We start from the raw sequence: 57,671 nt of genomic DNA on the forward strand, positions 1-57,671 counted from the left end.
GCGCTTCGTTCACACCGAAGAGGTCACTGGTTCGAACCCAGTATCGCCCACCCGGCAACGGCGGCCCGCCTGCGATCGTGCAGGCGGGCCGCCGTCGTGGGCCCCGGCCGGGCCGGACGGCCGGCCGGGGTCCGCGGGCGCCTTCCGGCCGTGCGTCGTACCCGGACCGCGGGTCGCCTCCCGTTCGGCATCCCGGCCGCACGCCCCCCACCTGCGGCATCGACCGGTCGACCGCCGCACGTCCGCCGCCCTCGCCGCGACCCGGCCGAGCGGGCAAGAAATTCCTGTCCGAACCATTGACGCACCTCCGGGCCCTCCGTACCTTGTGCCAGCAAGCGCTTGCTTGAAACGATTCATGGCGATGGACGACGCTGCGGGGAGGGCCCGACGGCGGGCACCAGCAGGAATATCGAGAGGTGAACGATCCTGAAGGCGGCCGGTGCTTCCGTGGCCGCCCTCGGCCTGGGTGCGACGGCAGGGTGCGGCGGTGAAAGCGGTTCCGGGGATGGGGCGGTGACGATCCGTTACTCGTGGTGGGGTGCCGAAGAACGCGCCAAGAGGATCAATCGGTCCATCGCGCTCTCGAGAAGAAGTACCCGAAGATCAAGGTGAAGACGGACTTCCAGGACTACGTCTCTTTCTGGGAGAAGTTCCAGACTCAGGAGCCGGGCGGAAATCCCCGGACGTATTCCAAAACGCCGTCACTTTTCTTCGGAAGTACGACAGGAGGGGTGTCCTGCTCGACCTCAAGTCGCAGATCGACGCGGGCAATCTGAAGCTGGACAACTTCCGCCCGGGTGTCACCGAGGTCGGCCAGGTCGACGGCAAGCAGCTCGGCATTCCCGTCGGCTCCAACACCATGGCTCTGGTCGTCTCCTCTTGTGAACCAACGCCTCCACACCCATGCCCGAGCAACTCGCCGCACAGGTCAAGGCCGTCCGGGTGCTGCCGCAGCTCGCCGCCCCGCCCCAGCAGCTCATCAAGGCCAAGGTCTTCGGCCCCGGCCTGTACTCCGAGCCCGACCGCTCGACCCCGGCCAAGGCGAAGATCGAGGACCACCTCGACTTCCTCTTCACCTACTACAAGGATCAGGTGGAGATGCGCCGCTGGTACGGCTTCTGGGACTACGGCGACATCATGCACACCTACGACCCGGTCCGGCACGTGTGGCGGTACGACGTCAGCGGCTACGCCTGGGACAACTCCGAACTGTCCCCGGACCTCTGGCTCTGGTACGCGTACCTGCGCAGCGGCCGCGCGTACATCGTCCGCTTCGCCGAGGCGATGACCCGGCACACCGGCGAGGTCGACGTCTACCACCTGGGCGACTGGGCCGGCCTCGGCACCCGGCACGGCGTGCAGCACTTCGCCGACAGCGCCAAGCAGCAGCGCATCGCCAACACTACCTACCGGCGCTGCGGTTCGCCGTCGCGGACACGCCCGTCGTCTCCGTCTCCCACCTGTCGGCCGTCTTCGGCCTCAACGAGCTGTGCGCCGAGCTGATCCACCTCGTCGACATGCCCGAGTTCAAGGAGGCCTACCTCGACTGCTGCCGCTACTTCAACGCCACCAAGGCCGAGCAGAAGGCTCGCTACGGCTCCGACTTCGGCACCCTGCTGGTCTTCCAGGGCCACTCGCGCCTCGACGCGTACGCCGCCGTCCAGACCGGCGACGCGACCCTCGCCAAGCGCGCATGGACGAAGTTCCACGGCTCGGACGGCTACACCGAGTCCGCGCCGTGGAAGACACAGGACCTGACCGGCCCGGTCACCCTGGTCCCGGGCAGCGAGGCCGCCTGGGTGTCCACCGACGACACCGAGCTCTACGGCCTCGCCGCCATCGAGAACCTGGCGCTGCTGGGCGACAGGATGCCCTAGCCGCCGGCTAGTACATCTTCCCCAGAACCTCCCGCACCCGCCGGACGTCCTTCAGCCGCTGCTCGTACGTCGCCCCGACGGCGAGGAGCAGCAGTCCGGCGAGCGCGGGAGGCACCCAGCGGGGGAGGGCGTCGGTCACCTGGACGAGGTAGGGGGCGAGCTCGTGCAGGGCGTCCAGGGCGAGCACCGCGCCGCCGAGCAGGAGCGGTGCCCGCAGCCGGTGGCGGGCGCCCAGCAGGGTGAGCAGCAGCGCCGCCGCGCCCAGCAGCAGCGGACGTGGCCAGTGCGGGTCGCTCCAGGCGGCGGCGAGGCTCGGCACGAGCGTCGCGGTGAGCCCGGCGCCGTACGCCGTCCAGGACGAAGCCAGGGGATCGCGGCGCCTGCGCAGCGCGCCCACGATCAGCGCCGGGACGGTCACCGGCAGCGTATACGCCTCCGTGGCCCCCACGCCCCAGGACGCCAGCCGCACCCAGCCGGCCAGCACGAACAGGGCCGCGGCCGCGTAGCCGGTGGCGCGTCGGTCGGCGCGGATCGCCGTGCCCGCGGCGATGGCGCCGCACAGGGCCAGGACGAGGGCAAGCATCGGCGCGTCGGTCACCGCGAGCCCGACGGCGACCAGCCCTGCCGCGGCTCCCGTCACCTCGACCGCCGTCCGGGTCGCACCGGTGACCCGGGTCGCGAGCAGCGCCGCGGCCGCGGGGACCGCGAGAACGAGAAGCGCCGTGTGCTCCCGCTGCCGGCCCAGCAGGGCGCCCGTCGCGCAGGCGAGCGCCGTGGCGTACGCGAGGGAGGCGGCGGCGGGGGCGGGACGCCGGGCGGCGCCGGCGAACAGGGCGGTGAGGAGCGCCAGCACCGTGAGGGTGGCGGGTTCGGAGGCCAGGGAGAGGAGGGCGAGGCTCGCAGAGGTGAGGAGGGCCAGGACGGTGGGGGTGTGATGCGTCAGGGGCGCGGGGCCAGTGGCCGAGTCGGTGGGGGCGCGGCGCAGGAGCCGCGCGAGGGTGGTGGGGGAGTGGACCGTGAGGAGCAGGAGCCCCGCCGTCGTGAGGCCCTCCGCCAACAGACCCACGGAGTACGGCAGTTCCAGCGTCGCCGGGAGGACGAGCGCTGCCGACCAGGCCAGGGTCAGGGCGCCGCCGAGGGCTCGGGCCCCCCAGGTGGTGTCGCTGATGGTGCGGACGGCCACCGCCACGACCGTGGCGACGGCGACGAGGACGAGGGGAGCCGTGGCCGCGAGCGGTGGCCAGGGCACGTCGGCCGTCACCGCGTCCCGGGCGTCGGCCGGCGCCCCGGACCACGCCCGGCCCGCCCAGCCGGCCGGCCCGAGCAGCGCGACCGCGACGACGGGCAGCGTCCACAGCACCGCCAGGGCCTGTACGGCTCCGGAGGCCGCGGCGAGGCCCCGCCGCACCGCCTCCGGAAGCCGACCGGCCTTCACCGCTCCCAACAGGGCGATGCCGCACGCCAGATGGGCCGGTACCGTCCAGACGTCGGGCAGCAGCGAGCGCAGGACGCCGCCGGACCCGGCGACGACGAGGAGACCGGCGGCCAGCGCGTGACCGCCGGCGCTCACCGGGTGCGGCAGCCGCCGCGCCGCGCCGAGCGCGATCGCTGCCGCGAGGAGGAGGAGCGCCGCCGCACGGGCGGCGGCGCTCGGACCGGCCGCTGTCCACGACAGCCAGCCGGCCGCCGGCACGCCCCAGGCACCGGCGACGTACGCGCCGACGGTGGCGGCGACACGTTTGGGCCCGGCGGTCACCCGGAGCGCCACACCTGTGTCGAACCCGGCCGTCACCAGCAGGGCGGCCGTGACACCGTACGGGCCCGCGGAGGCCGCGATCGCCCAGAGGACCAGCGGGACTTGGGCCGCGATCAAGGCGGCGGGAAGCGGCAGACGTAGCCCTGCCGCGTCCGGGACGGGCTTCGTCGCGCCCGGCTCGACGGCATCCGGACGCGTGCCGGGCCGCGTCGGCCGTGCCGCGCCGGGCTGCGCCGTCCGCGTCCGGCCGCTGCCCGGCAGCGCCCCGAGCCCGGCCCCGTACGCCGCCCACAGCCCCGCCAGTGCGGCCGCCGCGACCGCCGCGTACGCCGTGCCGTCGACCCGCGTGCACACCGTCTCGTGCAGGGCGTAGGCGTCGAGGACCGTCAGGGCGAGCCCGAGGCCCGCCACCGATTCGGCCGTCGAGCGCAGGCCCCGGCGCAGCAGCGGGACCGGCGCGGTGAGTACGGCCAGGGTGAGGGCGCCGAGGACCAGGCCGCGGCCGGCGATGCCGAGGTGACCCCAGCTGACCAGCGTGAACGCCATCGCCGCGATGATCAGCAGGACCCCGCCGAGCAGCAGGAGCACGTTCTGCACGCGCGGCGCGGTGGCCTCGGGGCGGGGCGCCATGGCCTCGGGGCGGGGCGCGGCCGGTGCCTGCGCCGGTGCCGGGGACCGGAGGGTGGCGACCAGCCAGGCGCGGCGCGCCAGCAACTGGGCGCGACGGGCGTCCAGTTGCCGCAGCTCGGCATCGAGGAGCCGCAACTCCTCGGCCGGGGGCGGAAGGTACGTCATGCCTCGGAGTGTGGTCGCCGTCACATCGTACGACATGAGTGCGCGTACTCAGAACGTACTCATATGCGGCTCCGGGCTCCCGCGTGCGGGCAGACTCTGCCCATGGACTGGACCCATTACCGCTTCCGCAGCCTGTGGTCCCTGCCCGCGCCGCCCGCCACCGTGTACGAGGTGCTGGAGCGGGTCGAGGACTATCCGCGGTGGTGGCGTCAAGTACGGGAGGTGGTCCGCGTCGACGAGTCGACCGCCGTCGTCCGGATCCGCTCGCTCCTCCCCTATGACATGACCTTCACCGCCCGTGAAGTGCGGCGCGATCCGGCAGCCGGGGTCCTGGAGGTCGCCATGTCCGGTGACGTCGACGGCTGGGCGCGCTGGACGGTCACCGCGCAAGAGACCGGCACCCTCGCCCGCTACGACCAGGTGGTCGACGTGCGTAAACCGCTGCTCAGGCGGTTCGCCGTGCCGGGGCGGCCCGTCTTCCGCCTGAACCACTGGCTGATGATGCGCGCCGGACGGCGGGGACTGGCCGGCTGTCTGGAAGCGGTTTGAAGGAAGCCCGCGGAGACCTGTATTGTTCAGTGCGTTCCCGGGCGATTAGCTCAGTGGGAGAGCGCTTCGTTCACACCGAAGAGGTCACTGGTTCGAACCCAGTATCGCCCACCCGGAGAAAGCCGGTCTGCTGATGGCGGACCGGCTTTTCGCATGTCAGGCCGCAGCCGGGAGCTCCGGACGCAGGGGCCACGCCGGATCCACCAGCTCCTCCGCGCCGCTGCGCGCGAACCACGCCTGCAGGCCGCGGGCCTGGGCCGCGTGCCACCCGGTCTGCAGGGTGTGCAGCTCGGCGGGGGTCAGGCGTTCCAGGCGGGCCGCGAAGCGGCGGCCGAGCGCGCGGACGACCTCCATCGCGGCCAGCGCGTCCGCCGCCGCGTCGTGCGCGTCCTCCAGCGCGACGCCGTAGTGCGCGCACAGGTCGGTGAGGGTGCGTCGGCCCTTGCGGTAGCGGTCCAGGTGCTTGTCGAGGACCCGCGGATCGAGCACCCGCAGCGGCGACGCCTCGAACCAGCGGTCGAGCGCGCAGGCGCGATGACGGCGCAACTCGCGGTCGAGGAGCGTCAGATCGAACGGCGCGTTCATCACCACGAGCGGACGGCCCAGGCCAGCCTGTTCCGCCAGCTCCTCGGCTATCTCGTACATCACCGGCGCAGGCCAGCGCCCGTTGCGCTGCAGATGCTCCTCCGTCAGCCCGTGTACCGCCGTCGCCTGCTCCGGCACCGGCACGCCCGGGTTCACCAGCCAGCGGGCCATCCGTGGCCGGCTGCCCGGGGCGTCCTGGACGACGACGGCGGCCGACACGATGCGGTCGGTCTCGACGTCGACACCCGTGGTCTCCGTGTCGAACGCGGCCAGCGGCCCCTCGTACCAGCTCGTCATACGTCCACAACTCCTCGTTCACCCACGGCGGCTGACGCGCCGTCCACTGCCCCGTTTGGTGATACCCGGGCTGTTTGCGCACTACGCCGGAAGGACACAACATGAGTACGGGTCTTTGCAGTTCAGAGGCCCGCAGCGGGGATTCCCCTGGCGTGGAAGGCTGTTGGAATGGCGATAGCGCAGCCCGAGCGGGGCGGGCTGCTGCCCGAGCGTGCGGGCCCCCTTCGCGGCACACTCGCCACCACCGCCTGCATGGAGACACTGCAGGTGGGCTATCTGCACGCGGTCGCCGCGGCCGCAGGCTGCTCGCTGTCGCAGCCCTTTCCGGACAACGGCATCGACTGGCACGTCAGCCACAGCGCTCCCGGACACACCGTCGACGACGAGGTGACCATCAAGGTGCAGCTGAAGTGCACCTACCAGGTCCCGCCGAACCCCCCGGGCCGCTTCTTCTCCTTCACGCTCGACAACGACCACCTGGCGAAGCTCGCCCGCACCCCGGTCTCGGTGCACAAGATCCTGGTCGTGATGCTGGTGCCGCGGTCCCAGGACGACTGGCTGCGCGCAAGCCACGACCGGCTCGACCTCAGGCACTGCTGCTACTGGGTCAACCTCGCCGGCCACCCGATCACCGGCCGGCGCCGGACCACCGTGCGGATACCGACCTCACGCATCTTCGACGACCGGGCGCTCTGCGAGATCATGACGCGGGTCGGGACGGGAGGCAGACCGTGACGCACCGCCCCCTCGACGAGCCCCTGCGGCCGGTACGGCCGCACCCCGTCGACGCCCTCTGGAACCGTCGCCCCGAGCCCGCCGACGTCGACCCCGCCGTCCTCGGTGCCCTGTTGCACCGGCACGGCTGGCAGCGGCGGGGCGGAGCCGCCGGACGCTACGGCCGCTGGACCCCGCCCGGGCCGGGCGGCGGCGGGACGAGCCTGCTGGTGCCGGAGAGCCGCGCCTTCCCCGACAGCGAGGACCTGCTCAGCGAGGCGCTCGACGCCCTGGCCCGCAGCGGCACGCCCTCCGCGCACGAGGTGCTGGTCTCCCTCGCCGTGCCCAGCGACGAGATCCGCTGGTGGCGGGACGTGCCCAGCGGGCCGGCCGATGCCGCGTCCTGGACCGTCGAGGAGCAGCTGCGCGGTGCCGCCCGGCAGATGCTCCTCGCGGCCGCGCTCGCCACGCGCGCGCGTGCGGGCTACTACGGCACCCGGCACCGGCGGTCGGCCGCCGCGTCCCTGGAACACGTCCTCGTCGGCTCCGGGGGCGACGGCCGCCGCCTGACCGCCTTCGTGCCGGCAGGCGCCGGGCGGCCGCTCGCCGTGCGGCTCCACCAGGCGCTGTACGCCGTCCGCGAGGCCATCGACTACCAGCGGGCCACCGGCGACTACCAGCGGGCCACCGGCGGCATGGACGCCTTCGACGGCGCCGTCGAGGCGGGCGTCAGCCGCGAGCTCACCGAGGCCCTCATCGCCCTGGTCCGCGGCACCGAGGGCGCCCGGATCGCCGTCGAGTGGGCGCCCGCCGCCGGCGTCCCCGAGGACTGCGCGGCCACCGCCGAGCCCGTCGAGTTCTCGCCGGGCGACCTGCCCGTGCTGCGCGAGGCCGGCGCCCGCTACCTGCGCGAGGAGCCGTCCGTGCCGGTGCGGATCACCGGCGCGGTGGTGCGGATGCGCAGGTCGCAGCCGCGCGGCGCGGGCACCGTACGGCTTCGGGTCCTTGCGGGCGCCGAGGTGCCGCACGTCCGTGTGACCCTGGACGAGGAGGACTACCGGATCGCCGGGCACGCGCACCTCGTCGGGCTGCCGGTGCGGGTGCACGGGCGGCTGGAGAGCCGGGGCGGGTTCCGCAGGCTCACGGGCGCCTCCGGGGTCGTACCCGTGCAGGTGGAGGACGAGGAGCGGGACCGGCTGATGAAGGCGCTGCAGGAGGACCTGGACTTCTTCGAGGAGGCGTGCGCGGGCGAGAACTGAGGGTGACCGTTTCGCGGTCGGTGCCCCGGGGTCGGTACGATCCCGTAATGCGCGCGCTCCTGGTATGGCGCCGCAATCCACCTTCAGTCAGGAGAGACCGGTGTCAGACGTCCGTGTGATCATCCAACGCGATTCCGAGCGGGAAGAGCGCGTGGTGACGACGGGCACTACGGCCGCCGACCTCTTCGCCGGCGAGCGCTCGATCATCGCCGCGCGCGTGGGCGGCGAGCTCAAGGACCTCACCTACGAGGTGCAGGACGGCGAGACCGTCGAAGGCGTCGAGATCTCCTCCGAGGACGGTCTCAACATTTTGCGCCACTCCACCGCGCACGTGATGGCGCAGGCTGTGCAGGAGATCTTCCCCGAGGCCAAGCTGGGCATCGGCCCGCCGGTCAAGGACGGGTTCTACTACGACTTCGACGTCGCGCGGCCGTTCACGCCCGAGGATCTCAAGGCCATCGAGAAGAAGATGCAGGAGATCCAGAAGCGTGGCCAGCGCTTCTCGCGCCGCGTCGTCAGCGACGAGGCCGCCCGCGAGGAGCTGGCCGACGAGCCGTACAAGCTGGAGCTGATCGGTCTCAAGGGCTCGGCCTCCTCCGAGGACGGCGCGGACGTCGAGGTCGGCGCCGGCGAGCTGACGATCTACGACAACCTGGACGCCAAGACCGGCGAGCTGTGCTGGAAGGACCTCTGCCGCGGTCCCCACCTGCCCTCCACTCGGCACATCCCGGCGTTCAAGCTGATGCGCAACGCGGCCGCCTACTGGCGCGGCAGCGAGAAGAACCCGATGCTCCAGCGCATCTACGGCACCGCCTGGCCGTCCAAGGACGAGCTGAAGCAGTACCTGGACTTCCTCGCCGAGGCCGAGAAGCGCGACCACCGCAAGCTGGGCACCGAGCTCGACCTGTTCTCCATCCCGGAGCAGATCGGCTCCGGCCTCGCCGTCTTCCATCCCAAGGGCGGCATCGTCCGCCGTGTGATGGAGGACTACTCGCGGCGCCGCCACGAGGAGGAGGGCTACGAGTTCGTCTACACCCCGCACGCGACCAAGGGGAAGCTCTTCGAGACGTCGGGCCACCTGGACTGGTACGCCGAGGGCATGTACCCGCCCATGCAGCTCGACGAGGGCGTGGACTACTACCTCAAGCCCATGAACTGCCCGATGCACAACCTGATCTTCGACGCGCGCGGTCGCTCGTACCGTGAACTGCCGCTGCGCCTGTTCGAGTTTGGGACCGTGTACCGGTACGAGAAGTCGGGCGTCGTGCACGGCCTGACCCGCGCCCGCGGCTTCACCCAGGACGACGCGCACATCTACTGCACGCGCGAGCAGATGGCCGACGAGCTCGACAGGACGCTCACCTTCGTGCTGAACCTGCTGCGCGACTACGGCCTGACCGACTTCTACCTGGAGCTGTCCACCAAGGACCCGGAGAAGTTCGTCGGCTCCGACGAGGTCTGGGAGGAGGCCACCGAGGCCCTCCGCCAGGTCGCCGAGAAGCAGGGCCTGCCGCTGGTGCCCGACCCGGGCGGCGCCGCCTTCTACGGCCCGAAGATCTCCGTCCAGGCCAAGGACGCGATCGGCCGCACCTGGCAGATGTCGACGGTCCAACTGGACTTCAACCTGCCGGAGCGCTTCGACCTGGAGTACACGGCCGCGGACGGCACCAAGCAGCGTCCGGTCATGATCCACCGCGCGCTGTTCGGCTCGATCGAGCGCTTCTTCGCGGTGCTGCTCGAGCACTACGCGGGCGCCTTCCCGGCGTGGCTGGCCCCGGTCCAGGCGATCGGCATCCCGATCGGCGACGCGCACGTGGAGTACCTGCAGAAGTTCGCCGCGGCCGCCAGGAAGAAGGGCCTGCGGGTGGAGGTCGACTCCTCCTCCGACCGCATGCAGAAGAAGATCCGCAACGCCCAGAAGCAGAAGGTGCCGTTCATGGTCATCGCGGGCGACGAGGACATGGCGAACAACGCCGTCTCCTTCCGCTACCGCGACGGCTCGCAGGAGAACGGCATCCCGTTCGACGAGGCCATCGCGAAGATCGTGAAGGTCGTGGAGGAGCGGGCACAGGTCTGACCCGTCCGGGACCCAGGGCCCAGGGCCCCCGGGGAGCTCAGCTCCGCGGGGGCCCTGGGCCGTCGTCCCCGCGTGCGAACCGCTGCATCAGCCAGGAGGAGAACGAGCCCGTCACCGCGCCCAGCAGGGCGACGCCGCAGCCCATCAGGGCCACCGCGACCAGCCGTCCCACGAACGTCACCGGGACGACGTCGCCGTAGCCCACGGTCGCCAGGGTGGAGGCCGCCCACCACAGGGAGTCGCCGAACGTGCGGATCGACGCGTGCGGTGCCGCGTGCTCGTACTGGTACATGACGAGCGCCGCGGCGAAGCCGAGCAGCCCGGCCGACATGCCCGCGTACAGCATCACCCGCGCCTGCAGCGGCATGTGGGGCTGCCCCCGGCGGCGCTCCTGCATGGCGTCGTAGACCCGCACGATGCGCACCGGCCGCAGGAGGGGCAGCAGCACCACCACCGAGTCCAGCCAGTGCCGGTGGACGAAGTGCACCCCCTCGCCGCTCAGGTGCCAGCGCACCGCGTAGTCGACGACGAACAGCGCCCAGCTCGCGTACAAGACGGCCAGACATAGATCGCGCACCGGGCCGGGCAGCTCGGGCCCCAGGACCCGTACGGCGTACGAGGCGAGATAGAGCAGTGAGGCCACCCCGAGCGGCACCCCCGCCCGGTGCTCCCAGCGGGCCGTGCGGCTGTCGTCGTCCATCGGCCCAGCTTTACCCCGGGCGGTCTTGCCCGAGGCCCGCCGACACGCCGCGAACGGGCGAAGCCATATGCTGCCTTGCATGACGAGTGAGCCGGAACAGCAGATCGGAGTGGGGACGCAGGACGCGTTCCAGCGCCTGTGGACGCCCCATCGGATGGCCTACATCCAGGGCGAGAACAAGCCGACCGGTCCGGGGGCCGACGACGGCTGCCCGTTCTGCTCCATCCCGGCCAAGTCCGACGAGGACGGCCTGATCGTCAAGCGCGGGGAGCAGGTGTACGCGGTGCTCAACCTGTACCCGTACAACGGCGGCCACCTGATGACCGTGCCGTACCGCCACGTCGCCGACTACACCGACCTGACCGAGGCGGAGACCGCGGAGCTCGCCGAGCTGACCAAGCAGGCCATGAAGGCCCTGCGCACCGCCTCCGGCGCGCACGGCTTCAACATCGGCATGAACCAGGGCACGGTGGCCGGCGCCGGCATCGCCGCGCACCTCCACCAGCACATCGTGCCCCGCTGGGGCGGTGACACGAACTTCATGCCGGTCGTCGGCCACACGAAGGTACTGCCGCAGTTGCTGGCCGACACGCGAAAGATGCTGGCGGAGGCGTGGCCGGCGTAGCCGCTGCCGGCCTGTGCCGATGAGCTGACGGTGGCTGCCGCGGGCGGGTGGGCACCGGGAGGGGCGGATTGCCCGCGGCTTGACGGGCGAGCCCCCTACGCGTCGTACACGTCGGCCTTGCGCGGCATCGGGTCCTGCACCTGCGTGCTGAGGAACGACGACCGCGTGCCGAACTTCTCCGTGTCCACGCCGTTCTCCTTCAGCACCCGCATCGCCGCGGCATGCACCACCCGCAGCACCGGCGTGGCCGCGCGCAGCGCATCGTCGGCCATGAACCGGTGCCGCCACGGCTGATCCGCCCACGCGTGCCGCAGCCCGAACGGCTCCGGCAGCACGATCGTGCCACCCAGCCAGTTCAGCAGCGGCGGATACCAGGTCAGCGGGGCGCGGACCGCGAGGCGCACCACTTCGTCGCTGTTGACCAGCGGAAGCTTCACCTTGCGGCTCTCCCACGGCTTGAACGACTTGGACACCTCCTTGGTCGGTGCCTCCGGCTTGGTGGTGAACAGCGAGTTCACCGGGCCCAGCGCATGACCGGTGACCTCGATCCGCAGGGTCTCGTGCAGCACGGTCACCGTGATCAGCATCGTGATGATCAGCTGGCCGTCCCACAGGACCCACTGCACGCCCAGGTAGTGCCGATCGCCGCTGCCGAACTGCTGCTTGTTGCAGATCTCCTGTATGGCGTGCGTCTTGACCTGGTACGCCTCCACATCGGTGCCCTCGGGACGGGACACCGCCTTCGCGTTCTCCCCGATCGGCGTGACGATCCAGTGCCGTATCGACGGTGTCGGGAAACCGCCGGTGTTCAGCGGGCCGCGCTCCAGCATGCGCAGCTGGTCGTGGATGGACCGGATGACGTCCCAGCTGCGGAAGGGGTGGATCTCCCGGTCGGGGTCGGCCGGCACCAGGTCCTCGGCGAGCTGCCAGGCGCCCCAGCGCGTGCCCATGCCGAGTATGCCCTTGGGGCCGGCGTAGAAGACGGAGTTGGACTGCTGCTCGGCGCTGAGCTTGGCGAGGGACTGGCGCAGCTGCTCCGCCGCCGTCTCACCCGGGCTGCTGGGCACCGCCTCGGGGACGCGGGCGCCGACGCTGCTGCCTGCGAGAAGGCTGTCCCAGCGGCCCCTGAGGTCCTGTGCCGTGCGCTCGCAGATCTGCTTGGCCCAGAACCAGCCGACGACCGGGAGGACGACCGCCGCACGTGCGTACCAGGCCCAGAAGCCCGTGAACGGCATGCGGATCAGGAAGATCACGGCCAGGGCGCCCACCGCGACGAGCAGGGTGGTGGCGAGCGCGCCGGCCTGCTTGTTCTCCGTCTTGGCGACGGTGGTGCGGATCTGGAAGACCAGCAGCCACACCAGCAGCCCGGGCAGGAACAGCAGGCCGCACAGCACCATGACGGCGGTCAGCCGGTTGTCGCGCTCCCGGCGGATGCGGTTGGCCGCCAGGCAGTGCTCGACGACCACCTGCGGCTCGGTGCCGAAGGACTGGATGAGCGGATCGCGGCCGCTGCCGAGCATGCGGTCGACCACCGCGCGGGAGAAGGCCTCGCCGAGGTTCGGCCGGAACAGCTTGAGCTTTCCGGTCTTGACGGCCGACTGGTGCCATTCGTTGTTGGTTTTGAGGATGTCCTCGACCGGGTTGTCCCGGTAGGCCGCCGAGGCCAGCGCGAAGGTGGCCGTCTGGCTCTCGTCCCCCGTGCGGGGCACCTGTGGCCCGAAGATGTCCTCGTACCCGATCCCAACGGTCATGTCCCGCCCCCGATCGCCGCAACCTCGCTTCTGCGGCCTTCCCGACTTCCCTGCTGCGCACACCTGTTGATCAGGTCATCAGCGTATCCGCAGGCACCGACATCCGTCGGCGGACGGCCGAAACCCTTGTCTCCGTGCTCCGTTCGCCTCCGGGGCGCTCCAGCCGGTGCCGGGAGACGCCCGTTGCTCAGCCCGTCGGGCCTCCGCGCGGTCGGCCTCCCGACACCGGCGCCCCCTTCGGCTCACTCGCGCCGCCGATTCGGAGGGGAGCGTTCTACAGCAGCCGGTTGTGCGCCGGGCGCTCCAACTAGGAGGCGTCCTGCTCCTGTTCACGCACCCTTTCGGCGACCTGGAGCGGCATCGGCTCGTGCCGCGCGTAGCGGCGGTTGAAGCGGGCGGTGCCGTGCGACAGGGACCGCAGGTCGAAGGAGTACCGGCCGATCTCGATCTCGGGCACCTCGGCCCGTACGAGCGTGCGGCCGCCGCCCACCTGCTCGGTGCCCAGCACCCGGCCGCGCCGTCCGGACAGGTCGCTCATCACGGCGCCCACGTAGTCGTCGCCGACCAGGACGGTCACCTCGGCCACCGGCTCCAGCAGGTGGATCTTCGCGTCGGCCGCGGCCTCCCGCAGCGCCAGCGCGCCCGCCGTCTGGAACGCGGCGTCGGAGGAGTCCACCGAGTGCGCCTTGCCGTCCAGCAGCGTCACCCGCACGTCGATGAGCGGATGACCCGCGGCGACCCCCTTGGCGGCCTGCGCCCGCACGCCCCTCTCGACCGACGGGATGAACTGCCGCGGCACGGCCCCGCCGACGACCTTGTCGACGAACTCGATGCCCGAGCCGCCCGGCAGGGGCTCCACCTCGATCTCGCACACGGCGTACTGCCCGTGCCCGCCGGACTGCTTGACATGCCGGCCGCGCCCCGCTGCCTTGGTCGCGAACGTCTCCCGCAGGGAGACCCTGTGCGGGATGACGTCGACCTGAACGCCGTACCGGCGGCGCAGCCGCTCCAGGGCGACGTCGGCGTGGGCCTCGCCCAGGCACCACAGCACCACCTGGTGGGTGTCCTGGTTCTGTTCCAGCCGCATGGTCGGGTCCTCGGCGACCAGCCGGGAAAGGCCCTGGCTGAGCTTGTCCTCGTCCGGCTTGCTGTGCGCCTGGATGGCGAGCGGCAGCAGCGGGTCGGGCATCTCCCACGGCTCCATGAGCAGGGGGGCGTCCCTGGCCGAGAGCGTGTCGCCGGTCTCGGCGCGGTTCAGTTTCGCCACGCACGCCAGGTCGCCGGCGATGGCATGGGTGACGGGGCGCTGCTGCTTGCCGAACGGCGTGGACAGGGCGCCGATGCGCTCGTCGACGTCGTGGTCCTCGTGCCCGCGGTCGGCCAGGCCGTGCCCGGAGACGTGCACCGTCTCGTCGGGGCGCAGGGTGCCGGAGAAGATGCGGACGAGGGAGACCCGGCCGACGTACGGGTCGGAGGAGGTCTTCACGACCTCCGCGACCAGCGGACCGTCCGGATCGCACGCCTTCAGCTCGCGCGGCTTGCCGTCGGGCGTGGTGACCCGGGGCGCCTCGCGCTCCAGCGGGGTCGGGAAGCCGCCGGTGATCAGCTCCAGCAGCTCCACCGTGCCGAGCCCCTGCCTGGCGCCCTCGGCCGCGGGGGCGGCGGCCAGGACGGGGAAGAAGATCCCGCGTGAGACGGCCCGCTCCAGGTCCTCGATCAGCGTCTTGAGGTCGATCTGCTCACCGCCGAGGTAGAGGTCCATGAGCGTCTCGTCCTCGCTCTCGGAGATGATCCCCTCGATGAGCCGGTTGCGGGCCTCCTCCATCTGCGGCAGCTGGTCCTCGCCCGGCTCGGACTCCTTGCGCTCCCCGGAGGAGTAGTCGAACAGCTTCTGCGACAGCAGCCCGACCAGGCCGGTCACGGGCGCGTGCCCGTCGTGGCCCTGCGGGCCGTGCAGCGGCTGGTACAGCGGCAGCACGGCGTCCGGGTCGTCCGCGCCGAAGGCCTCCGCGCAGGTCCGCATCATCTCCTCGAAGTCCGCCCGCGCGGCCTCCAGGTGCGTGACGACGATCGCCCGCGGCATGCCGACGGCCGCGCACTCCTCCCACACCATGCGGGTCGAGCCGTCCACGCCGTCGGACGCCGAGACGACGAAAAGGGCCGCGTCCGCCGCACGCAGACCGGCCCTGAGTTCCCCGACGAAGTCGGCGTATCCGGGGGTGTCCAGAAGATTGATCTTGATGCCGTCCCATTCGACGGGCACCAGGGAGAGCTGTACCGAGCGTTGCTGCCGGTGCTCGATGTCGTCGTAGTCGGAGACGGTGCCGCCGTCCTCCACGCGGCCCGCCCGGTTCACCGCTCCCGCCGTCAGTGCGAGAGCCTCCATCAGAGTCGTCTTGCCCGAACCGCTGTGGCCGACCAGCGCCACATTCCGTACGGACGCGGGGTGGTCGGCCGCCACTGCCCTGCCGGCGGCTCCGGGGTGTGCGTTCGCCTTGTCGCCCATGGCCTTGCCTCCCGTGCACGGTGAGGTCACTGTGGGCGCGGACATACGGATCCCCCAGACTTCGTCCGGGAGGTGCCCCAGCGGTGGCGGCTCCGGTGACGCCCGCGGTTCTTCGAGCTTTCCACTCCCGTCACGCTGCGTCCATACGGAGGACCCGATCGCGCCGCCCACCGGCGGTTGCGGGCGATCCGCCGGATCTGCCTCCGAGGGGTACGGGTGCCCGGCCGTCGCGCACACGCGCGCGTGGCTACGATGGGCCAGCCGGTGGCCAGCAGGGGCCGCCCGGCGACACCGACCCTCGGGAAGGCCATGCTGAACAAGTACGCGCGTGCATTCTTCACGCGTGTCCTCACGCCGTTCGCCGCGTTTCTGATCCGCCGGGGCGTCAGCCCCGACACGGTCACGCTCATCGGCACCGCCGGTGTGGTCGCGGGCGCGCTGGTCTTCTACCCGCGGGGCGAGTTCTTCTGGGGCACGGTCGTGATCACGCTGTTCGTGTTCTCCGACCTCGTCGACGGCAACATGGCCCGCCAGCTCGGCCGCACCAGCCGCTGGGGCGCCTTCCTGGACTCCACCCTCGACCGGGTCGCCGACGGCGCGATCTTCGGCGGATTCGCCCTGTGGTACGCGGGAGGCGGCCACGACAACGTCCTGTGCGCCGTCTCGATCTTCTGCCTGGCCAGCGGCCAGGTGGTGTCGTACACCAAGGCCCGGGGCGAGTCCATCGGCCTGCCCGTCGCCGTCAACGGGCTCGTCGAGCGCGCCGAGCGGCTGGTGATCTCGCTGGTCGCGGCCGGGTTGGCGGGCCTGCACAAGTTCGGCGTGCCCGGCGTCCAGTACCTGCTGCCGATCGCCCTGTGGATCGTCGCCGTCGGCAGCCTCATCACGCTGATCCAGCGCGTCGTCACGGTCCGCCGGGAGTCCGCGGAGGCGGAGGCCGCGGCCACGCAGGCGAACGCCTCCCAGGGCAGCGAGGCGGCGAAGTGAGCGCCCAGGAGCGGCTGACCGACGCGCTGTACGGCCTCGGCTGGAGCACCGTCAAGAAGCTCCCCGAGCCGGTCGCCGTACGGCTCGGCCGCACCATCGCCGACCTCGCCTGGAAACAGCAGGGCAGGGGCGTGCAGCGCCTGGAGAGCAACTACGCGCGCGTGGTGCCCGACGCGACCCCCGAGGGCCTCGCGGAGCTGACCCGCGCGGGCATGCGCTCGTACCTGCGCTACTGGATGGAGTCCTTCCGGCTGCCCGCCTGGAGCGCCGAGCGGATCAAGACCGGCTTCGAGCCCAAGGACCTGCACTTCCTGACCGACGGCCTCGCCGCGGGCAACGGTGTCATCCTCGCGCTGCCCCATTTGGCCAACTGGGACCTGGCCGGAGCCTGGGTCACCACCATGCTGGAGACCCCCTTCACGACGGTCGCCGAGCGCCTGAAGCCGGAAACGCTGTACGACCGGTTCGTCGCCTACCGCGAGGGCCTCGGCATGGAGGTCCTCCCGCACAACGGCGGCTCCGCCTTCGGCACCCTGGCCCGCAGGCTGCGCGACGGCGGCCTGGTCTGCCTGGTCGCCGACCGGGACCTGTCCGCCTCCGGTGTCGAGGTGAAGTTCTTCGGCGAGACGGCGCGCATGCCCGCCGGACCCGCCCTGCTCGCCCAGCAGACCGGAGCCCTGCTGCTCCCCGTCACGCTCTGGTACGACGACTCGCCCGTCATGCGGGGCCGCATCCATCCCCCGATCGAGGTGCCCGAAACTGGTACCAGGGCCGAAAAGACGTCTGTCATGACGCAGGCGCTGGCCGACACCTTCGCCACGGGGATCGCCGATCATCCGGAGGACTGGCACATGCTGCAGCGCCTGTGGCTCGCGGACCTCGATCCCGCGAAGGATCCCTCGCTTCCCCGGAAGGGAACCTCGTGAGAATCGGCATCGTATGCCCGTACTCCTGGGACGTGCCGGGCGGCGTCCAGTTCCACATCCGCGACCTGGCCGAGTACTTCATCGGCCTCGGCCACCAGGTGTCCGTCCTCGCCCCCGCCGACGACGACACACCGCTGCCGCCGTACGTCGTCTCGGCCGGCCGCGCGGTCCCGGTCCCGTACAACGGCTCGGTGGCCCGGCTGAACTTCGGCTTCCTGTCGGCGGCCCGGGTGCGGCGCTGGCTGCACGACGGCGAGTTCGACGTGATCCACATCCACGAGCCGACCTCGCCCTCGCTCGGCCTGCTGGCCTGCTGGGCGGCCCAGGGACCGATCGTCGCGACCTTCCACACCTCCAACCCGCGCTCCCGCGCGATGATCGCCGCGTACTCGATCCTCCAGGCCGCCCTGGAGAAGATCAGCGCGCGGATCGCCGTGAGCGAGTACGCCCGCCGCACCCTCGTCGAGCACCTCGGCGGGGACGCGGTGGTCATCCCCAACGGCGTCGACGTCGACTTCTTCGCCAAGGCCGAGCCCAGGCCCGAGTGGCAGGGCGACACGATCGGCTTCATCGGGCGCATCGACGAGCCCCGCAAGGGGCTGCCCGTGCTGATGAAGGCCCTGCCGAAGATCCTCGCCGCCCGCCCGCAGACCCGGCTGCTGGTCGCCGGGCGCGGGGACGAGGAGGAGGCGGTGGAGACACTGCCCGAGGAGCTGCGCTCGCGCGTGGAGTTTCTCGGCATGGTCAGCGACGAGGACAAGGCGCGCTTCCTGCGCAGCATCGACCTGTACGTGGCCCCGAACACCGGCGGCGAGAGCTTCGGGATCATCCTGGTCGAGGCCTTGTCGGCCGGGGCGCCGGTGCTCGCCTCGGACCTGGACGCCTTCGCCCAGGTGCTCGACCAGGGGGCGGCGGGGGAACTGTTCGCGAACGAGGACGCGGATGCGCTGGCCGACGCGGCCGTACGGCTGCTGGCGGACCCGGCACGCCGGGCCGAACTGCGCGCGCGCGGGAGCGCCCACGTACGGCGGTTCGACTGGTCGACCGTCGGCGCGGACATCCTGTCCGTGTACGAGACGGTGACGGCCGGGGCGGCGGCGGTCGCGGCCGACGAGCGTGCCACGGGGCTGTGGGCGCGGTTCGGGCTGGCGCGGGACTGACGACGGTGTCTGCGGTGTCTGCGGTGTCCGACTGAGGGCATCCCCCCGACGGCACCCCGGTAGCCTTGCCGCCCGTGACCGCAACCCTCATCTGGATCCTCGTCGCGCTCGTCGCCGTCGGCCTGTACCTGAGCTGGACGGCGGGGCGCCTGGACCGGCTGCACGCCCGCATCGACGCCGCCCGCGCCGCGCTCGACGCCCAGCTGCTGCGCCGTGCCTCCGTGGCCCAGGAACTGGCCACCTCCGGGGTGCTCGACCCGGCGGCCTCGATCGTGCTGTACGAGGCCGCCCACGCCGCCCGGCAGGCCGAGGAGGAGCAGCGGGAGGTCGCCGAGAGCGAGCTGAGCCAGGCGCTGCGGGCCGTGTTCGCCGAGGCCCCACAGGTGGAGGCCGTCCGCGAGGCGCCCGGGGGAGAGCAGGCGGCGCGGGAGCTGACCGAGGCGGTGCGCAGGGTGCCGATGGCGCGCCGCTTCCACAACGACGCGGTGGGGGCTGCGCGCAGGCTGCGGGAGCACCGCAAGGTGCGGTGGTTCCGGCTGGCGGGGCACGCACCGTTCCCGATGGCGTTCGAGATGGACGACGAGCCGCCGGCGGCACTCGTGGACCGGGCGGCCTGAGCGCCGTTGCGGCACCACGGACCGAGCCGTTGTGGCACCACGGGCGGAAAAGGATCCACCGGCTTTCCATTGGCCCTTGCTGTGGCCTGGTCCACTCACGTTTCCTCGATGCTGCACAAATCCTCTTTCACTTCAGCGAGGTCACCCGTGTCCAGCACGATTCCCAACTCCGCCCAGGCCCCCGAGACCGGCACCGCCCGTGTGAAGCGCGGCATGGCCGAGCAGCTCAAGGGTGGCGTGATCATGGACGTCGTCACGCCGGAGCAGGCGAAGATCGCCGAGGATGCGGGCGCCGTCGCCGTCATGGCCCTGGAGCGGGTCCCGGCCGACATCCGCAAGGACGGCGGCGTGGCCCGCATGTCCGACCCGGACATGATCGAGGGCATCATGAACGCCGTCTCCATCCCGGTCATGGCCAAGTCCCGCATCGGCCACTTCGTCGAGGCCCAGGTCCTGCAGTCCCTCGGCGTGGACTACATCGACGAGTCCGAGGTCCTCACCCCGGCCGACGAGGTCAACCACTCCGACAAGTGGGCGTTCACCACCCCCTTCGTCTGTGGCGCCACCAACCTGGGTGAGGCCCTTCGCCGCATCGCCGAGGGCGCCGCGATGATCCGCTCCAAGGGCGAGGCCGGCACCGGCAACGTCGTCGAGGCCGTCCGTCACCTGCGGCAGATCAAGGGCGACATCGCCCGCCTGCGCGGCCTGGACAACCACGAGCTGTACGCCGCCGCCAAGGAGCTGCGCGCCCCGTACGAGCTCGTCAGGGAGGTCGCCGAGCTCGGCAAGCTCCCGGTGGTGCTGTTCTCCGCCGGTGGCGTGGCCACCCCGGCCGACGCCGCGCTGATGCGCCAGCTCGGCGCCGAGGGCGTCTTCGTCGGCTCCGGCATCTTCAAGTCCGGCGACCCGGCCAAGCGCGCCGCCGCCATCGTGAAGGCGACCACCTTCTACGACGACCCGAAGATCATCGCGGACGCGTCCCGCAATCTCGGCGAGGCCATGGTCGGCATCAACTGCGACACCCTCCCCGAGTCGGAGCGCTACGCCACCCGCGGCTGGTAAGCCACCGCAGGAACAGCACGAGGACTGCACATACATGACTGACGCACCCGTCATAGGCGTCCTGGCCCTCCAGGGCGACGTACGGGAACACCTCATCGCCCTGGCCGCGGCCGACGCCGTGGCCAGGCCGGTGCGGCGCCCCGAAGAGCTCGCCGAGGTCGACGGCCTCGTCCTCCCCGGCGGCGAGTCCACCACCATCTCCAAGCTGGCCATCCTCTTCGGAGTGATGGAACCCCTCCGCGCGCGCGTGCAGGACGGCATGCCCGTCTACGGCACCTGCGCGGGCATGATCATGCTCGCCGACAAGATCGTGGACCCGCGCTCGGGCCAGGAGACGGTCGGCGGCATCGACATGATCGTGCGCCGCAACGCCTTCGGACGGCAGAACGAGTCCTTCGAGGCGGCCGTCGACGTCAAGGGCATCGAGGGCGATCCTGTAGAGGGCGTCTTCATCCGCGCCCCCTGGGTCGAGTCCGTCGGCGCCGGGGCCGAGGTGCTCGCCGAGCACGAGGGCCACATCGTCGCGGTCCGTCAGGGCAACGCCCTGGCCACGTCGTTCCACCCGGAACTGACCGGCGACCACCGCGTGCACGCCCTGTTCGTCGACATGGTGCGCGCCAACCGGACACCGGAGTCCTTGTAGGATCTCTGGCGTTCGTACAGAGATGGGTTACGCGAAGGAGACAGGCAGATGTCCGGCCACTCTAAATGGGCCACGACGAAGCACAAGAAGGCCGTCATCGATGCCAAGCGTGGCAAGCTCTTCGCGAAGCTGATCAAGAACATCGAGGTCGCGGCCCGCATGGGCGGCGCCGACCCGGACGGAAACCCGACGCTGTACGACGCCATTCAGAAGGCGAAGAAGCAGTCGGTCCCGAACAAGAACATCGACTCCGCGGTCAAGCGCGGCGCGGGCCTGGAGGCCGGCGGCGCCGACTACGAGACGATCATGTACGAGGGTTACGGGCCGAACGGTGTCGCGGTGCTCATCGAGTGCCTCACCGACAACCGCAACCGCGCCGCCTCCGAGGTCCGCGTCGCCATGACCCGCAACGGCGGCTCCATGGCCGACCCGGGCTCGGTGTCGTACCTCTTCAACCGCAAGGGCGTCGTCATCGTCCCCAAGGGCGACCTGACCGAGGACGACGTCCTCGGGGCCGTCCTGGACGCCGGCGCCGAGGAGGTCAACGACCTCGGGGAGTCCTTCGAGGTCATCAGCGAAGCCACCGACCTGGTCGCGGTCCGCACCGCGCTGCAGGAGGCCGGCATCGACTACGACTCCGCCGAGGCCAACTTCGTCCCGACCATGCAGGTCGAGCTGGACGAGGAGGGCGCCAAGAAGATCTTCAAGCTGATCGACGCGCTCGAGGACAGCGACGACGTGCAGAACGTCTTCGCCAACTTCGACGTCAGCGACGAGATCATGGAGAAGGTCGGCGCGTAGCGCTGCCGGGCTCCAGGGCTCAACGGGCCGACGGGACACACCCGTCGGCCCGTACCTTTGCCCGTCGTTGTCGGTGGCACCCGATAGCCTGCACAAACAGGCGATCGAAGGGAGGGGCGGTGCGCGTACTCGGGGTGGACCCCGGACTGACGCGGTGCGGTGTCGGCGTCGTCGAGGGGGTCGCGGGCCGGCCGCTCACCATGCTCGGCGTCGGCGTCGTCCGCACCTCCGCGGACGCCGACCTCGGCCGCCGCCTGGTCGCTGTCGAGCAGGGCATCGAGCAGTGGCTGGACGAGCACCGGCCTGAATTCGTCGTAGTGGAGCGGGTGTTCAGCCAGCACAACGTACGGACCGTGATGGGCACCGCCCAGGCCAGCGCCGTCGCCCTGCTGTGCGCCTCCCGCCGTGGCATCCCCGTCGCCCTGCACACCCCCAGCGAGGTCAAGGCCGCCGTCACCGGCAGTGGCCGCGCCGACAAGGCCCAGGTCGGCGCCATGGTCACCCGCCTGCTGCGGCTCGCCGCGCCGCCGAAGCCGGCCGACGCCGCCGACGCCCTCGCGCTCGCCATCTGCCACATCTGGCGCGCCCCCGCCCAGAACCGACTCCAGCAGGCCGTCGCCCTGCACGTAACGAAAGCATCGAACCCATCGAAAGGGCGCATCGCATGATCGCCTTCGTGAGCGGCACGGTCGCCGCCCTCGCTCCCGACGCCGCGGTGGTCGAAGTCGGCGGCGTCGGCATGGCCGTTCAGTGCACGCCGAACACGCTGTCCACGCTCCGGGTCGGCCAGCCGGCCAAGCTGGCCACCTCTCTCGTCGTACGGGAGGACTCGCTGACTCTGTACGGCTTCGCGGACGACGACGAGCGCCAGGTCTTCGAGCTGCTGCAGACCGCGAGCGGCGTCGGCCCGCGCCTGGCCCAGTCGATGCTCGCCGTGCACACCCCGGACGCCCTGCGCCGCGCCGTGGCGACCGGTGACGAGAAGGCGCTGACCGCCGTCCCCGGCATCGGCAAGAAGGGCGCCCAGAAGCTGCTGCTGGAGCTGAAGGACCGCCTGGGCGAGCCGGTCGGTGCCCCGGTGATCGGTGCGCCGGTTAGCAACGGCTGGCGTGACCAGCTGCACGCGGCCCTGATCGGCCTCGGGTACGCGACCCGGGAGGCCGACGAGGCCGTGGCCGCCGTGGCCCCGCAGGCCGAGGCTGCCGGGGGCACGCCGCAGGTGGGTCAGCTGCTCAGGGCGGCCCTGCAGACCCTGAACCGAGCCCGCTGAACCACGGCAACCGAGCCCGCTGAACCACGGCAGCCCGAGCCTGCCGAACCACGGCAACCGAGCCCGCTGAACCACGGCGCCACCACGAGACCGCGAGGCACACGCAATGAACTGGGACGACACGACCGACACCTCCGCCTCCGAGCGGCTCGTCGGCGCGTCCGCCGACCGTGAGGACCAGGCCGTCGAGGCTGCCCTGCGCCCCAAGGACCTGGGCGAGTTCATCGGCCAGGAGAAGGTCCGCGAGCAGCTCGACCTCGTGCTGCGCGCCGCCCGCGCGCGGGGCGCCACCGCTGATCACGTGCTGCTCTCCGGCGCCCCCGGCCTCGGCAAGACCACCCTGTCGATGATCATCGCGGCCGAGATGGGCGCACCCATCCGCATCACCAGCGGCCCGGCCATCCAGCACGCCGGCGACCTCGCGGCCATCCTGTCCTCCCTCCAGGAGGGCGAGGTCCTCTTCCTCGACGAGATCCACCGCATGTCGCGGCCCGCCGAGGAGATGCTCTACATGGCGATGGAGGACTTCCGCGTCGACGTCATCGTCGGCAAGGGCCCCGGCGCCACCGCCATCCCCCTCGAACTGCCCCCGTTCACCCTGGTCGGCGCCACCACCCGCGCGGGCCTGCTGCCGCCCCCGCTGCGCGACCGCTTCGGCTTCACCGCGCACATGGAGTTCTACGAGCCCGCCGAGCTGGAGCGCGTCATCCACCGCTCGGCGAACCTGCTCGACGTCGAGATCGAGCCCGACGGCGCCGCCGAGATCGCCGGCCGCTCCCGCGGCACGCCCCGCATCGCCAACCGCCTGCTGCGCCGGGTGCGCGACTACGCCCAGGTCAAGGCCGACGGCGTGATCACCAAGGAGATCGCCGCGGCCGCCCTGGCGGTGTACGAGGTCGACGCCCGCGGCCTCGACCGGCTCGACCGGGCCGTTCTGGAGGCGCTGCTGAAGCTGTTCGGCGGCGGCCCCGTCGGGCTGTCGACGCTCGCTGTCGCGGTGGGGGAGGAGCGCGAGACCGTCGAGGAGGTCGCCGAGCCCTTCCTCGTCCGGGAGGGACTGCTTGCCCGCACCCCGCGCGGACGCGTCGCCACGCCCGCCGCCTGGGCGCATCTCGGCCTCACCCCGCCCCGCTCGTCAGCTGCGGGAAACGGACAACAGGACCTGTTCGGGGCGTGACGGCGCGGGCATTGGCCGCGGCAGGAACCCTGGTGCCATGCTGAGCGTTGTTCCTTGCGCGCGGACTCGCTTAGACTCCGCCGATGCCGCCTTTGTCGGCGGCACGTATACCCCCAACCATCAGGCCGCTCACCATCGCGGTCGTGTGAAGGAAGTTCCGACCCGTGAGTCTCGTGACCCTCCTCCCGTTCATCGTGCTCATCGGGGCCATGTTCCTGATGACCCGGTCGGCCAAGCGCAAGCAGCAGCAGGCCGCCGAAATGCGGAACCAGATGCAGCCCGGCAGCGGTGTCCGCACCATCGGGGGCATGTACGCGACGGTCAAGGAGGTCAACGACGAGACCGTCCTGCTTGACGCGGGCCCGGGTGTCGAGCTGCTCTTCGCGAAGAACGCGATCGGCGCCGTCCTGTCGGACGACGAGTACAACCGCATCGTGCACGGCATCGAGCACGACCTGAAGTCCGACGCCGACATCGTCCCCGACGACGCCTCCTCCCTCACTGAGACCGACGAGCCCGCCGCCGACGCTTCCGCCGCCTCCGACGACAAGCCCATCGACCTCGGCAAGAAGGATGCGGTCGAGGAGCCGGCCGACGACGTCGCCGAGGCGAAGACGGACGAAGAGCCGAAGAAGACCGACGGCGACTCCGGCGCGAAGTAGTCACCTCGCAGGGCGCGCGGGCAAGCTCCGCGCGCCCTGGGACGTGCGCATCTCGCACGGGGTCCCGACACCATGTCATGGCCGCCGCCGAGCCCACCCGGCGCGGGGCGGCCCGAGAGGGAGTACGAGAAGGTGGCAGCACCTAAGAAGGGCCGGAGCGCGAGCGCCCAGAGCAAGCCAGGGCGCTCGCTGGCCCTCATCCTGATCGCCATCGTGGCGCTCACCGGGGGGATGTTCGTCTCCGGGAACACCACTCCGCGTCTCGGCATCGACCTGGCCGGCGGTACGAGCATCACGCTCAGGGCGGTCCCCGAGCGCGGTCAGGAATCCGCGATCAACAAGACCAACATGGACACCGCGGTCGACATCATGAACCGCCGTGTCAACGGTCTGGGTGTATCGGAGGCCGAGGTCCAGACCCAGGGGAACGACAACATCATCGTCAACATCCCCAGGGGCACCAACTCCAAGGAGGCCCGTCAGCAGGTCGGCACCACCGCCAAGCTGTACTTCCGTCCGGTCCTCGCCACCGAGGTCTCCGAAGGCAGCGCCACGGCCAGCCCGTCGCCGAGCGCGTCCTCCAGCGCCTCGAGCAAGGCCACCGGCAAGGCTAGCCCCTCGGCCTCCTCGACCCCGTCGGCGACCTCCACCCAGCAGGGCCGCGCGGTCACCGACGGCCTGAAGGCGGACGCCACCCCGTCCGTGGGCGGCTCGGCGTCCTCCAGCCCGAAGGCCTCCGCCAGCCCGTCGGCCTCCTCCAGCGCCTCCCCGTCCGCGAGCAGCAGCTCCTCCAGCGACGCGACCGCCAAGCTCCAGGCAGAGTACGCCGCGCTGGACTGCAGCAAGAAGGACGTCCGCGCCACCGCCGGCAAGGGCGTCAAGCCGAGCGAGCCGACGGTCGCCTGCGGTAAGAACTCGCAGGGCCAGTGGCAGAAGTACATCCTCGGCCCTGCCGCGGTGGACGGCACGGACGTCAAGAAGGCCCAGGCCGTTTTCAACACCCAGACCGCGGCCGGCTGGACCGTCACCATGGAGTTCACCTCCAAGGGTGCCAAGAAGTTCGCGGACATCACCGGCAAGCTCGCCCAGAACCAGTCGCCGCAGAACCAGTTCGCCATCGTCCTGGACGGCGAGGTCGTCTCCGACCCGTACGTCAGCCAGCCCCTGACCGGCGGCAACGCGGAGATCTCCGGCCGCTTCACGCAGGAGGAGGCGCAGGGCCTCGCCAACATGCTGTCCTATGGCGCCCTGCCGCTGACCTTCAAGGAGGACAGCGTCACCACGGTGACCGCCGCGCTCGGCGGCGAGCAGCTGCACGCCGGTCTCATCGCGGGCGCCATCGGCCTCGGCCTGGTCGTGATCTACCTGGTGGCCTACTACCGGGGTCTGTCTCTGATCGCCGTCGCCTCGCTGCTGGTCTCCGCGGCGCTGACGTACGTGATCATGTCGCTGCTCGGCCCGGCCATCGGCTTCGCGCTGAACCTGCCCGCCGTCTGCGGTGCCATCGTGGCGATCGGCATCACCGCGGACTCGTTCATCGTGTTCTTCGAACGCATCCGGGACGAGATCCGCGAGGGCCGCTCCCTGCGCCCGGCCGTCGAGCGCGGCTGGCCGCGCGCCCGGCGCACCATCCTGGTCTCCGACTTCGTGTCGTTCCTGGCCGCCGCGGTGCTGTTCATCGTGACCGTCGGCAAGGTCCAGGGCTTCGCGTTCACCCTCGGTCTGACCACCCTGCTCGACGTGGTCGTCGTCTTCCTCTTCACCAAGCCGCTGATGACGCTCCTCGCCCGCAGGAAGTTCTTTGCGAGCGGCCACCGCTGGTCGGGTCTTGACCCCAAGAGCCTGGGCGCGAAGCCTCCGCTGCGCCGCACGCGCCGTCCCTCCGCCCCCGTCGAGACGAAGGAGGCGTGAGATGTCGAAGCTCGGCAACCTCGGCGCCCGACTGCACCGTGGCGAGGTCGGCTACGACTTCGTCGGCAACCGCAAGATCTGGTACGGCATCTCCATCCTGATCACCATCACGGCCATTCTGGGCCTGGCGGTGCGCGGCCTGAACATGGGCATCGAGTTCCAGGGCGGAGCGGTCTTCACCACCCCGAAGCACATGACCGCCTCGGTGACCCAGGCCGAGTCGTACGCGCAGGACGCCTCCGGCCACGACGCGATCGTGCAGAAGCTCGGCGACGGCAGCCTGCGCATCCAGATCGCCGGCATCGACACCGGCAAGTCCGACCGGATCAAGGACGCGCTGGCCAAGGACCTGAACGTCGACCAGGAGAAGATCAACGCCGACCTGGTCGGCCCCAGCTGGGGCCAGCAGATCGCCAACAAGGCCTGGGAGGGTCTGGCGATCTTCATGGTCCTGGTCGTGATCTACCTGGCGATCGCCTTCGAGTGGCGCATGGCCCTGGCCGCGCTCGTCGCCCTGATCCACGACATCACCATCACCACCGGCATCTACGCCCTCGTCGGCTTCGAGGTCACGCCGGGCACGGTGATCGGTCTGCTGACGATCCTCGGTTACTCGCTCTACGACACGGTCGTCGTCTTCGACAGCCTCAAGGAGCAGACGAAGGACATCACCCGGCAGACCCGCTGGACCTACAGCGACATCGCCAACCGCTCCATCAACAGCACCCTGGTCCGTTCCATCAACACCACCGTCGTCGCGCTGCTGCCGGTGGCGGGCCTGCTGTTCATCGGCGGCGGCGTTTTCGGCGCCGGCATGCTCAACGACATCTCGCTGTCGCTGTTCGTCGGCCTCGCGGCCGGTGCGTACTCCTCGATCTTCATCGCCACGCCGCTCGTCGCCGACCTCAAGGAGCGCGAGCCGCAGATGAAGGCCCTCAGGAAGCGCGTCCTCGCCAAGCGGGCGCAGGCGGCGGCCCAGGGCGAACCCCTCGAGGCCGAGGTCGCCGACGCCCCGGTCGGCGACGGGCCCGAGGACGCCGCGCCCGCCGTCGTGGGTCCGCGCAACCAGCCCGCGTCCCGCGGCCGGGGCCGCGGCCGACCCTCCGGGAAGCGCCGATGACCGACATCCAGGAGCTGCTGCTCAGCCGTATCCGCGACGTGGCCGACTACCCGGAGCCGGGCGTGATGTTCAAGGACATCACCCCGCTCCTGGCGGACCCGGCCGCGTTCACCGCGCTGACCGACGCCCTGGCGGAGGTCGCCGAGCGCACCGGCGCGACGAAGGTCGTCGGCCTGGAGGCCCGCGGCTTCATCCTCGGCGCTCCGGTCGCCGTCCGCGCGGGCCTCGGCTTCATCCCCGTGCGCAAGGCTGGCAAGCTCCCCGGAGCCACCCTCCGCCAGGCGTACGACCTGGAGTACGGCTCCGCGGAGATCGAGGTGCACGCCGAGGACCTGACCGCCAGTGACCGCGTCCTGGTCGTCGACGACGTCCTCGCCACCGGCGGCACCGCCGAGGCCTCGATCCAGCTCATCCGCAGGGCGGGCGCCGAGGTCGCGGGTGTGGCGGTCCTGATGGAACTGGGCTTCCTGGGCGGCCGCACCCGCCTGGAACCCGCCCTGGACGGGGCACCGTTGGAGGCGCTGCTGCAGCTCTGAGCACGGCGGGACGGCGCCATGGCGAGGCTGCGCGCCATCGCACCCGAGACCGTACGAGGCGTCTCCCGGCCGTCGCGCACGGGCGGAGCACGGGCCGCTCGCACGGCGTGCGCAGGACGTGGGCAAGCCCGTAGGCAAGCCCGTGGGCAAGGCGCGGGAAGGCAGCGCGAAAGCCGCCGTGTACCCGCAGGACACCGCAGAGGCGGGCCCGGAGGAATCCGGCGCCCGCCTCCTGCGTTTCTCGGGTGTACGTTCCTCACATCGGGCTGGAGGCGATCCTGGAGCCCGGGATCGCTACCATGGGTTCTCCGGAGCCTGACCGGGGGACCCGGATCGCGCACGAGGAGCCCTCTTGCCAGACGAGGCCCAGCCACTGACCGCCGCCAAGCCCGAGTCCGCCTCGGCACCCGCGGCCAAGCCCGCGCCGCACGCGAAGAACGACACCCGCGGGACGGCCGAGCACGCCCAGTCCGCGCCCGTCGGCAAGTCGACCGAGCCCTCGCGCCCCAAGCCCGCTCAGCCCGAGCGCCCGGCGAACCCGCCGGCGATCCGCTCGCCCGCCGGCCAGCCCGCCCGCTCCGGCTCCTCCAACCGCGTCCGCGCTCGCCTGGCCCGGCTCGGCGTGCAGCGTGCCAACCCCTACAACCCGGTCCTCGAGCCGCTGCTGCGGATAGTACGCAGCAACGACCCGAAGATCGACGCCGCCACGCTCCGCCAGATCGAGCGCGCGTACCAGGTCGCCGAGCGCTGGCACCGCGGCCAGAAGCGCAAGAGCGGCGACCCGTACATCACGCACCCACTCGCCGTCACCACCATCCTCGCCGAGCTCGGCATGGACCCGGCCACCCTCATGGCGGGCCTGCTGCACGACACGGTCGAGGACACCGAGTACGGCCTGGACCAGCTGCGCCGCGACTTCGGCGACACCGTCGCCCTCCTCGTCGACGGCGTCACCAAGCTGGACAAGGTCAAGTTCGGCGAGGCCGCGCAGGCCGAGACCGTGCGCAAGATGGTCGTCGCCATGGCCAAGGACCCGCGCGTCCTGGTCATCAAGCTCGCCGACCGCCTGCACAACATGCGCACCATGCGCTACCTGAAGCGTGAGAAGCAGGAGAAGAAGGCGCGCGAGACCCTGGAGATCTACGCGCCGCTCGCCCACCGCCTGGGCATGAACACCATCAAGTGGGAGCTGGAGGACCTCGCCTTCGCGATCCTCTACCCCAAGATGTACGACGAGATCGTCCGCCTGGTCGCCGAGCGCGCCCCCAAGCGCGACGAGTACCTGGCGATCGTGACCGACGAGGTCCAGGCCGACCTGCGCGCCGCGCGCATCAAGGCGACCGTCACCGGCCGCCCGAAGCACTACTACAGCGTCTACCAGAAGATGATCGTCCGCGGCCGCGACTTCGCGGAGATCTACGACCTGGTGGGCATTCGCGTCCTCGTGGACACCGTCCGCGACTGCTACGCGGCCCTGGGCACCGTGCACGCGCGATGGAACCCGGTCCCCGGCCGGTTCAAGGACTACATCGCGATGCCCAAGTTCAACATGTACCAGTCGCTGCACACGACGGTCATCGGCCCCAACGGCAAGCCGGTCGAACTCCAGATCCGCACGTTCGACATGCACCGCCGCGCCGAGTACGGCATCGCCGCGCACTGGAAGTACAAGCAGGAGGCCGTGGCGGGCGCCTCCAAGGTCCGCACCGACGCGCCCAGGTCGTCCGCCAAGGACAAGGACGCCATCAACGACATGGCGTGGCTCAGGCAGTTGCTGGACTGGCAGAAGGAGACCGAGGACCCCAGCGAGTTCCTGGAGTCGCTGCGCTTCGACCTCTCCCGCAACGAGGTCTTCGTCTTCACGCCCAAGGGTGACGTCATCGCGCTCCCGGCCGGCGCCACCCCGGTCGACTTCGCGTACGCGGTGCACACCGAGGTCGGCCACCGCACCATAGGGGCGCGGGTCAACGGCCGACTCGTACCGCTCGAATCCACCCTGGACAACGGCGACCTGGTGGAGGTCTTCACCTCCAAGGCGGTCGGCGCGGGCCCCTCCCGCGACTGGCTCGGCTTCGTGAAGTCGCCGCGCGCCCGCAACAAGATCCGGGCGTGGTTCTCCAAGGAGCGGCGCGACGAGGCGATCGAACAGGGCAAGGACGCCATCGTCCGCGCGATGCGCAAGCAGAACCTGCCGATCCAGCGCATCCTGACCGGCGACTCGCTGGTCACCCTCGCGCACGAGATGCGCTACCCGGACATCTCCGCGCTGTACGCGGCAATCGGCGAGGGCCACGTCTCCGCGCAGAACGTCGTGCAGAAGCTCGTCCAGGCGCTCGGCGGCGAGGAGGCGGCCACCGAGGAGATCGACGAGAGCGTGCCGCCCACCCGCGGGCGCAGCCGCAAACGCCGCTCCAGCGCCGACCCGGGCGTCGTCGTCAAGGGCGTCGAGGACGTGTGGGTCAAGCTGGCCCGCTGCTGTACGCCCGTTCCCGGCGACCCGATCATCGGCTTCGTCACGCGCGGTAGCGGAGTATCGGTTCACCGCAGCGACTGCGTCAACGTGGAGTCACTGTCCCGCGAGCCCGAGCGCATCCTCGAGGTCGAGTGGGCGCCCACCCAGTCCTCGGTCTTCCTGGTCGCCATCCAGGTCGAGGCCCTGGACCGGTCCCGGCTGCTGTCGGACGTCACGCGCGTCCTGTCCGACCAGCACGTCAACATCCTCTCCGCGGCCGTCCAGACCTCCCGAGACCGCGTCGCCACCTCCCGCTTCACCTTCGAGATGGGCGACCCGAAGCACTTGGGCCACGTCCTGAAGGCGGTCCGCGGCGTGGAGGGCGTCTACGACGTGTACCGGGTGACGTCGGCGCGACAGCAGCGCTGAACAAGCGAGCGGACGCGGCTGACCTGAGGCGTACAGAGCGGGCTGGGCCAGATACTGCCCAGCCCGGAGGTCGCGCGGGTGAGAAAAAGCTGTGGGAGGTCCCGGGCGAGCCCGGAACCTCCCACAGCAATTGCGTCAAACTCTATTGCGTCAAAGGGGCGGCGTGTCAGCCGCCGAACTCCTGCAGACCCTTCAGCGCCTGGTCCAGGAGCGCCTGGCGGCCCTCCAGCTCCTTCTCGAGCTTCTCGGCCTTGGCGCTGTTGCCCTGCGCCTGCGCCTGCTCGATCTGGCCCTTCAGCTTGTCCACGGCGGCCTGGAGCTGCCCGGTCAGACCCTCGGCACGCGCGCGTGCCTCCGGGTTCGTCCGGCGCCACTCGGCCTCCTCGGCCTCCTGGATGGCCCGGTCGACCGCGTGCATCCGGCCCTCGACCCGCGGACGCGCATCCCGCGGCACGTGGCCGATGCTCTCCCAGCGCTCGTTGATCGAGCGGAAGGCGGCGCGGGCGGCCTTCAGGTCCGTGATCGGCAGCAGCCTCTCCGCCTCCGCGGCCAGCTCCTCCTTCAGCTTCAGGTTCTCCGCCTGCTCCGCGTCCCGCTCGGCGAAGACCGAGCTGCGGGCGGCGAAGAAGACGTCCTGGGCGCCGCGGAAGCGGTTCCACAGGTCGTCCTCGTGCTCGCGCTGGGCCCGGCCCGCGGCCTTCCACTCCGCCATCAGCTCGCGGTAGCGGGCCGCCGTCGGACCCCAGTCCGTCGAGTCCGACAGCGCCTCGGCCTCGGCGACCAACCGCTCCTTGATCTTCCGCGCCTCCTCGCGCTGCGCGTCCAGCTGCGCGAAGTGCGCCTTGCGCCGCTTGGAGAACGCCGAGCGTGCGTGCGAGAAGCGGTGCCACAGCTCGTCGTCCGACTTGCGGTCCAGCCGCGGCAGCCCCTTCCAGGTGTCCACCAGCGCGCGCAGCCGCTCGCCGGCCGCCCGCCACTGGTCGGACTGCGCCAGCTCCTCCGCCTCGGCGACCAGCGCCTCCTTGGCGTGCCGGGCCTCGTCGGCCTGCCGGGCGCGCTGCGCCTTGCGCTCCTCGCGACGCGCCTCGACGGTCTCGACCAGCTTGTCCAGGCGGGCCCGCAGGGCGTCCAGGTCGCCGACCGCATGGTGCGCGTCGACCTGCTCCCGGAGATGGTCGATGGCGGCCTGGGCGTCCTTCGCCGACAGGTCGGTGGTCTGCACTCGCTTCTCGAGGAGGCCGATCTCGACAACCAGGCCCTCGTACTTGCGCTCGAAGTAGGCCAGCGCCTCATCGGGGGAGCCGGCCTGCCAGGAACCGACGACCTTCTCGCCGTCGGCCGTTCGCACGTACACGGTCCCCGTCTCGTCGACGCGGCCCCACGGGTCGCTGCTCACAGCGCCTCCTCCACATGATGCCTGCGAGGAGCGGTGAAGCTCCCCCGGGCATCGTCCACAGTTTCGTCACCGCCAACATAGGCGACCAGCGGGTTGCCTGTCCGCATCCAGCGCGACCGAATTCCGCAGTTGGCCGTCCTGGCCGTCAGGATTTCGTGACCGTCGCCTGGTTGATCACCACGGTCGCGTTCGGGGCGGTGTTGCCCGTCGTGGGGTCGGCGGGCTGCGCGCCGGCGGCCGCGATCTTCTTGAGGACCTTCATGCCCGCTTCGGAGACAGTTCCGAAGGGTGTGTAGTTGGGCGGCAACTGACTGTTCTGGTAGACGAGGAAGAACTGGCTGCCGCCGGTGTGCTTCTGCCCGGTGTTGGCCATGGCGACCGTGCCCGCCGGATAGACATTGCCCTTCAGGCTTTTGTCCTTCAGGTTCTCGTCCGGGATCGTGTAGCCGGGACCGCCGCTGCCGGTGCCGGTCGGATCGCCGCACTGCAGCACGTAGATGCCCTCGGTGGTGAGCCGGTGGCACTTGGTGTGGTCGAAGAAACCCTTGCCCGCGAGGAAGTTGAAGGAGTTCACGGTGTGCGGGGCAGCCGACGTCTTCAGTGCGACGTCTATCTCACCGCACGTCGTCGCCAGCTTCATCGTGTACGCCGCCGACGTGTCGATCGTCATCGCCGGCTCCTTCTTCCAGCTCAGCTTCTTCACCGAGCCCGCGGCCGCCTTCGCGCACGGGTCCGGCGCCTTGCTGGTGGCCGAGGCGCTGGGGGAGACGTCCGCGCTCGCGTTGGCCTTGTTGTCGTCCTTGAGGACCCCGGTCGTGTACAGCGCGACGCTGCCGATGATGACCACGCAGAGTACCGACGCGATCACGGAGTTGCGCATACGGGCTTTGCGCCGCGCGGCGGTGCGCCGCTGCTGCTGCCGCAAGAACTTCTCCCGGGCGAGCTGACGCCGCCGCTGTTCCTGGCTGACCACCGGGTTCTCTCCTCATGCGTCTCGTGTGTTGACCGGTACACGTGCGTCCTGTGAGCCGACCGCCTGCGTGTGCCCCGTACCGTATATGGGTTCGCTGAGGAATCGGCAGCGCCGGTAGGCTCTGACAACAGCCGTAGCCGCCCGTATCGACACAACGAAGGACGATCGTGCTCATTGCCGGGTTCCCCGCCGGGGCCTGGGGGACGAACTGCTACCTCGTCGCCCCCGCCGCCGGTGAGGAGTGCGTGATCATCGACCCCGGCCACCAGGCCGCCCGAGGCGTCGAGGAAGCGATCAGAAAGCATCGGCTCAAGCCCGTCGCCGTCGTCCTCACCCACGGCCACATCGACCATGTGGCCTCGGTCGTCCCGGTGTGCGGCGCGCACGACGTACCGGCCTGGATCCACCCCGCCGACCGGTACATGATGAGCGACCCCGAGAAGGCGCTGGGCCGTTCCATCGGGATGCCGCTGATGGGCGAGCTGACCGTCGGGGAGCCGGACGACGTCAAGGAGCTGGCCGACGGCGCGAAGCTGGAGCTGGCCGGTCTGGAGCTGTCCGTCGCGCACGCGCCCGGCCATACCAAGGGGTCGGTGACCTTCCAGATGCCCGAGACCGCGGACATCCCGTCGGTCTTCTTCTCCGGGGATCTGCTCTTCGCCGGCTCCATCGGACGCACCGACCTGCCCGGCGGTGACATGGCCGAGATGCTCGACTCGCTGGCCCGCGTGTGCCTGCCGCTCGACGACTCGACCGTGGTGCTGTCCGGCCACGGCCCCCAGACGACCATCGGCCAGGAGCGCGCCACCAACCCGTATCTGCGGCAGGTGGCCGCCGGCCTGGGAGCGGACACCGAGGCCGCTCCGCGACGAGGAATGTGACGAAACCTTCCGTGAGCACCTTCAAGGCCCCCAAGGGCACGTACGATCTGATCCCGCCGGACTCCGCGAAGTACCTGGCGGTCCGCGAGGCGATCGCGGCCCCGCTGCGCAACTCCGGCTACGGCTACATCGAGACGCCCGGTTTCGAGAACGTCGAGCTGTTCGCGCGCGGTGTCGGTGAGTCGACCGACATCGTGACCAAGGAGATGTACGTCTTCGAGACCAAGGGCGGCGACCAGCTCGCCCTGCGCCCGGAGGGCACGGCCTCCGTCCTGCGCGCTGCGCTCGAGGCCAACCTGCACAAGGCGGGCAACCTGCCGGTCAAGCTCTGGTACTCCGGCTCGTACTACCGCTACGAGCGCCCCCAGAAGGGTCGCTACCGCCACTTCTCCCAGGTCGGCGCGGAAGCGATCGGCGCCGAGGACCCGGCGCTGGACGCCGAGCTGATCATCCTCGCGGACCAGGCGTACCGCTCGCTGGGCCTGCGCAACTTCCGCATCCTTCTGAACAGCCTGGGCGACAAGGAGTGCCGCCCGGTCTACCGCGCCGCCCTGCAGGACTTCCTGCGCGGCCTGGACCTGGACGAGGACACCCGCCGCCGCATCGACATCAACCCGCTGCGGGTGCTGGACGACAAACGGGAGTCGGTCCAGAAGCAGTTGACGGGCGCCCCGCTGCTGCGCGACTACCTGTGCGACGCGTGCAAGGCGTACCACGAGGAGGTCCGCGAGCTGATCACGGCGGCTGGCGTGTCCTTCGAGGACGACCCCAAGCTGGTACGCGGCCTGGACTACTACACCCGCACGACCTTCGAGTTCGTCCACGACGGCCTGGGCTCGCAGTCCGCGGTGGGCGGCGGCGGCCGCTACGACGGCCTGTCCGAGATGATCGGTGGTCCCGCCCTGCCGTCGGTGGGCTGGGCGCTGGGCGTCGACCGCACGGTGCTGGCGCTGGAGGCGGAGGGCATCGAGCTCCAACTCCCGGCGTCCACCAGCGTGTTCGCGGTACCGCTGGGCGAGGAGGCCCGCCGGATCCTCTTCGCCAAGGTCACCGAGCTGCGCAAGCAGGGCATCGCCGCCGACTTCTCCTACGGCCACAAGGGCCTCAAGGGCGCCATGAAGAACGCCAACCGCAGCGGCGCCCGCTACACCCTCGTCGCCGGCGAACGCGACCTCGCCGAGGGCGTCGTCCAGCTCAAGGACATGGAGTCCGGCGAACAGACGGCGATCGGCGTGAACGAGATCGTGTCGGAACTGGAGTCGCGGCTCGGCTAGTGGTGACGGCGGCTCGGCCAGTGCGTGACACAAGGCGCCGGGTGCCTCGCACGGCACCCGGCGCCCCGTGTCGTCGATCTTCGTCGTCGATCTTCGTCATCGACCTTCGCCGTCGATCTTCGTCATCGATCTTCGTCACTGGTCGAGCAACCCGTACCGCATCGCGCTCGTTACCGCCGCCGTGCGGTCGTCCACGCCCAACTTGCCGAAGATCCGCAGCAGATGGGTCTTCACCGTGGACTCACCGATGAACAACCGCCGGCCGATCTCCGCGTTCGTGCAGCCCTCGGCCACCAGGCGCAGGACCGCCGTCTCGCGCTCGGACAGGCGAGGGCGTTCCGGCTTGGTGCGCAGTTGGTCCACCAGGCGGGCCGCCACCGACGGGGCCAGCACCGTCTCGCCGCGCGCGGCTACCCGGACCGCCTCCGCCAGTTCGCTCCGCGGCAGGTCCCTGAGCAGGTAGCCCGCCGCGCCCGCCTCCACGGCACGCAGGATGTCGCGGTCCGTCTCGTACGTCGTCAGGACGATCACCCGGCACGGCAGCCCGGCCCGCGCCATCCGCTCGATCGCGTCCACGCCCCCGCCGCCCGGCATCCGCAGGTCCATCAGCACGATGTCGGGTTCGCCTTCGCCTCCAGACCCACCAGACCGATGACGTCCTCCGGGTCGCGCGGCCTCGGGTAATAGCGGGCGAAGTGCCGCACGGTCTCGCGGACCGTCAACTCCGCGGGCGCCGATTCGTCCTGCCAGACGATTCCGACGCGCGAGCGCCACGCGCGCGTGCCGGTCGCCGGGTCCGCGCAGACCTCGCCCGCGTCCCGGGTGCGGTTGCCCTGCAGGATCTCCACCGTGGTGCTCTTGCCCGCGCCATTGGGTCCCAGCAGGCCGAACACCTCTCCCTTCCTGATGCCGAGGTCGATGCCGTCGACGGCGGTGACGTCCCCGTACCGCTTGCGCAGCCCCCGTACGTCCACCGCGATTTCGTTCGCTGTCATGCCCCGAGCGTCGTCCGGAACCGAACGCTCGGGGACGACCGTGCGTACTTCCTTGTGTCCACCGAACGGTGGACGCGCGCGCGTGCGGCACAATGGCCGTTGCCCGAAGAAGGCCCAGCTCTCAAGTGACGGAATCGGCGTGATGAACAAGACGACAGTCAAAAACGTCTCCACCGAGCCCGAGCCGGAACACGCGGTCCCCGGGCCGCGGTCGGTGGGCGGCAGCCGCGCCTTCGCCCTGCTGCTGGTGATCACCGGCGCGGCCGGACTGCTCGCCGCGTGGGTCATCACGATCGACAAGTTCAAGATCCTCGAGGGCAAGGTGAGCGGCAAGACGTTCACCCCGAGCTGCAGCATCAACCCGATCGTGTCCTGCGGCAGCGTCATGGAGAGCAAGCAGGCCGCCGCCTTCGGGTTCCCCAACCCGATGCTCGGCCTGGTCTGCTACGGCATCGTCATCTGCGTCGGCATGAGCCTGCTCGCCCGCGCCCGCTTCCCGCGCTGGTACTGGCTGACCTTCAACTTCGGCACGCTCTTCGGTGTCGCCTTCGTGACCTGGCTGCAGTTCCAGTCGCTGTACCGGATCAACGCGCTGTGCCTGTGGTGCTCGCTGGCCTGGGTCGCCACGATCACCATGTTCTGGTACGTGACCTCGTTCAACGTCCGCAACGACTTCCTGCCCGCCCCGCGTCCGGTGAAGAACTTCCTCGCCGAGTTCACGTGGGTCCTGCCCCTCACGCACTGCGGCGTCATCGCCATGCTGATCCTGACCCGCTGGGGCAGCAGCCTCTGGGCCTGAGCCGAAGAGCCCGGCAAAACCGGCCCCGACGGCGTTGTCACCGGCCCCGACGGCGTTGTCAGCGGGGTGACATAGGGTTTTGAGCGTGGAGCCCGACCTGTTCACCGCCGCAGCAGAAGAACGCCAGGAGAAGGACCCGGCCGCCAGCCCCCTGGCGGTCCGGATGCGCCCGCGCACCCTTGACGAGGTGGTGGGCCAGCAGCATCTGCTGAAGCCGGGCTCGCCCCTGCGCCGGCTGGTCGGCGAGGGCACGGGCGGCCCGGCGGGACCGTCCTCGGTAATCCTCTGGGGCCCGCCGGGCACCGGCAAGACGACCCTGGCGTACGTCGTCTCCAAGGCCACCAACAAGCGCTTCGTGGAGCTGTCGGCGATCACCGCGGGCGTGAAGGAGGTCCGCGCGGTCATCGACGGGGCCCGCCGTGCCTCCGGCGGCTTCGGCAAGGAGACCGTCCTCTTCCTCGACGAGATCCACCGTTTCAGCAAGGCCCAGCAGGACTCCCTGCTCCCGGCGGTCGAGAACCGCTGGGTGACGCTGATCGCGGCCACCACCGAGAACCCGTACTTCTCGGTGATCTCCCCGCTGCTGTCCCGCTCCCTCCTGCTCACCCTCGAACCCCTCACGGACGACGACGTCCGCGGCCTCGTCCGCCGCGCCCTGACCGACGAGCGCGGCCTGAAGGGCGCCGTCACCCTCCCCGAGGACACCGAGAACCACCTGCTGCGGATCGCCGGCGGCGACGCCCGCCGCGCCCTGACCGCCCTGGAGGCCGCCGCCGGGGCCGCCCTCGACAAGGGCGAGACGGAGATCGGCCTGACGACGCTGGAGGAGACGGTCGACCGGGCCGCCGTGAAGTACGACCGCGACGGCGACCAGCACTACGACGTGGCCAGCGCCCTGATCAAGTCCATCCGCGGCTCCGACGTCGACGCCGCGCTGCACTACCTGGCCCGGATGATCGAGGCCGGCGAGGACCCGCGCTTCATCGCCCGCCGCCTGATGATCTCCGCCAGCGAGGACATCGGCCTGGCCGACCCGAACGCGCTGCCGATCGCGGTCGCCGCCGCCCAGGCCGTCGCCATGATCGGCTTCCCGGAGGCCGCCCTCACCCTCAGCCACGCCACCATCGCCCTCGCCCTGGCTCCGAAGTCCAACTCCGCGACCACGGCGATCGGCGCCGCCCTGGACGACGTGCGCAAGGGCCTGGCCGGACCCGTGCCACCGCATCTGCGGGACGGGCACTACAAGGGCGCGGCCAAGCTCGGGCACGCGCAGGGGTACGTGTACCCGCACGACCTGCCCGAGGGCATCGCCACCCAGCAGTACGCCCCCGACGCCCTCAAGGACCGCGAGTACTACACCCCGACCCGGCACGGCGCCGAGGCCCGGTACGCGGACGCGGTGGAGTGGACCCGCAAGCACCTCGGTCGCAAGCGGTCCTGAGCACCCTGTAAACTTCATCGAAGCGCTGCGTCCCGTGTCCGGCACCTCAACAAGGGGGAGGCCGGCACCACCAGAGCGGGACATCCAGCCGGAACCCCACCGCCGCAAGGCAGGCGGGGATCCAGGAGCGTCGCGCACCGTCGAACGGTGTCGCGGGCAGCCCACCACCACCCGGAGCTTCGGGAGCGGTCGGTGGGCCGCTCGCGTGCTGCACGTATGTGCCCAGACCAGGGGAGCGGCTGCCCGGCAGGTCCCACGTGGCCACGCAGGGTTTCCCCGGCTGCGGATGCGACCTCCCCTAACCCTGGTGGAGCCGGAAACTCAGGAAAGAGACAGAGACAGTGGCGAACCAGTCCCGCCCCAAGGTCAAGAAGTCGCGTGCCCTCGGCATCGCGCTGACCCCGAAGGCCGTCAAGTACTTCGAGGCCCGTCCCTACCCGCCGGGTGAGCACGGCCGCGGCCGCAAGCAGAACTCGGACTACAAGGTCCGTCTGCTGGAGAAGCAGCGTCTGCGTGCTCAGTACGACGTCTCCGAGCGCCAGCTGGTGCGCGCCTACGAGCGTGCCGCCAAGGTCCAGGGCAAGACCGGTGAGGCCCTGATCGTCGAGCTCGAGAAGCGTCTGGACGCCCTCGTCCTGCGTTCGGGCATCGCCCGCACGATCTACCAGGCCCGCCAGATGGTCACCCACGGCCACATCCAGGTCAACGGCAAGAAGGTCGACAAGCCGTCCTTCCAGGTCCGTCCCGACGACGTGGTCCAGGTCCGCGAGCGCAGCCGCGAGAAGACGCTGTTCCAGATCGCCCGTGAGGGCGGCTTCGCCCCCGAGGGCGAGACCCCGCGCTACCTGCAGGTGAACCTCAAGGCCCTGGCGTTCCGCCTGGACCGCGAGCCGAACCGCAAGGAGGTCCCGGTGGTCTGCGACGAGCAGCTCGTCGTCGAGTACTACGCCCGCTGATCCGCGGCAGGCCGTAGCACCGTCAGCCCGCCGTCTCACCGCCCTTCCGGGTGGGCGAGGCGGCGGGCTTGCGCATGTCCGGGGCACTCTTCCCGGGCCGCACCGCCCCGCGCGGCCGGCAGCGCGTCCAGTGACCACGCTGCGGACCGCAGCAGCGCCCGGGACACGGCCGTCTCCCGGCCGAGCCGGGCACCCTGCCGTACGCACTCCTCGTACCGTCGTCGCCCAGTCGCTCGCGGGCCGTCGCCTCGCACAGCTCGTGCGGCGCGTTGTCATACGCCGAGCCGAACAGCCGCAGCCCACCGAGGGCCACATATGGCTCGCGGCGCCCTGCAGCACGGCCGCTTCCGCAGCGTCGCCCCGGCCCACCGTCACCAGCGCCGGCAGCTCCACGGCCAGTACCGAGCCCAGCAGGTCGTGGAAGGCGTGGGCGCTGCCCAGGCAGTCGGCCGGCAGGTCCCGGGCGTGCGTCAGGCTCCCCTCGCGCCGGGCCGCGCCGGGCCGCGTACGCCAGGACAGGCGCCGACACAGCTTTCGTACATGCTGGTCGTCGTCGTCGGCGGCGGCGACGACGGCCGGCCCCTGCTGCGCCGCCCGCTCGGCGAACAGCTCCGCCGCCTCGTCCTCGGCCGGCGGTTCCAGCGCGAACAGCCGCTCGCCCGCCGCCCCCAGCGGCCGCCGCCCCGCAGCGAGCGCGGTCAGGCCCGGCGCCTGCCGCAGCAGCTCGGTCACCAGCGAGGCACACGCGTCCACCAGGTGCTCGAACCCGTCGAGCAGCAGCAGGAGTTGGCGGTCGGCGAGATGGCCGAGCAGGGTCTCGCGCGGCAGCCGCGTCGTGTGGTCCGTGAGTCCCCGTGCTTCGAGGACCGCGTAGTCCACGAAGTCCGGATCGCGCACGGGTGCCGGCTCCACGCGCCACACGCCGTCCGGCTGCGACGAGCACGCCGCGGCACGTGCCGCGAGGCGCGACTTGCCGACCCGCCGACGCCGTCACCGTCACCAGCCGTGCCGCGTCGAGCGCCCGCGCCAGCCCGGCGAGTTCGGCCGAGCGGCCCACGAACGCGTCGAGCTCCACGGGAAGATTTGCCGTCCGCAGTGCCCCCGGGCACCGAGTACTCCGCATGGAATACGGAACGTACTCAAGCGTAGTCACTGCGTACAATCGCTTCGCGCAACTCCGCAGTGCGCGGGCGGTAATCCGGTACGGAGCCCCACCCCCGGCGCGATAGGCTCGGTGCACTGATTCTTTATGGTTCCGATGTTCACTGCACGTTTCAGGGAGCGGGTGCGCACAGTGTCCGGTGGAGAGGTGGCCGGGATCCTGGTGGCCGTCTTCTGGGCGATCCTGGTCTCCTTCCTCGCCGTCGCACTGGCGAGGCTGGCCCAGACGCTCAAGGCGACCACCAAGCTCGTGGCGGACGTGACCGACCAGGCCGTCCCGCTGCTGGCCGACGCCTCCCAGGCGGTGCGCTCCGCACAGACTCAGATCGACCGGGTCGACGCGATCGCCTCCGACGTCCAGGAGGTCACGTCGAACGCATCCGCGCTGTCGACCACCGTCGCCTCCACCTTCGGCGGCCCCCTGGTCAAGGTCGCGGCCTTCGGCTACGGCGTGCGCCGGGCCCTGGGTGGCCGCAAGGAGGACGTGCCCGTGAAGACGTCGAGGCGTACCGTGATCGTGGGCCGCACCGTCCCGGCCGCGCGGCGGGGGAAGCGGAACAACCGGGAGAAGTAAGGACTAGCGATGTTCCGCCGTACGTTCTGGTTCACCACAGGCGTCGCCGCAGGCGTGTGGGCCACCACCAAGGTCAACCGCAAGCTGAGGCAGCTGACCCCCGAGAGCCTCGCCGCGACCGCGGCCAACAAGGCGATCGAGGCCGGCCACCGGCTCAAGGACCGCGCGGTGGGCTTCGCCCTCGACGTCCGCGACAACATGGCCCAGCGGGAGGCCGAACTCGGTGAGGCGCTCGGTCTGAACGCCCCCGTCGACCACGAACTCCCCGCCCGGCGCCGCTACGCCGCGATCGAGAACCGCACCGAGCCGAAGGCGTACGTCGTCGACACGACGTCGTACTCGTACAAGACGAACTCGCACAAGACGAACTCGTACAACCGGAATGAGGACCACTGATGGAGTCGGCTGAGATCCGCCGCCGCTGGCTGAGCTTCTTCGAGGAGCGCGGGCACACCGTCGTCCCTTCGGCGTCGCTCATCGCGGACGACCCGACTCTGCTCCTCGTCCCGGCCGGCATGGTGCCCTTCAAGCCCTACTTCCTGGGTGAGGTCAAGCCGCCGTTCCGGCGCGCCACCAGCGTGCAGAAGTGCGTGCGCACGCCCGACATCGAAGAGGTCGGCAAGACCACGCGGCACGGCACGTTCTTCCAGATGTGCGGCAACTTCTCCTTCGGCGACTACTTCAAGGAAGGCGCCATCAAGCTCGCCTGGGAGCTGCTCACCACGCCCCAGGACAAGGGCGGTTACGGCCTGGAGCCGGAGAAGCTCTGGATCACGGTCTACAAGGACGACGACGAGGCCGAGCAGATCTGGCGCGACGTCATCGGCGTCCCCGCCGAGCGGATCCAGCGCCTGGGTATGAAGGACAACTTCTGGTCCATGGGCGTCCCCGGCCCGTGCGGCCCGTGCTCCGAGATCAACTACGACCGCGGCCCCGAGTTCGGCGTCGAGGGCGGCCCCGCCGTCAACGACGAGCGGTACGTGGAGATCTGGAACCTCGTCTTCATGCAGTACGTGCGCGGCGAGGGCACCGGCAAGGACAACTTCGAGATCCTCGGCGACCTGCCGAGCAAGAACATCGACACCGGTCTCGGCCTCGAGCGGCTCGCCATGATTCTGCAGGGCGTGCAGAACATGTACGAGATCGACACCTCCATGGCCGTCATCAACAGGGCCACCGAGCTGACCGGCGTCCGCTACGGCGACGCCCACGACTCGGACGTGTCCCTGCGGGTGGTCACCGACCACATGCGCACCGCCACCATGCTCATCGGCGACGGCGTGACCCCGGGCAACGAGGGCCGCGGCTACGTGCTGCGCCGCATCATGCGCCGCGCCATCCGCAACATGCGGCTGCTCGGCGCCACCGGTCCGGTCGTCAAGGACCTGATCGACGTCGTGATCGAGATGATGGGCCGGCAGTACCCCGAGCTCATCACCGACCGCGAGCGCATCGAGAAGGTCGCCCTCGCCGAGGAGAACGCCTTCCTCAAGACGCTGAAGGCCGGCACCAACATCCTCGACACCGCCGTGTCCGAGACGAAGGCCGCCGGCGGCACCGTCCTGCCCGGCGACAAGGCCTTCCTGCTCCACGACACCTGGGGCTTCCCGATCGACCTCACCCTCGAGATGGCCGCCGAGCAGGGGCTGTCCGTGGACGAGGAGGGCTTCCGCCGCCTGATGAAGGAGCAGCGGGAGCGTGCCAAGGCCGACGCCCAGGCCAAGAAGACCGGCCACGCCGACCTCGGCGCCTACCGCGAGATCGCCGACACCGCCGGCGAGACCGACTTCATCGGCTACACCGACACCGAGGGCGAGTCCACGGTCGTCGGCATCCTGGTCGACGGCGTGTCCTCCCCGGCCGCCACCGAGGGCGACGAGGTGGAGATCGTCCTCGACCGTACCCCGTTCTACGCCGAGGGCGGCGGCCAGATCGGCGACACCGGCCGCATCAAGACCGACTCCGGTGCCGTCATCGAGGTCCGCGACACGCAGAAGCCGGTCCCGGGCGTGTACGTCCACAAGGGCGTCGTCCAGGTCGGCGAGGTCACCGTCGGCGCCAAGGCCCACGCCTCGATCGACTCCCGCCGCCGCAAGGCCATCGCCCGCGCCCACTCGGCCACCCACCTCACCCACCAGGCCCTGCGCGACGCCCTCGGCCCGACGGCCGCACAGGCCGGTTCCGAGAACCAGCCCGGCCGCTTCCGCTTCGACTTCGGTTCGCCGTCCGCCGTACCGCAGACGGTGATGACCGACGTCGAGCAGAAGATCAACGAGGTGCTCGCCCGCGACCTCGACGTGCGCGCCGACATCATGGGCATCGACGAGGCCAGGAAGCAGGGCGCCATCGCCGAGTTCGGCGAGAAGTACGGCGAGCGTGTCCGCGTCGTCACCATCGGTGACTTCTCCAAGGAACTGTGCGGCGGCACCCACGTGCACAACACCGCCCAGCTGGGCCTGGTGAAGCTGCTCGGAGAGTCGTCCATCGGCTCCGGTGTGCGCCGGATCGAGGCCCTCGTCGGCGTCGACGCCTACAACTTCCTCGCCCGCGAGCACACGGTCGTCAACCAGCTCACCGAGCTGCTCAAGGGCCGCCCGGAGGAGCTCCCGGAGAAGGTCTCCGCCATGCTCGGCAAGCTGAAGGACGCCGAGAAGGAGATCGAGAAGTTCCGCGCCGAGAAGGTGCTGCAGGCCGCCGCCGGCCTCGCCGAGTCCGCCAAGGACATCCGCGGGGTCGCCGTGGTCACCGGACAGGTCCCCGACGGCACCACACCCGACGACCTGCGCAAGCTGGTCCTCGACGTGCGCGGCCGCATCCAGGGCGGCCGGGCCGCCGTGGTCGCCCTGTTCACGGTCAACAACGGCAAGCCGCTGACGGTCGTCGCCACCAACGAGGCCGCCCGCGAGCGCGGCCTCAAGGCCGGTGACCTGGTCCGTACGGCCGCCAAGACCCTCGGCGGCGGCGGTGGAGGCAAGCCGGACGTCGCCCAGGGCGGCGGTCAGAACCCGGCCGCGATCGGCGAGGCCATCGACGCCGTGGAGCGCCTGGTCGCTGAGACTGCCAAGTAAGAAACGGCCAAGAGGATGAGAAGAGGACGTCGGCTCGCGATCGACGTCGGGGACGCCCGTATCGGGGTCGCCTCCTGCGACCCCGACGGGATCCTCGCCACCCCGGTGGAGACGGTCCCGGGCCGCGACGTCCCCGCAGCTCAGCGCCGACTGAAGCAGCTCGTCGAGGAGTACGAGCCGATCGAGGTCGTCGTCGGTCTCCCTCGCTCCCTCAAGGGGAGCGAGGGCCCGGCCGCCGTGAAGGTCCGCGGCTTTGCCGAGGAACTCGCCCGCATGATCGCGCCGGTTCCGGTCAGACTCGTGGACGAGCGGATGACGACCGTGACGGCCAGTCAGGGGCTGCGCGCCTCCGGCGTGAAGTCCAGGAAGGGCCGTTCCGTCATCGATCAGGCGGCCGCCGTCATCATTCTGCAGCAGGCACTGGAATCCGAACGGGTGTCAGGCAAAGCACCCGGCGAGGGCGTCGAAGTGGTCATCTGATCGCGATACGGTAACGTTCCGCGCGATGCGACGGTGTTCGAACAGCCGCCGCACAGCAAAGAGGCGGAACGGGAGCCGGGCCGGAAGCCGCGTGACCGCCGCCTCGCGGCTCTAGGGGATCGATGACTGAGTATGGCCGGGGCCCAGGCTCCGAACCGTGGCATCCGGAGGACCCGTTGTACGGGGACAGCGGATGGGAAGGACAGCAGGCCCAGACGGGTCAGCAGTCCCCCTACGGGGGCCGGCCGCAGCACCATCCGCAGCAGCCGCAGCAGCCGCAGTACGGCGACTGGGGTCACGACCAGCAGGCCGGCTACGGCGAGCAGTACCAGCACTACGACGACCAGGGTCACCAGCAGTCCCCGCACTACGACCAGCAGGGCCACCAGCAGCCCCAGCATCACGACCAGCAGGGCCACCAGCAGTACGCGGGTCACGTCCAGCAGCAGTACCACCAGAGCGGCTGGGACGGCACCGGCACGCAGGCGCACGTTCCGTACCCCGCAGACCCGGTCGACCCGTACGGGCAGCAGGCCGTCTCCTACGGCGGGGAGCAGCCCGACTTCTACGGCACGCCCGACGCGTACCCGCCGCCGGAGCCGCCGAGCCGCAGGCTTGCCGAACCGGAGCCGCGGCCGGACTGGGATCCGGGTCCCGACCAGGGCGAGCACGCCTTCTTCGCGGGTGGCGACGATGAGGACGACGACGGCGACGCCGACGACCCGAAGAAGGGCCGCGGCCGCGGCGACCGCCGGGGCCGCGGTGGCAAGGGCAAGAAGCGCCGCAACGGCTGCGCCTGCATGGTCGTCGTGCTGGTGTTCGGCGGCGGCCTGGGCGGCGTCGGGTACTTCGGCTACAAGTTCTACCAAAATCGTTTCGGCGCGGCGCCGGACTACGTGGGCGGCGGCACCGGTTCGGTGAGCGTCACCATCCCCCAGGGTGCGGGCGGATACGACATCGGCCGTGTGCTGAAGGCGGCCGGGGTCGTCAAGAGCGTCGACGCCTTCGTGTCCGCACAGTCGCAAAACGCCGACGGGAACAAGATTCAAGCGGGCGTCTACGTGCTGAAGCTGCACATGTCCGCGGCGAGTGCCGTCAAGATGATGCTCGACCCCAAGAGCCAGAGCAATCTGATCGTGAAGCCCGGGGAGCGCAACGTCGAGGTGTACACGGCGATCGACAAGAAACTCGGTCTGCCCTCCGGCACCACCAAGAACGTGGCCAAGAAGCAGTACAAGAGTCTCGGACTTCCGGCCTGGGCGAACAGCAACAGCAGCGTCAAGGATCCGCTGGAAGGATTCCTTTATCCGACCACCTATCCTGTTGCCAAGGGCACGAAGCCCGAGTCGGTGCTGAAGAACATGGTCGCGCAGGCCACCCACGCCTACGGCCGGTACAACCTCGCCGCGAAGGCGAAGGAACTGAATCTGGCGAATCCGCTGCAGGTCATCACGGTCGCGAGCCTGGTCCAGGCCGAGGGCAAGACGCACGACGACTTCCGCAAGATGGCGGAAGTGGTCTACAACCGCCTCAAGTCCACGAACACCGAGACCAACCAACTGCTGCAGTTCGACTCGACCTTCAATTACCTGAAGGGCCAGAGCAAGATCCACATCAGCGAATCCGAGATCAACAGCAACCGGGATCCCTACAACACCTACACCCGCAAGGGCCTGCCGCCCGGACCGATCGACAACCCCGGCGACGAGGCACTGCAGGCCGCGCTGAATCCGACGCACGAGGGCTGGATCTACTTCGTGGCGACCGACGGCGTGAGCAAGACCGAATTCGCCCGGACCTACGCCGAATTCCAGCAGCTCAAGGAAAAGTTCAACAATAGCTCGGGCAACTGACGTACCCGGCCCTGGGCGAGCGTGGCGCCCAGGGCGGGGGTGGCGCCCAGGGTGGGGACGTACAGGAAAATGGGCGGGTGCGGATGAGGGTGTCCGCCCCGTTCACGAGAAGTTGGTTCAGGAATTCAATGAGCGACGCAGGAAAAGCGGCCGAGCGGTCGCGGGGACGGCGCCGGGCCGCCGTGCTCGGTTCGCCCATCGCCCACTCCCTCTCCCCGGTGCTGCACCGGGCGGCGTATGAGGAGTTGGGGCTGACGAACTGGTCGTACGACCGGTTCGAGATCGACGAGGCCGGCCTGCCCGGGTTCATCGAGGGACTCGGGCCCGAGTGGGCGGGGCTGTCGCTGACCATGCCGCTGAAGCGGGCCGTCATCCCGCTGCTCGACGAGATCGGCGACACGGCGGCCTCCGTCGAGGCGGTCAACACCGTGGTGTTCACCGAGGACGGCCGGCGCCTCGGCGACAACACCGACGTCCCCGGCATGGTCGCCGCCCTGCGCGAGCACGGCATCGAACAGGTCGACTCGGCGGCGATCCTCGGCGCAGGCGCCACCGCCTCCTCCGCGCTGGCCGCGCTCGCACGGATCTGCAGCGGTGAAGTCGTCGCCTACGTCCGCAGCGAGGCCCGCGCCGCGGAGATGCGGCAGTGGGGCGAGCGGCTGGACGTGGAGGTCCGTACCGCGGACTGGACGGACGCGGCCGAGGCGCTGCGGGCGCCGCTGGTGGTCGCGACCACCCCGGCCGGTACGACGGACGCGCTCGTCGCCTCCGTGCCCGAGCGGCCCGCCACCCTCTTCGACGTGCTCTACGAGCCCTGGCCGACCGCCCTGGCGGCCCGCTGGTCCATGTTCGGCGGCGCCGTCGTCAGCGGGCTCGACCTGCTGGTGCACCAGGCGGTGCTCCAGGTGGAACAGATGACGGGCCGCTCCCCGGCTCCGCTGGGCGCCATGCGCAGGGCGGGCGAGAAGGCACTGGCCGAGCGCTGACGCCCGCACGCGCGTCCGCTTCCTGGACCGTCGGCCAGGTCCCGGGCCCGGACGTGGGAGGATCGGAGGTGGCGGGCCAGGGCCGCGCACCCGGTCGCGCCGTAGCAGTTCCAGGCGCGAGGATGAGGAGCACCGTTGAGCAGGTTGCGTTGGCTGACCGCGGGGGAGTCCCACGGACCCGCACTTGTCGCCACGCTGGAGGGCCTTCCCGCCGGCGTGCCCGTCACCACGGAGATGGTGGCGGACCACCTCGCGCGGCGGCGCCTCGGCTATGGGCGCGGCGCGCGGATGAAGTTCGAGCGCGACGAGGTCACCTTCCTCGGCGGCGTCCGGCACGGCCTCACCCTCGGCAGTCCGGTGGCGATCATGGTCGGCAACACCGAGTGGCCCAAGTGGGAGAAGGTCATGGCCGCCGACCCGGTCGACCCGGGGGAACTGGCCGAGCTCGCCCGCAACGCGCCGCTGACCCGGCCCCGGCCCGGGCACGCGGATCTTGCGGGCATGCAGAAGTACGGCTTCGACGAAGCGCGGCCGGTGCTGGAGCGGGCCTCCGCCCGAGAGACCGCGGCCCGGGTGGCGCTGGGCGCGGTGGCCCGGTCGTACCTGAAGGAGACGGCCGGCATCGAGATCGTCAGCCACGTGATCGAGCTGGCGTCGGCGAAGGCGCCGTACGGCGTGTACCCGACCCCGGCGGACGTGGAGAAGCTGGACGCGGACCCGGTGCGCTGCCTGGACGCGGACGCGTCCAAGGCGATGGTCGCGGAGATCGACCAGGCCCACAAGGACGGCGACACCCTCGGCGGTGTGGTCGAGGTCCTCGCATACGGCGTGCCCGTGGGTCTGGGCTCGCACGTGCACTGGGACCGGCGGCTGGACGCGCGGCTGGCCGCGGCCCTCATGGGCATCCAGGCGATCAAGGGCGTCGAGGTCGGCGACGGCTTCGAGCTGGCGCGGGTGCCCGGCTCCAAGGCCCATGACGAGATCGTCACCACGCCGGAGGGCATCAGGCGGGCGTCGGGCCGCTCCGGCGGCACCGAGGGCGGGCTGTCCACGGGTGAACTGCTGCGGGTGCGGGCCGCGATGAAGCCGATCGCGACCGTGCCGCGGGCCCTGCAGACGGTCGACGTCTCCACGGGCGAGCCCGCGCAGGCCCACCACCAGCGCTCCGACGTGTGCGCGGTGCCGGCGGCCGGCATCGTCGCCGAGGCCATGGTCGCCCTCGTTCTCGCGGACGCGGTGGCCGAGAAGTTCGGCGGCGACTCGGTGGCCGAGACCCACCGCAACGTGCAGTCGTACCTCGACAACCTGGCGATCCGGTGAGCGCGATGCCTGTCGTCGTCCTGGTCGGGCCGATGGGGGTGGGCAAGTCCACCGTCGGGCGGATGCTGGCCGACCGTCTCACGGTCGGCTACCGGGACACCGACGACGACATCGTCGCCGCCGGTGGCCGGTCGATCGCGGAGATCTTCGTCGACGAGGGCGAGCCGGTCTTCCGCGCGATCGAGAAGCGGGCCGTGCACACGGCGCTGGCCGAGCACGGCGGCGTCCTCGCCCTCGGCGGCGGGGCGATCCTCGACGAGGACACCCGCGCGCTGCTGGCCGGACACCGCGTGGTCTACCTGTCGATGGATGTCGAGGAGGCGGTCAGGCGCACCGGCCTGAACGCGGCCCGTCCGCTGCTCGCGATCAACCCGCGCAAGCAGTGGCGCGAGCTGATGGAGGCCCGCCGGCACCTGTACGAGGAGGTCGCCACGGCCGTCGTGGCCACCGATGGCCGTACGCCCGAAGAGGTCACCCAGGCCGTACTGGACACTTTGGAGTTGAAGGAAGCATGAGCGAGGACGTGACGCGGATCCGGGTCGGCGGCACGGCGGGCACCGAGCCGTACGACGTCCTGGTCGGCCGTCAACTCCTGGGCGAACTCGCCGACTTGGTCGGCGACCAGGCCAAGCGGATCGCCGTCGTCCACCCGGAGGCGCTCGCCGAGACAGGCGACGCGCTCCGTGCCGACCTGGCCGGGCAGGGCTACGAGGCCGTCGCCATCCAGGTGCCCAACGCGGAGGAGGCCAAGACCGCCGAGGTCGCCGCCTACTGCTGGAAGGCGCTCGGCCAGTCCGGGTTCACCCGCTCCGACGTCATCGTCGGCGTGGGCGGTGGCGCGACCACGGACCTGGCCGGGTTCGTCGCCGCGACCTGGCTGCGCGGCGTGCGCTGGATCGCCATCCCGACCACGGTGCTGGCCATGGTGGACGCGGCCGTCGGCGGCAAGACCGGCATCAACACCGCCGAGGGCAAGAACCTCGTGGGCGCCTTCCACCCGCCCGCGGGCGTGCTGTGCGACCTGGCGGCGCTGGACTCGCTGCCGGTCAACGACTACGTCTCCGGGCTGGCGGAGGTCATCAAGGCCGGCTTCATCGCCGACCCGGCGATCCTGGACCTCATCGAGTCCGACCCCGAGGCCGCCCGTACCCCGGCCGGCCCGCACACCGCCGAGCTCATCGAGCGCTCCATCCGGGTCAAGGCCGAGGTTGTCTCCGCCGACCTGAAGGAGTCCGGCCTCAGGGAGATCCTCAACTACGGGCACACGCTAGGCCACGCCATCGAGAAGAACGAGCGGTACAAGTGGCGGCACGGCGCCGCCGTCTCCGTCGGCATGCACTTCGCCGCCGAACTGGGCCGTCTCGCGGGCCGGTTGGACGACGCGACGGCCGACCGCCACCGCACCGTCCTCGAGTCGGTGGGGCTGCCGCTGCACTACCGCTACGACCAGTGGCCCAAGCTGCTGGAGACCATGAAGGTCGACAAGAAGTCCCGCGGCGACCTGCTGCGCTTCATCGTTCTCGACGGTCTCGCCAAGCCCACTGTTCTGGAAGGCCCGGACCCGGCCGTGCTGCTCGCCGCGTACGGAGAAGTCGGGCAGTAAGTACCGCCGGGCGTCTTCCGCCCGATTCGCCGTGCGAGGGCGGGCACTTCGGGCCGCCCCCGGCCGTTCACCATACGGTGGCCGGGGGCGGTACCGTTCGGTAGGGAGCGGGGTTCGTGCCCTGTTGCCAGCGCCAATTGCCTTGTACGAGACGGAGTGGCACCGGATGCAGCACGCAGTGGGGACTCCGCTGCCGCCGCCCCACCAGCCGGGGCACGGACCGGCCGCCGGCTGGTCGCCGGCCGCACACCACCCGGGTCCGCACCACCCGGGCGCGCACCAGGGTTCCGCCCCCGTGCCCCCGCCGCCTTTGGCACCGGGCTTTCCCGGACCCGCGCCGTCGGCGCCGCACCCGCCGGTTCCGCCGCCCCACGCCCCGGCCCCGCCGGCGCCGCACACCACCGGCCACGTCCAACTGCCGCCGGGCGGACCCGTCGCCATGCCCAGCGCACCCCCGGCCCAGGCTGCGCCCGACCCGACCACCACCACCCTCGCGGTGCTGCTCATCGGACCGGCGGGCGCGGGCAAGACGAGCGTCGCCAAGTACTGGGCCGAGCACCGCCGGGTCCCGACCGCGCACATCAGCCTCGACGACGTCCGCGAATGGGTCCGCTCCGGCTTCGCCGACCCGCAGTCGGGGTGGAACGACAACTCCGAGGCGCAGTACCGCCTGGCCCGCCGTACCTGCGGCTTCGCCGCGCGCAACTTCCTCGCCAACGGCATCTCGTGCATCCTCGACGACGCGGTCTTCCCCGACCGTCCGGTCGTGGGCCTCGGCGGCTGGAAGCGGCACGTGGGCCCCGGCCTGCTCCCGGTCGTGCTCCTCCCCGGCCTGGACGTCGTCCTGGAGCGCAACGCCGAGCGCACCGGCAACCGCCGCCTCACCGACGAGGAGGTCGCCCGCATCCACGGCCGCATGGCCGGGTGGTACGGCTCCGGCCTCCCCATCATCGACAACTCCCAGCTCGACGTACCGACGACGGCGCGGGTCCTGGACGACGTCCTGGCGCGTTCGATCGCAAGCCCGCCGAACTGGTAGAGCGGGGGTCCGCCGAAGGGGTGGATCGGGAATCCGTCGCCCGGGCGGATCGGGGGTGCGCCGAAGTGGCCGAAGTGGTGGAGCGGGGGTCCGCGGAGTGGTGGAGCGGGGGCCCCGGAAGTGGTGGAGCTGGGGTCCGCCGAAGTGGTGGACCGGGAATTCCGTTGGCGGGGCGGATCGGGGGTGCGCCCAAGTGGCCGGCCCAAGGGCGTACAACCGGTGTCTCGCGGGGCGACAAGGGGCACGGCCGGGCAGCGCGGGTGAGAGGGTCCGGTGGGTCCGGTTCCACGGCGGGATAACGGGCCGTGACCGAGAAGGCGCCCCTCTCGGGCCTCTGCCATGAGCTCCGACCGCCGCCAGATCTCGGCTCCCCCGGCCAACCCCAGCGCCGGACCGTCCCCTCGCTTCTCAGCCCGTGCCGGACCGTGCCCTCGGCTTCTCAGGCTGTGCCGGACCGTCCCCTCCGCTTCTCAGGCTGTGCCGGACCGTGCTCTCGGCTTCTCAGGCTGTGCCGGACCGTCCCCTCCGCTTCTCAGGCTGTGCCGGACCGTGCCCTCGGCTTCTCAGGCCGCGTCGGCCATCGGTCGTCGGCGGCACCCGGTCGGCCCCTCCGCTCCAGAGGCTCACCCACCCCGGACGCCTGGTCGCTCCTCGGCTCCGCAGCGCGCCTCCGGCACCGGTCGGCCCCTCCGCCGGAGGCATCGGCGACCGCCCACTCGGACCTCTCGACCGGCGACATCCGGCCACCGCTCTTACGCTCGGTTCATGTCAGAGGTGTACGCGGCCCGCCGGACCCGGCTACGGGAGCGCTGCAATGCGGGCGGCAGCGCGGCTGCGCTGGTGACTTGTCCCGCCAATGTGCGGTACCTCGCGGGGGCGTCCCCGCAGGGTGCCGTCCTGCTCCTCGGAAAGCGCGAGGACCTGCTGGTGTGCACGAGCCCGCCGAACGACCGGCCCTACGAGGGGCGGCCCGACGAGGCCCTGCGCGTGCACGTCCTGCCCCAGCCCGGCGGCGACCCGGCCGTCGCCGCCGCCGACCTCGCCCAGGCCCAGGGCGCCGACTCACTCGCCGTGGAGGAACACCACCTCACCGTGGCCCGCCACCGCGCCCTCGCTTCGGTCGCGTCCCGGCTGCGCCTCGCCGACCTGGGCGGCGCGGTCGAGCAGCTCAGGGTGGTCAAGGACGAGGAGGAGATCTCCTGCCTGAGAATCGGCGCCGAGATCGCCGACCAGGCCCTCGGCGAGCTGCTGGAGTCCATCCTCGTCGGCCGCACCGAGCGGCACCTCGCCCTGGAGCTGGAGCGGCGGCTCGTCGATCACGGCGCCGACGGTCCCGCCTTCCCGACCTCCGTCGCCACCGGCCCGAACTCCGGCCGCCCCGGCCACCGGCCCACCGACCGGCGGGTCGAGGAGGGCGACTTCCTCTCCGTGTGCCTGGGCGCGGCCTACCGCGGCTACCGCTGCGAGATCGGTCGTACCTTCGTCATCGGCACGTCCCCCGCGGACTGGCAGATCGAGCTGTACGACCTGGTCTTCGCAGCCCAGCGCGCCGGACGGGAGGCCCTGGCACCCGGCGCGGCCTACCGCGACGTGGACCGCGCGGCACGTCAGGTCCTGGATTCCGCCGGGTACGCGGACAGCCTGCCGCCCCTCACGGGCCACGGTGTCGGGCTCGAAATCGACGAGGACCCGCAGTTGGCTCCCGCGGCCATGGGTAAACTGGACGCTTGCGTGCCGGTCACCGTCGAACCGGGGGTCCACCTCCCGGGCCGGGGCGGTGTCCGGATCGATGACACGCTCGTCGTACGCCCCGAGGCGGACGGCGGACCCGAGCTACTCACCATCACGACCAAGGAGCTGCTCGCGCTCTAGCCTCGCGCTGTGCGCCTGCCCCGGGGTCGTCCACGTCAGTCCAGGAGATTCCGCAACCGTGGCCACCACGAACGACCTCAAGAACGGCATGGTGCTCAAGCTCGAAGGCGGCCAGCTGTGGTCCGTCGTCGAGTTCCAGCACGTCAAGCCCGGCAAGGGCCCGGCCTTCGTGCGCACCAAGCTCAAGAACGTGCTCTCCGGCAAGGTCGTCGACAAGACCTTCAACGCCGGCGTCAAGGTCGAGACGGCCACTGTCGACAAGCGCGACATGCAGTTCTCGTACATGGACGGCGAGTACTTCGTCTTCATGGACATGGAGACCTACGACCAGCTGCACGTCGACCGCAAGGCCGTCGGTGACGCCGCGAACTTCCTGATCGAGGGCTTCACGGCCACCGTCGCGCAGCACGAGGGCGAGGTGCTCTTCGTCGAGCTGCCGGCCGCCGTCGAGCTGACCGTCGCCGAGACCGAGCCGGGCGTCCAGGGCGACCGCTCCACCGGCGGCACCAAGCCGGCCACGCTGGAGACCGGCCACCAGATCCAGGTCCCGCTCTTCATCACCACCGGTGAGAAGATCAAGGTCGACACCCGCACGAGCGACTACCTCGGCCGGGTGAACAGCTAACCGTGGCTGCCCGCAACACGGCCCGCAAGCGTGCCTTCCAGATCCTCTTCGAGGGCGACCAGCGCGGCGCCGACGTCCTGACCGTCCTCGCGGACTGGATCACGCTCTCCCGGGACGACCCCCGGCAGCCGCCGGTGAGCGAGTACACGATGCAGCTGGTCGAGGGCTACGCCGAGCACGCGACGCGCATCGACGAGCTGATCGCGCAGTACTCGGTCGGCTGGACGCTCGACCGCATGCCGGTCGTCGACCGCAACATCCTGCGCCTGGGCGCCTACGAGCTGATCTGGGTCGACGAGACCCCGGACGCCGTCGTCCTGGACGAGATGGTGCAGCTGGCGAAGGAGTTCTCCACGGAGGAGTCGCCCTCGTTCGTCAACGGTCTGCTCGGCCGCCTGAAGGACCTCAAACCCTCGCTGCGCCGCGACGAGGCCTAAGAGGCTTGACACACCGCCGGAGGGCCCGCAGCGTCACCGCTGCGGGCCCTCCGGCATTCCCCGTACCCCAGGGCCCGCGCAGGCCCGCAGAAAGCCGCCGGGGAGACCGGAAGCATGAAGTTCCGGCCACCCCGGCGGCACGTTTCTGCTGAGGCTCGAGGGGCTCAGCTCTCCTCGTGGGACGCGACCGCGCGACGCGCGTCCGCGTCGAGTACGCCCCAGCTGATCAGCTGCTCGGTGAGGACCGAGGGCGACTGGTCGTAGATGACGGCGAGTGTGCGCAGGTCGTCCTGGCGGATCGAGAGCACCTTGCCGTTGTAGTCACCGCGCTGGGACTGGATCGTCGCCGCGTACCGCTGCAGGGGGCCCGCCTTCTCGGCCGGCACGGTGGCCAGCCGCTCCAGGTCCAGGACCAGCTTCGGCGGGGGCTCGGCGGCACCGCCGGGGGTGGTGCCCGGCAGCAGCTCCTGCACGGGGACTCCGTAGAAATCCGCCAGCTCGGCGAGGCGCTGCACGGTCACGGCGCGGTCGCCGCGCTCGTACGAACCGACCACGACCGCCTTCCAGCGTCCCTGGCTCTTCTCCTCGACACCGTGGAGGGAAAGGCCCTGCTGGGTGCGGATGGCCCGGAGCTTGGCCCCGAGCTGTTTGGCGTATTCGCTGGACATATAGCTCCCCGGACACTGTGTCGACGCGGCCAGGCCGCGCGGCTGGTAACTCACTGTGAGGTTACGCAGCGTTACTCTGCCGCGTCAAGCCGAATGCTCCGCACCGCCTCTTCCGTGGTATCTGCGCTCGGTTACCCCAAGGGGGTGATCGGGGGCCCTTCCGGGCCTGCTACCGTGGATGGCGCAATTCCGACGTCCTTTAAGGTCCGTCCCGTGAGGCGGAGAAGGAGGTCCGTTTCGTATGGACACGCAAGCGTCCGATGCGCGGCCCGTTCTCGAAGGCCCCGACATCGCGCGGGTGCTGACCCGCATCGCCCACGAAATCGTCGAGCGCGCCAAGGGCGCCGACGACGTGGTGCTCCTCGGCATTCCCACCCGGGGCGTCTTCCTCGCCCAGCGGCTCGCCGCCAAGCTCGAACAGATCACCGAGCGCAAGGTCCCCTGCGGCTCGCTCGACATCACCATGTACCGCGACGACCTGCGCATGCACCCGCCGCGTGCGCTGGCCCGCACCGAGATCCCCGGTGACGGCATCGACGGCCGCCTGGTCGTCCTCGTCGACGACGTGCTCTTCTCCGGCCGCACCATCCGCGCCGCCCTCGACGCCCTGAACGACATCGGGCGTCCGCGCGCGGTGCAGCTCGCGGTCCTCGTCGACCGCGGCCACCGCGAACTGCCCATCCGCGCCGACTACGTCGGCAAGAACCTCCCCACGTCGCTGCGGGAGACGGTCAAGGTCCAACTCGCCGAGGAAGACGGTCGCGACACCGTGCTGCTCGGCGCCAAGCCGGCCGCCCCGGGCGAGCAGCAGCAGTAGCACTCCGGCGTACGTCCCTGCCGTACGCCCCGCGAGTGCGGTGCGCATGCCCGCGCCTGCCCGCTGTGCCCTTCCGGGGGACACCCCCGGACCCCCGCCTCCTCAATGAACTGCCTTACGGAGCCTGACAGATGCAGCGTCATCTCATCTCGGCCGCCGACCTCACCCGCGACGACGCCGTCCTGATCCTCGACACCGCCGAGGAGATGGCCCGGGTCGCCGACCGGCCGATCAAGAAGCTGCCGACCCTGCGCGGCCGCACCGTCGTGAACCTCTTCTTCGAGGACTCCACCCGCACCCGGATCTCCTTCGAGGCCGCCGAGAAGCGGCTGTCCGCGGACGTCATCAACTTCTCCGCCAAGGGCTCCAGCGTGTCCAAGGGCGAGTCCCTGAAGGACACCGCCCAGACCCTGGAGGCCATGGGCGTCGACGCCGTCGTCATCCGGCACGGCGCCTCCGGAGCCCCCTACCGCCTGGCCAACTCCGGCTGGATCGACGCCGCCGTCATCAACGCCGGCGACGGCACCCACCAGCACCCCACCCAGGCCCTGCTCGACGCCTTCACCATGCGCCGCCGCCTCATCGGCCGCGACGCCGGCCTCGGCCAGGACCTGTCCGGCAAGCGCATCACCATCGTCGGCGACGTCCTGCACAGCCGGGTCGCCCGCTCCAACATCGACCTGCTGCACACCCTCGGCGCCGACGTCACCCTCGTCGCGCCGCCCACCCTGCTGCCGGTCGGCGTCGAGTCCTGGCCCTGCGAGATCTCCTACGACCTCGACAGCACGCTGCCCAAGTCCGACGCGGTGATGATGCTGCGCGTGCAGCGCGAGCGCATGAACGCCGCCTTCTTCCCGACCGAGCGCGAGTACTCCCGGCGCTACGGCCTCGACGGCGACCGCATGGCGAAGATGCCCGAGCACGCCATCGTGATGCACCCCGGACCGATGGTCCGCGGCATGGAGATCACCGCCGAGGTCGCCGACTCCGAGCGCTGCACCGCCGTCGAGCAGGTAGCCAACGGCGTCTCCATCCGGATGGCCGTCCTCTACCTGCTGCTCGGTGGCAACGAGCCCGCCGTCACCCACACCCGCCCGCCCGTCTCCCACCACCACCCTTCCGACGAGCGCTCCGCGCACACCTCTTTTGCGGCCGAGGAGAAGTAAGAAAGATGAGCAAGATCCTGATCCGTGGTGCGAAGGTGCTCGG

The 57,671-nt window shown here is 70.9% G+C and carries 49 protein-coding genes, 1 tRNA gene and 5 pseudogenes (1 of these 55 running past the window's edge); 44 read left to right on the forward strand and 11 right to left on the reverse strand.

Translation table 11 applies throughout. The annotated features are described in order from the left end of the window. Positions 1-423: 423 nt before the first annotated feature. A pseudogene (locus ABZV31_RS28275) lies at positions 424-874 on the forward strand (extracellular solute-binding protein); the annotation flags it as partial. A 20-nt stretch (positions 875-894) separates the two neighbouring features. Next, positions 895-1,877, forward strand: a pseudogene (locus tag ABZV31_RS28280) (hypothetical protein); the annotation flags it as partial. A 7-nt stretch (positions 1,878-1,884) separates the two neighbouring features. Here the strand turns inward: ABZV31_RS28280 and ABZV31_RS28285 are convergent. After that, positions 1,885-4,464, reverse strand: a complete 2,580-nt coding sequence (locus ABZV31_RS28285) for a hypothetical protein (RefSeq protein WP_355899353.1) — start codon at positions 4,462-4,464, stop codon at positions 1,885-1,887. Positions 4,465-4,530: 66 nt separating this feature from the next. Between ABZV31_RS28285 and ABZV31_RS28290 the strand changes: the two genes are divergently transcribed. Further along, positions 4,531-4,977, forward strand: a complete 447-nt coding sequence (locus ABZV31_RS28290; RefSeq protein WP_355899356.1) for an SRPBCC family protein — start codon at positions 4,531-4,533, stop codon at positions 4,975-4,977. A 39-nt stretch (positions 4,978-5,016) separates the two neighbouring features. Then, a tRNA-Val gene (locus ABZV31_RS28295) sits at positions 5,017-5,088 on the forward strand. 45 nt (positions 5,089-5,133) lie between these two features. Here the strand turns inward: ABZV31_RS28295 and ABZV31_RS28300 are convergent. Beyond that, entirely contained in the window at positions 5,134-5,859 is a 726-nt protein-coding gene (locus ABZV31_RS28300) for a 3'-5' exonuclease (RefSeq protein ID WP_355899358.1), read from the reverse strand. Positions 5,860-6,027: 168 nt separating this feature from the next. Here ABZV31_RS28300 and ABZV31_RS28305 point away from each other — a divergent pair, with 168 nt between their 5' ends. From ABZV31_RS28305 to thrS, 3 genes are all read left to right on the forward strand, one after another. Continuing rightward, on the forward strand, positions 6,028-6,594 hold the full coding sequence (locus tag ABZV31_RS28305) for a DUF4365 domain-containing protein (protein ID WP_355899361.1): 567 nt from the start codon (positions 6,028-6,030) through the stop codon (positions 6,592-6,594). Beyond that, on the forward strand, positions 6,591-7,832 hold the full coding sequence (locus tag ABZV31_RS28310) for a hypothetical protein (protein ID WP_355899363.1): 1,242 nt from the start codon (positions 6,591-6,593) through the stop codon (positions 7,830-7,832). The genes ABZV31_RS28305 and ABZV31_RS28310 overlap by 4 nt, the downstream gene beginning before the upstream one ends. Before the next feature lie 100 nt (positions 7,833-7,932). After that, on the forward strand, positions 7,933-9,909 hold the full coding sequence (gene thrS / locus ABZV31_RS28315; RefSeq protein ID WP_355899366.1) for a threonine--tRNA ligase: 1,977 nt from the start codon (positions 7,933-7,935) through the stop codon (positions 9,907-9,909). 37 nt (positions 9,910-9,946) lie between these two features. Here thrS and ABZV31_RS28320 read toward each other — a convergent pair whose 3' ends face one another. Beyond that, entirely contained in the window at positions 9,947-10,609 is a 663-nt protein-coding gene (locus ABZV31_RS28320) for an ion channel (RefSeq protein ID WP_355899369.1), read from the reverse strand. Between the two features lie 67 nt (positions 10,610-10,676). Between ABZV31_RS28320 and ABZV31_RS28325 the strand changes: the two genes are divergently transcribed. Further along, entirely contained in the window at positions 10,677-11,234 is a 558-nt protein-coding gene (locus ABZV31_RS28325; RefSeq protein WP_355899372.1) for an HIT domain-containing protein, read from the forward strand. Positions 11,235-11,329: 95 nt separating this feature from the next. Here the strand turns inward: ABZV31_RS28325 and ABZV31_RS28330 are convergent, their stop codons facing one another. Continuing rightward, the gene (locus ABZV31_RS28330; protein ID WP_355899375.1) at positions 11,330-12,985 is read right to left on the reverse strand and encodes a hypothetical protein; all 1,656 of its coding nucleotides are present in this window, start codon (positions 12,983-12,985) and stop codon (positions 11,330-11,332) included. A gap of 307 nt (positions 12,986-13,292) precedes the next feature. Further along, the gene (locus tag ABZV31_RS28335) at positions 13,293-15,491 is read right to left on the reverse strand and encodes an elongation factor G-like protein EF-G2 (RefSeq protein ID WP_355899378.1); all 2,199 of its coding nucleotides are present in this window, start codon (positions 15,489-15,491) and stop codon (positions 13,293-13,295) included. Between the two features lie 252 nt (positions 15,492-15,743). On the opposite strand from ABZV31_RS28335, the gene pgsA reads away from it, so the two are divergent. The 15 genes from pgsA to ABZV31_RS28410 all read left to right on the forward strand — a co-directional run bounded on the left by pgsA (position 15,744) and on the right by ABZV31_RS28410 (position 31,244). Further along, positions 15,744-16,478 carry a phosphatidylinositol phosphate synthase gene (pgsA, locus tag ABZV31_RS28340; protein WP_355899507.1) on the forward strand — a complete coding sequence of 245 codons (735 nt, stop codon included), beginning with the start codon at positions 15,744-15,746 and terminating at the stop codon, positions 16,476-16,478. After that, positions 16,475-17,404 (forward strand): phosphatidylinositol mannoside acyltransferase, encoded by a 930-nt coding sequence (locus tag ABZV31_RS28345; RefSeq protein WP_355899381.1) that lies wholly within the window; start codon positions 16,475-16,477, stop codon positions 17,402-17,404. Before pgsA ends, ABZV31_RS28345 begins: the two co-directional genes overlap by 4 nt. After that, a complete protein-coding gene (locus tag ABZV31_RS28350; RefSeq protein ID WP_355899383.1) occupies positions 17,401-18,564 on the forward strand; it encodes a glycosyltransferase family 4 protein in 1,164 nt (387 codons plus the stop codon). The genes ABZV31_RS28345 and ABZV31_RS28350 overlap by 4 nt, the downstream gene beginning before the upstream one ends. Before the next feature lie 74 nt (positions 18,565-18,638). Continuing rightward, on the forward strand, positions 18,639-19,181 hold the full coding sequence (locus tag ABZV31_RS28355; protein ID WP_355899386.1) for a hypothetical protein: 543 nt from the start codon (positions 18,639-18,641) through the stop codon (positions 19,179-19,181). Positions 19,182-19,289: 108 nt separating this feature from the next. After that, positions 19,290-20,243, forward strand: coding sequence for a pyridoxal 5'-phosphate synthase lyase subunit PdxS (gene pdxS, locus ABZV31_RS28360; RefSeq protein WP_355899388.1), 954 nt, complete (start codon positions 19,290-19,292; stop codon positions 20,241-20,243). Positions 20,244-20,277: 34 nt separating this feature from the next. Continuing rightward, positions 20,278-20,886 carry a pyridoxal 5'-phosphate synthase glutaminase subunit PdxT gene (gene pdxT, locus ABZV31_RS28365; RefSeq protein WP_355899390.1) on the forward strand — a complete coding sequence of 203 codons (609 nt, stop codon included), beginning with the start codon at positions 20,278-20,280 and terminating at the stop codon, positions 20,884-20,886. A gap of 48 nt (positions 20,887-20,934) precedes the next feature. Next, entirely contained in the window at positions 20,935-21,687 is a 753-nt protein-coding gene (locus ABZV31_RS28370) for a YebC/PmpR family DNA-binding transcriptional regulator (RefSeq protein ID WP_355899393.1), read from the forward strand. Positions 21,688-21,806: 119 nt separating this feature from the next. Continuing rightward, positions 21,807-22,355, forward strand: a complete 549-nt coding sequence (gene ruvC, locus ABZV31_RS28375; RefSeq protein ID WP_355899394.1) for a crossover junction endodeoxyribonuclease RuvC — start codon at positions 21,807-21,809, stop codon at positions 22,353-22,355. After that, complete coding sequence (ruvA, locus tag ABZV31_RS28380; protein ID WP_355899397.1) at positions 22,352-22,957, forward strand: Holliday junction branch migration protein RuvA; 606 nt, start codon at positions 22,352-22,354, stop codon at positions 22,955-22,957. The genes ruvC and ruvA overlap by 4 nt, the downstream gene beginning before the upstream one ends. A 106-nt stretch (positions 22,958-23,063) precedes the next feature. Beyond that, positions 23,064-24,134, forward strand: a complete 1,071-nt coding sequence (ruvB, locus tag ABZV31_RS28385; protein WP_355899400.1) for a Holliday junction branch migration DNA helicase RuvB — start codon at positions 23,064-23,066, stop codon at positions 24,132-24,134. Positions 24,135-24,298: 164 nt separating this feature from the next. Then, the gene (gene yajC, locus ABZV31_RS28390; RefSeq protein WP_355899403.1) at positions 24,299-24,796 is read left to right on the forward strand and encodes a preprotein translocase subunit YajC; all 498 of its coding nucleotides are present in this window, start codon (positions 24,299-24,301) and stop codon (positions 24,794-24,796) included. A gap of 132 nt (positions 24,797-24,928) precedes the next feature. Next, complete coding sequence (gene secD, locus ABZV31_RS28395; RefSeq protein WP_355899406.1) at positions 24,929-26,707, forward strand: protein translocase subunit SecD; 1,779 nt, start codon at positions 24,929-24,931, stop codon at positions 26,705-26,707. A 1-nt stretch (position 26,708) separates the two neighbouring features. Continuing rightward, positions 26,709-27,827 carry a protein translocase subunit SecF gene (gene secF, locus ABZV31_RS28400; protein ID WP_355899407.1) on the forward strand — a complete coding sequence of 373 codons (1,119 nt, stop codon included), beginning with the start codon at positions 26,709-26,711 and terminating at the stop codon, positions 27,825-27,827. After that, the gene (locus ABZV31_RS28405) at positions 27,824-28,363 is read left to right on the forward strand and encodes an adenine phosphoribosyltransferase (RefSeq protein WP_355899409.1); all 540 of its coding nucleotides are present in this window, start codon (positions 27,824-27,826) and stop codon (positions 28,361-28,363) included. The genes secF and ABZV31_RS28405 overlap by 4 nt, the downstream gene beginning before the upstream one ends. A gap of 352 nt (positions 28,364-28,715) precedes the next feature. After that, positions 28,716-31,244, forward strand: coding sequence for a bifunctional (p)ppGpp synthetase/guanosine-3',5'-bis(diphosphate) 3'-pyrophosphohydrolase (locus ABZV31_RS28410; protein WP_355899411.1), 2,529 nt, complete (start codon positions 28,716-28,718; stop codon positions 31,242-31,244). Positions 31,245-31,410: 166 nt separating this feature from the next. Here the strand turns inward: ABZV31_RS28410 and ABZV31_RS28415 are convergent, their stop codons facing one another. Together ABZV31_RS28415 and ABZV31_RS28420 are read right to left on the reverse strand one after the other, a co-directional pair. Continuing rightward, positions 31,411-32,640 (reverse strand): DUF349 domain-containing protein, encoded by a 1,230-nt coding sequence (locus ABZV31_RS28415; protein ID WP_355899413.1) that lies wholly within the window; start codon positions 32,638-32,640, stop codon positions 31,411-31,413. 145 nt (positions 32,641-32,785) lie between these two features. Then, positions 32,786-33,613 carry a peptidylprolyl isomerase gene (locus tag ABZV31_RS28420; protein WP_355899415.1) on the reverse strand — a complete coding sequence of 276 codons (828 nt, stop codon included), beginning with the start codon at positions 33,611-33,613 and terminating at the stop codon, positions 32,786-32,788. 167 nt (positions 33,614-33,780) lie between these two features. On the opposite strand from ABZV31_RS28420, the gene ABZV31_RS28425 reads away from it, so the two are divergent. Both ABZV31_RS28425 and hisS read left to right on the forward strand, forming a co-directional pair. Beyond that, complete coding sequence (locus ABZV31_RS28425) at positions 33,781-34,494, forward strand: MBL fold metallo-hydrolase (RefSeq protein WP_355899417.1); 714 nt, start codon at positions 33,781-33,783, stop codon at positions 34,492-34,494. 11 nt (positions 34,495-34,505) lie between these two features. Beyond that, on the forward strand, positions 34,506-35,768 hold the full coding sequence (gene hisS, locus ABZV31_RS28430) for a histidine--tRNA ligase (RefSeq protein WP_355899419.1): 1,263 nt from the start codon (positions 34,506-34,508) through the stop codon (positions 35,766-35,768). A 135-nt stretch (positions 35,769-35,903) separates the two neighbouring features. On the opposite strand, the pseudogene ABZV31_RS28435 reads toward hisS, so the two are convergent. Continuing rightward, positions 35,904-36,389, reverse strand: a pseudogene (locus ABZV31_RS28435) (response regulator transcription factor); the annotation flags it as partial. Positions 36,390-36,391: 2 nt separating this feature from the next. Then, positions 36,392-36,763 (reverse strand): annotated as a pseudogene (locus ABZV31_RS28440) (ATP-binding cassette domain-containing protein); the annotation flags it as partial. 142 nt (positions 36,764-36,905) lie between these two features. On the opposite strand from ABZV31_RS28440, the gene ABZV31_RS28445 reads away from it, so the two are divergent. The 3 genes from ABZV31_RS28445 (at position 36,906) to rpsD (ending at position 39,959) form a co-directional block, all read left to right on the forward strand. Continuing rightward, positions 36,906-37,562 carry a vitamin K epoxide reductase family protein gene (locus ABZV31_RS28445; protein WP_355899421.1) on the forward strand — a complete coding sequence of 219 codons (657 nt, stop codon included), beginning with the start codon at positions 36,906-36,908 and terminating at the stop codon, positions 37,560-37,562. 85 nt (positions 37,563-37,647) lie between these two features. After that, positions 37,648-39,003 carry a replication-associated recombination protein A gene (locus ABZV31_RS28450; protein WP_355899422.1) on the forward strand — a complete coding sequence of 452 codons (1,356 nt, stop codon included), beginning with the start codon at positions 37,648-37,650 and terminating at the stop codon, positions 39,001-39,003. A gap of 341 nt (positions 39,004-39,344) precedes the next feature. Continuing rightward, positions 39,345-39,959, forward strand: a complete 615-nt coding sequence (gene rpsD, locus ABZV31_RS28455; RefSeq protein ID WP_355899424.1) for a 30S ribosomal protein S4 — start codon at positions 39,345-39,347, stop codon at positions 39,957-39,959. A 22-nt stretch (positions 39,960-39,981) separates the two neighbouring features. Here rpsD and ABZV31_RS28460 read toward each other — a convergent pair. Then, positions 39,982-41,082, reverse strand: a pseudogene (locus ABZV31_RS28460) (hypothetical protein). A 171-nt stretch (positions 41,083-41,253) separates the two neighbouring features. Here ABZV31_RS28460 and ABZV31_RS28465 point away from each other — a divergent pair. From ABZV31_RS28465 to nusB, 13 genes are all read left to right on the forward strand, one after another. Next, positions 41,254-41,694 (forward strand): DUF948 domain-containing protein, encoded by a 441-nt coding sequence (locus ABZV31_RS28465; RefSeq protein WP_355899509.1) that lies wholly within the window; start codon positions 41,254-41,256, stop codon positions 41,692-41,694. A 9-nt stretch (positions 41,695-41,703) separates the two neighbouring features. Next, complete coding sequence (locus tag ABZV31_RS28470) at positions 41,704-42,090, forward strand: hypothetical protein (RefSeq protein ID WP_355899426.1); 387 nt, start codon at positions 41,704-41,706, stop codon at positions 42,088-42,090. Next, positions 42,090-44,762, forward strand: coding sequence for an alanine--tRNA ligase (alaS, locus tag ABZV31_RS28475; protein WP_355899427.1), 2,673 nt, complete (start codon positions 42,090-42,092; stop codon positions 44,760-44,762). Before ABZV31_RS28470 ends, alaS begins: the two co-directional genes overlap by 1 nt. A gap of 15 nt (positions 44,763-44,777) precedes the next feature. Next, the gene (gene ruvX / locus ABZV31_RS28480; RefSeq protein ID WP_355899428.1) at positions 44,778-45,242 is read left to right on the forward strand and encodes a Holliday junction resolvase RuvX; all 465 of its coding nucleotides are present in this window, start codon (positions 44,778-44,780) and stop codon (positions 45,240-45,242) included. 122 nt (positions 45,243-45,364) lie between these two features. Beyond that, a complete protein-coding gene (mltG, locus tag ABZV31_RS28485; RefSeq protein WP_355899430.1) occupies positions 45,365-47,095 on the forward strand; it encodes an endolytic transglycosylase MltG in 1,731 nt (576 codons plus the stop codon). Between the two features lie 128 nt (positions 47,096-47,223). Then, positions 47,224-48,081: a shikimate dehydrogenase gene (locus ABZV31_RS28490; protein ID WP_355899432.1), complete on the forward strand. Its 858-nt coding sequence runs from the start codon at positions 47,224-47,226 to the stop codon at positions 48,079-48,081. Between the two features lie 135 nt (positions 48,082-48,216). After that, positions 48,217-49,401: a chorismate synthase gene (gene aroC / locus ABZV31_RS28495; RefSeq protein ID WP_355899434.1), complete on the forward strand. Its 1,185-nt coding sequence runs from the start codon at positions 48,217-48,219 to the stop codon at positions 49,399-49,401. 5 nt (positions 49,402-49,406) lie between these two features. Beyond that, entirely contained in the window at positions 49,407-49,916 is a 510-nt protein-coding gene (locus tag ABZV31_RS28500; RefSeq protein ID WP_355899435.1) for a shikimate kinase, read from the forward strand. Beyond that, on the forward strand, positions 49,913-51,004 hold the full coding sequence (gene aroB / locus ABZV31_RS28505) for a 3-dehydroquinate synthase (RefSeq protein ID WP_355899437.1): 1,092 nt from the start codon (positions 49,913-49,915) through the stop codon (positions 51,002-51,004). Before ABZV31_RS28500 ends, aroB begins: the two co-directional genes overlap by 4 nt. A 166-nt stretch (positions 51,005-51,170) precedes the next feature. Beyond that, positions 51,171-52,043 (forward strand): Pro-rich N-terminal domain-containing protein, encoded by an 873-nt coding sequence (locus tag ABZV31_RS28510; protein WP_355899439.1) that lies wholly within the window; start codon positions 51,171-51,173, stop codon positions 52,041-52,043. 765 nt (positions 52,044-52,808) lie between these two features. Further along, on the forward strand, positions 52,809-53,915 hold the full coding sequence (locus tag ABZV31_RS28515; RefSeq protein ID WP_355899441.1) for an aminopeptidase P family protein: 1,107 nt from the start codon (positions 52,809-52,811) through the stop codon (positions 53,913-53,915). A 58-nt stretch (positions 53,916-53,973) separates the two neighbouring features. Then, positions 53,974-54,540, forward strand: a complete 567-nt coding sequence (efp, locus tag ABZV31_RS28520; protein ID WP_355899442.1) for an elongation factor P — start codon at positions 53,974-53,976, stop codon at positions 54,538-54,540. A gap of 2 nt (positions 54,541-54,542) precedes the next feature. After that, positions 54,543-54,977 (forward strand): transcription antitermination factor NusB, encoded by a 435-nt coding sequence (gene nusB / locus ABZV31_RS28525; protein ID WP_355899444.1) that lies wholly within the window; start codon positions 54,543-54,545, stop codon positions 54,975-54,977. A 164-nt stretch (positions 54,978-55,141) separates the two neighbouring features. Here nusB and bldD read toward each other — a convergent pair whose 3' ends face one another. Further along, on the reverse strand, positions 55,142-55,645 hold the full coding sequence (gene bldD, locus ABZV31_RS28530; RefSeq protein ID WP_004990661.1) for a transcriptional regulator BldD: 504 nt from the start codon (positions 55,643-55,645) through the stop codon (positions 55,142-55,144). A 241-nt stretch (positions 55,646-55,886) separates the two neighbouring features. On the opposite strand from bldD, the gene pyrR reads away from it, so the two are divergent. From pyrR to ABZV31_RS28545, 3 genes are all read left to right on the forward strand, one after another. Further along, positions 55,887-56,462 carry a bifunctional pyr operon transcriptional regulator/uracil phosphoribosyltransferase PyrR gene (pyrR, locus tag ABZV31_RS28535; protein WP_355899445.1) on the forward strand — a complete coding sequence of 192 codons (576 nt, stop codon included), beginning with the start codon at positions 55,887-55,889 and terminating at the stop codon, positions 56,460-56,462. 131 nt (positions 56,463-56,593) lie between these two features. After that, complete coding sequence (locus ABZV31_RS28540) at positions 56,594-57,628, forward strand: aspartate carbamoyltransferase catalytic subunit (RefSeq protein WP_355899447.1); 1,035 nt, start codon at positions 56,594-56,596, stop codon at positions 57,626-57,628. A 5-nt stretch (positions 57,629-57,633) separates the two neighbouring features. Beyond that, positions 57,634-57,671: the start of a dihydroorotase gene (locus ABZV31_RS28545; RefSeq protein ID WP_355899448.1), read on the forward strand. 1,249 nt of this gene lie beyond the right edge of the window; the window shows 38 of its 1,287 coding nt (coding positions 1-38); its start codon is at positions 57,634-57,636; its stop codon lies beyond the right edge, outside the window.

The organism is Streptomyces sp. NPDC005202 (assembly GCF_040608235.1).
Lineage (GTDB): Bacteria > Actinomycetota > Actinomycetes > Streptomycetales > Streptomycetaceae > Streptomyces.

Excerpts from the sequence above, each read along its gene's own strand:
- ABZV31_RS28285 (WP_355899353.1), bottom strand. The coding sequence starts at position 4,464 with ATGTCGTACGATGTGACGGCGACCACACTCCGAGGCATGACGTACCTT.
- ABZV31_RS28290 (WP_355899356.1), top strand. The coding sequence starts at position 4,531 with ATGGACTGGACCCATTACCGCTTCCGCAGCCTGTGGTCCCTGCCCGCG.
- ABZV31_RS28300 (WP_355899358.1), bottom strand. The coding sequence starts at position 5,859 with ATGACGAGCTGGTACGAGGGGCCGCTGGCCGCGTTCGACACGGAGACC.
- ABZV31_RS28305 (WP_355899361.1), top strand. The coding sequence starts at position 6,028 with ATGGCGATAGCGCAGCCCGAGCGGGGCGGGCTGCTGCCCGAGCGTGCG.
- ABZV31_RS28320 (WP_355899369.1), bottom strand. The coding sequence starts at position 10,609 with ATGGACGACGACAGCCGCACGGCCCGCTGGGAGCACCGGGCGGGGGTG.
- ABZV31_RS28325 (WP_355899372.1), top strand. The coding sequence starts at position 10,677 with ATGCTGCCTTGCATGACGAGTGAGCCGGAACAGCAGATCGGAGTGGGG.
- ABZV31_RS28330 (WP_355899375.1), bottom strand. The coding sequence starts at position 12,985 with ATGACCGTTGGGATCGGGTACGAGGACATCTTCGGGCCACAGGTGCCC.
- ABZV31_RS28335 (WP_355899378.1), bottom strand. The coding sequence starts at position 15,491 with ATGGGCGACAAGGCGAACGCACACCCCGGAGCCGCCGGCAGGGCAGTG.
- pgsA (WP_355899507.1), top strand. The coding sequence starts at position 15,744 with ATGGGCCAGCCGGTGGCCAGCAGGGGCCGCCCGGCGACACCGACCCTC.
- pdxS (WP_355899388.1), top strand. The coding sequence starts at position 19,290 with ATGCTGCACAAATCCTCTTTCACTTCAGCGAGGTCACCCGTGTCCAGC.
- pdxT (WP_355899390.1), top strand. The coding sequence starts at position 20,278 with ATGACTGACGCACCCGTCATAGGCGTCCTGGCCCTCCAGGGCGACGTA.
- ABZV31_RS28370 (WP_355899393.1), top strand. The coding sequence starts at position 20,935 with ATGTCCGGCCACTCTAAATGGGCCACGACGAAGCACAAGAAGGCCGTC.
- ruvA (WP_355899397.1), top strand. The coding sequence starts at position 22,352 with ATGATCGCCTTCGTGAGCGGCACGGTCGCCGCCCTCGCTCCCGACGCC.
- ruvB (WP_355899400.1), top strand. The coding sequence starts at position 23,064 with ATGAACTGGGACGACACGACCGACACCTCCGCCTCCGAGCGGCTCGTC.
- secF (WP_355899407.1), top strand. The coding sequence starts at position 26,709 with ATGTCGAAGCTCGGCAACCTCGGCGCCCGACTGCACCGTGGCGAGGTC.
- ABZV31_RS28405 (WP_355899409.1), top strand. The coding sequence starts at position 27,824 with ATGACCGACATCCAGGAGCTGCTGCTCAGCCGTATCCGCGACGTGGCC.
- ABZV31_RS28445 (WP_355899421.1), top strand. The coding sequence starts at position 36,906 with ATGAACAAGACGACAGTCAAAAACGTCTCCACCGAGCCCGAGCCGGAA.
- ABZV31_RS28470 (WP_355899426.1), top strand. The coding sequence starts at position 41,704 with ATGTTCCGCCGTACGTTCTGGTTCACCACAGGCGTCGCCGCAGGCGTG.
- alaS (WP_355899427.1), top strand. The coding sequence starts at position 42,090 with ATGGAGTCGGCTGAGATCCGCCGCCGCTGGCTGAGCTTCTTCGAGGAG.
- ruvX (WP_355899428.1), top strand. The coding sequence starts at position 44,778 with ATGAGAAGAGGACGTCGGCTCGCGATCGACGTCGGGGACGCCCGTATC.
- mltG (WP_355899430.1), top strand. The coding sequence starts at position 45,365 with ATGACTGAGTATGGCCGGGGCCCAGGCTCCGAACCGTGGCATCCGGAG.
- ABZV31_RS28490 (WP_355899432.1), top strand. The coding sequence starts at position 47,224 with ATGAGCGACGCAGGAAAAGCGGCCGAGCGGTCGCGGGGACGGCGCCGG.
- ABZV31_RS28500 (WP_355899435.1), top strand. The coding sequence starts at position 49,407 with ATGCCTGTCGTCGTCCTGGTCGGGCCGATGGGGGTGGGCAAGTCCACC.
- aroB (WP_355899437.1), top strand. The coding sequence starts at position 49,913 with ATGAGCGAGGACGTGACGCGGATCCGGGTCGGCGGCACGGCGGGCACC.
- ABZV31_RS28510 (WP_355899439.1), top strand. The coding sequence starts at position 51,171 with ATGCAGCACGCAGTGGGGACTCCGCTGCCGCCGCCCCACCAGCCGGGG.
- ABZV31_RS28515 (WP_355899441.1), top strand. The coding sequence starts at position 52,809 with ATGTCAGAGGTGTACGCGGCCCGCCGGACCCGGCTACGGGAGCGCTGC.
- bldD (WP_004990661.1), bottom strand. The coding sequence starts at position 55,645 with ATGTCCAGCGAATACGCCAAACAGCTCGGGGCCAAGCTCCGGGCCATC.
- pyrR (WP_355899445.1), top strand. The coding sequence starts at position 55,887 with ATGGACACGCAAGCGTCCGATGCGCGGCCCGTTCTCGAAGGCCCCGAC.
- ABZV31_RS28540 (WP_355899447.1), top strand. The coding sequence starts at position 56,594 with ATGCAGCGTCATCTCATCTCGGCCGCCGACCTCACCCGCGACGACGCC.